The sequence below is a fragment of the Mycobacterium sp. ACS1612 genome (genome assembly GCF_001667505.1).
In the GTDB taxonomy this organism is placed as follows: Bacteria; Actinomycetota; Actinomycetes; order Mycobacteriales; family Mycobacteriaceae; genus Mycobacterium.
Genome location: NZ_LZHZ01000002.1, coordinates 1 through 57671, shown reverse-complemented (window position 1 = coordinate 57671; position 57671 = coordinate 1). Strand labels below are relative to the sequence as shown.

The following is a 57671-nucleotide window of genomic DNA, read 5'->3' as shown; positions in this document are numbered from 1 at the left end:
CACCGGCGGTACGACGTAGCGCATCACCAGGAACACGATGAGCGCGAACCCGACGAGTTGACCAATGAATGTCGACATTGCCCTTACCGTCCCGAGGCCGCTGAGGCCGCGTTGATTTCGACGCCGAGCACCCTGCTGGCCAGGGTGGTGGACAACGTGTCGACCGACGACCGCAGGTCCGCCTGGATGGAGAGGGCTTGATCCTTCAACTCCGAGTCGGCCTGTTGCAGCGTCGACGACACCTCATCGGAGGCGCGGCTTCGCATGTCCTCCAGGACCTTTCGTCCTTCGGCTCGCGCCTCGTCACGAAGTTTGGAGGCCTCGCCACGCGCCTTCGCCATTTCCGCCTGATAGTCCTTGTCGGCGGCGGTGAACTGGTCTGCTGCCTTGCGGCTGTCCTCGACGGTCTTCTTCACCATCGCGTCGCGTTCATTCAGCACCTTGGAGACAGGCGGGACAACCCACTTGCCGATCACTCCGAGCACGATCAAGAAGATGATCAGCACGAAGAAGAAAGTGCCGTTGGGGATGAGGAAGTTGCTGGTACCTCCCCCACCTTCCTCAGCCGCCAGAAGGACGACGTTCGGGTCAGCCATGTTCGGCATTAGCCAACCGGGGTGGCGAACACGAACAGCGCCATGAACGCCAGGTTGATGAAGTAGGCGGCCTCGACCAGACCGACCGTGATGAAGAACGGTGTGAACAGGCGGCCCTGTGCCTCCGGCTGACGGGCGATGCCCGCGATCAGCGCGTTACCCGCAATACCGTCACCGATACCGGCGCCGATTGCGCCGCCGGCCATGATCAGTCCACCACCGATGAGGGCGCCGGCAGCGATTGTGGGGTCCATTCCTTATCCTCCTTGGTAACTGGCAGTGGTCCTACCAGGTTGTGGGTCCTGCATATTCGGGTCGGCCTCAGTGATGGTCTTCTTCGAGCTCCATCGATTGGCTGAAGTACAAGATCGTCAGCAGCGCGAAGATGAACGCCTGGATCGCGCCGACGAACAAGTCGAAGCTCTTCCAGATCGCGTTGGGCAGCCACAGGATGTACGGCGGGAACAGTGCGATCAGCGCGACCAGGATGCCGCCGGCGAAGATGTTGCCAAAGAGTCGCAGCGACAACGAAATCGGCTTGGCCAGCTCTTCGACCAGGTTGATCGGCGCCAGCAGCGTGACGTGGCCTTTGAGCAGTTTCACCGGGTGGCCGATGATGCCGCGACGCCAGATACCTGCGGCGTGGTAGCAGATGAACACGAACAGGGCCAGCGCCAGGACGAAGTTGATGTCTGATGCCGGCGGCTTGATCAACTCGTGAATGGCGCCCGAGGAGTCGGTGTACTGCACCGGGAACACCGAGAGCCAGTTGGCGATCAGGATGAACACGAACAGCGTCACCGCGAGAGGCAGTACGAACGGTGCGATCTTCATGCCGATCGCGCCCTCGATCTGGTCGCGGGTCTGAACCGTGATGGCTTCCCAGAACAGCTGCACACCACTCGGCACGCCTGTCGATGTGACCTTGGCGCGCAAGAAGAATGCCAACCCGATCACGATCACCGCGGCGATCGCGGTCGCCAGCACGGTGTCGGTGTTGACCGTCAGGCCGAACCAGTGCGCCTCCGTGTGGTGGCCGACCTCGATCGCGCCTTCGGCGTGGAACGTCACCGGAGCCGCTTGGTCGGCGACATTCAAATCAGTCATTGCTGTGCCCCTTCGATGTCGTCACCGGCACCGGACTTGAGCTTCTTCATCACCGGCAACGCGGTCGCTAGGACCAGCACCACCTGGAAGAGAGCCATACCGAATACGACGCCAAGCCCCTGCGGCCGGAAGATGAATGCGATCGTCAGCCCGATCACCGTCATCACCAACAGGCGGGTGGCGGAGTTCAGCGCCATCTTGCGTTTGAGCGGGTGCGCTTCGGCGGTGATCGATTCCACCGACCGCTGCACCAGCACTGCGTTGAGCAAACCCAGTCCGAGGCCGATGCCGAAAAAGACACCGACCATCACGTGGCCGAGCAGTCCGGCGGCCAGCGTGGCGAGGCCGGTCAGCACGACACAGACTGCGAACAGGCGCAACGGCCTGAAAGCAACGGACGGAAACACCAACGGCGCGTCTTGCGCTGGCGTCGTCACTGCTTCACCTCAATCCCGCGGTCACGAGTTGCTGTCCCGATGATCCTGTGAGTCGCGCCACGAGCGTATCGGAGGGCGACGGGCTCGCTGGAATCACCCAAGGGGCAGCTCCCTTTGTCGGTCGTTGTTCCGGTCCGAACGGCGGTCAACCGTCGGTCCGGAGGCCGGCAACCCGCGAGGTTTTTTCGGGTTCTAACCGAACCCTAACACATGGTTAAGGGCAGATAAGAGGGCCTACTACTTTTCGTCGTACATTTCCCCGACAGGGGCGTCGCGGCGACGAAGAAGCGGGATAAGAGTCACCACGATCGCGACCAGAATCGCGGCCAGCATGACCGCTCCGGTGTAGCGCGGGTCGAAGAAAATCGTGCTCGCCGCGCCCAGCGCGATGATGCCGACCCAGAGGTAGACCAGCAGCACCACCCGCCGATGCGAATGACCGATCTGCAGCAACCGGTGGTGCAGGTGCATCTTGTCGGGCGTGGAGAAGTGAACCCCGGCCCGTGTCCGGCGGATCACGGCGAGCAGCATGTCCAGCGCAGGCACGAACATCACCGCAACCACCAACAAGAACGGCGACAGCAGAGCGAACACGTCGCGGGCGCCGTATGCGGTCTGCGAGATCGGGCCCGCGGCGGTCGTGGACGCGGCCGCGAGCATCAGACCGATCAGCATCGAGCCGGAGTCGCCCATGAAGATCTTCGCGGGGTGGAAGTTGTGCGGCAGGAAGCCCAGGCATGCGCCGGCCAAGACCACCGAGATCACCGCGGGCGGGTAGAACAGGACGTCGCCGCCGTGATCGCGCAGCAGTCCGACCGAGAAGATACAGATGGCCGATGCGGTGATCAGCCCGAGTCCGGCCGCCAGCCCGTCGAGCCCGTCGACGAAGTTCATCGCGTTCACGATCGCCACCGTCAGCGCCAGCGTGAGCAGGATCGACGACACCTGGTCGAGCACGATGGTGCCGATGCCGCCGATCGGGATGTACAGCACGCTCCACGCCACGCCCATCGTGACCAGCACGCTGGCAGCGGTGATCTGGCCGGCGAACTTCGTCAGCGCGTCAAGGCCCCAGCGGTCGTCGATCAGGCCGATCGCCATGATCAGGCCGCCTGCGACGACGACGGCGGGCATGCCCGACGAGTAGACGAAGCCGCGGGTCAGCGCGGGCAGCTGCGATGCCAGCAGCACCGCCGATCCGACTCCGATGTACATCGCGAGCCCGCCCATCCGCGGAATCGGCTGCAGGTGGACGTCGCGTTCGCGTGGGTACGCCACCGCGCCGAGTTTCCTGGCCAGCACCCGCACCCAACCGGTGGCCAAGTAGGTGATGATCGCTGCGGTCAATCCGACGAGGGCGAGCTCACGTAGCGGCACACCCGCGCCTCGATCGTTGAGGGCAAGCAAGTTGTCCGCCGCGTAGACCACCGTCGCACCGTACTGCCGCACGCTGAGATCAGTCCGTGAGCGACTCGGGTTGCACGCCGAGCACTTCGGCGATGGCGTCCAGCGTCACAGGCCCTTCCCTCAGTACGCGCGGATGGGCGCCGGTGAGGTCGACGATCGTCGACGCCGCCTGTTGCTCGGCAGGCCCGCCGTCGAGATACACCTCAACGAGATCGCCGAGTTGATTGCGCGCTTCGTCGACGGTGACGGCCGACGGACGACCGGAGACGTTGGCGCTGGATACGGCCATCGGCCCGACCTCGCGCAGCAGTTCGATGGCGACCGGGTGCAGCGGCATGCGCAGCATCACGGTGCCGTAGGCGTCACCGAGGTCCCACTGCAGCGACGGGGCTTGGCGCACAACCAGACTCAGCGCGCCGGGCCAAAACGCCTCGATCAACTCGCGCGCGCTGTGCGGTACCGAGTACACCAGCCCGTCGATCGTGTGCCATGACCCCACGAGCACACCGACGGGCATATCGCGGCCGCGGCCCTTCGCCGCGAGCAGTGCCCCAACGGCGCCATTGTCGAAGGCGTCCGCGCCAATGCCGTAGACGGTGTCGGTGGGCATCACGACGAGCCTGCCGCCCTTGACGGCGCTGACGGCCGATGCGATCCCCGTCTCGCGCTGCACCGGATCGCTGCAATCGAATTGTTCCGTCATGGTGTCAGCCTCTCACGCGTCGCGGAGACGAATCGGGGCCGCCCGGTCAGGTCGTATCGCGGTGTGACGTCCCCGAATCGGCCTGTGCGGGCGAATGCTTCGACGGTGAGCGCCGACGTGGTGTCGTCGTGCTCGATGGCGCACCGGCCACCGACACGCAACAGCCGGGCGGCTTGCTCGACAATGCGGTCGATGACCGCCATCCCGTCGGGCCCGCCGAACAGCGCGTGCGTCGGGTCGTGTTCGGCCACTTCGGGTTCCAGCGCAGCGCCGTCGGGGATGTAGGGCGGGTTGGCGACCAGCAGGTCCACCCGGCCGTCGAGTTCTGTCAGCAATCCGGGGGCAGTGACGTCGGCCCTGATCAGTTCGACGGCGGTGTCGGCGGTATTGCGTCGGGCGTAGCGCAGCGCGTCTTCGGAGTCGTCGACGGCGATGACGCGGGCGTCGGGCCAGCGCTGCGCAAGCGCCAACGCCAACGCACCGGAGCCCGTGCACAAATCGACGATGATCGGCTGGGCCGGAAGCGGTTGCGCCGCAGCCCATTCCAGCAGCGACTCAGTCTCCGGCCGCGGGATGAAGACGCCGGGCCCGACGTGCACGGTGACGGTACCGAACGCCGCGGTGCCGGTGAGGTGTTGCAGCGGGATCCGCTTGGCGCGCTGGACGACGAGGCTCTCGTAGCGCTGCTGAAAGTCGGGCCCGGCGTCGGTGAACGCCAGCCGACCGCGGTCGGTGCCTGCGACGTGTGCGGCCAGCAGTTCGGCGTCCGCGCGCGGCGACCCGATCCCCGCCTCTGTCAGCGTCGCCTCGGCGGCGTCAATAACCTGGCGCATGTCGGCCCATACCGACACCCGGCCGTGCCGGGTCATGCCTGCTGCAGCCTGGATTGCTTGTCGGCCGCGGCCAAGGCGTCGAACAACGCGTCGAGGTCGCCGTCGAGCACCTGATCGAGATTGTGTGCCTTGAAGTTGATCCGGTGATCGGCGATCCGGTTCTCCGGGAAGTTGTAGGTGCGGATGCGCTCGCTGCGGTCGACGGTGCGAATCTGGCTGGCCCGGTCGGCCGACGCGTCGGCCTGCGCCTGCTCTTCGGCGAGGGCCTGCAGACGCGCGGCGAGCACCTGCAGCGCGCGAGCCTTGTTCTGCAGCTGGGAACGTTCGTTCTGGCAGGTGACGACGATGCCGGTAGGCAGGTGGGTGATGCGCACCGCGGAGTCGGTGGTGTTCACGCCCTGACCACCCTTGCCCGACGAACGGTAGACGTCGATGCGCAGATCGGACTCGTCGATCTGGACTTCCTCGACCTCTTCGGGTTCGGGATAGACGAGCACGCCCGCCGCCGAGGTGTGCACGCGGCCCTGCGACTCGGTGACCGGGACACGCTGCACGCGGTGCACGCCACCTTCGAATTTCAGCCGGGACCAGACGCCGTCGGCGGAATCGCCCTTGCTTCGGATCGACAGCGTCGCGTCCTTATAGCCGCCGAGATCCGACGTGGTCTCGTCGAGCACGGTGACGGTCCAGCCGTGCCGTTCGGCGTAGCGGATGTACATGCGGGCAAGGTCGGCGGCGAACAGCGCCGACTCCTCGCCGCCCTCCCCCGACTTCACCTCGAGCACGATGTCGTCGGCGTCGTGCGGGTCACGCGGCGCCAGCAGATCGGTCAGATGCGTGTCGAGTTCCTCGACCGCGGCTTCCAGTTCGGGGATTTCTGCGGCGAACGAATCGTCGTCGGCCGCGAGTTCTCTCGCCGCTTCCAGGTCGCCGCGCGCGGCCTCCAGCTTGCGATACGTCGCGACGATCGGCGATACCTGCGCGAAGCGGCGACCCACTTTGCGGGCCGCGGCCGGGTCGGCGTGCAGATCAGGATCGGAGAGTTGCTTCTCCAGGGCGGCATGCTCGGCCAGCAGCGCCTCGATCCGCGGTGCCGTGTCCGTCATGACTGCCTCCTTCCCGACTTCCCGAATACCCTCCGCCAAACGCAAACCGACGCCCGGCCTGCGCATACGCGTCAGATCGGGCGTCGGTCAGGCAGCTATTTGTCGGCCGAAGCGGCCTTGTCGCCGGCTTTGTTCGCTGCGCTCGCCCCGGCTCGCTTGCCGTAGCGCTTCTCGAAGCGGGCCACGCGGCCGCCGCTGTCGAGGATCTTCTGCTTGCCGGTGTAGAAGGGATGGCACTGCGAGCAGACCTCGACGTTAATCTGGCCGCTCTTCTTGGTGCTGCGGGTGGTGAAGGTGTTGCCGCAGCCACAGTGCACCGTGGTCTCGACGTAGTCAGGGTGAATACCCGTTTTCATGGTTTCCTCTTCAATCGTGGGCCCGGGTCGCCCCTCCGGAAGTGGAGGTATTCGGCGTGAACCGGAACCGAGGGGTCGACGGTCCATTATGCCAGTTCGACCGTCAGCAGCCTAAACGCGTGCCGGGGACCCGATATTCCGACGTGGCACAATGCGGAGGTGACGAGCCCTACCGCCACCAAAAGCGTCCGCGATCGGCTGATCGACGCCGCGGAAGTGTGTCTGCGCGCCAAGGGCATTCGGTCCACGACCGTGTCTGAAGTGGCCGAAGTAGCCGGGGTGTCGCGGGGCTGGTTGTATCGCCATTTCCCCGACAAGGTGACGCTGCTGGGCGCGGCGCTGGTTCGCCTGAACGACGCCTACTGGTCCGAAGCGCACGCGGTGCTCGAGCAGGTCGAAGGCTTGGACCGGCAGATGGGACTCGGCATCGCCCGGGCCCGCGGCGCCTACGACGATCCTGGCGCCTTGTTGATGAAGCTGCGGATGGACGAGCCCGAGGAGTTCGCCGCGTGCGCCGGCGCCGGCGTGCAGGGTCTGGTCCCCGATCTGGCCGATTTCTGGTCGCGCTATCTGGTCGCAGCGCGCGAGCGCGGCGAAATCCATCCCGACACTGACATCGTCGACGCCTCGGAATGGGTTGCGCGCGTAGTTCTTTCGCTGTCGACCGTGCCCGGCAACACGCTGGACCCCGGTGACGCCGAGGCAGTGGCGGCGTATGTGCGCCGCTACGTCATGCCCGGCCTGCAAGCGTGATTTGCGTGCGTTTCGGCGCGCCCAGCGCTCCTTGACGCACCCAAATCGCTGGTTAGTCGGCGTCCATCGAGCCCGGTGCGGTCTTGGAGACCTGCACCAGGAACTCATAGTTGTTCTTGGTCTTGCGCAGCTGGCTCATCAGCAAATCGATGGCCTGATGCGGGTCGAGACCACTCAGCACGCGACGCAGCTTGTGCACGATCGCGAACTCATCCGGGGACAGCAGCAGCTCGTCCTTACGGGTGCCGGAGGGGTTGACGTCGACGGCCGGGAACACGCGGCGCTCGGAGATCTTGCGGTCCAGCTTGAGCTCGGCGTTACCGGTGCCCTTGAACTCCTCGAAGATCACCGTGTCGCCGGTGGAACCGGTCTCCACCATCGCGGTGGCGATGATGGTCAGCGAGCCACCCTCTTCGATGTTGCGGGCGGCGCCGAGGAACCGCTTCGGCGGGTACAGCGCGGTCGAGTCGACACCACCGGACAGGATCCGGCCCGACGCCGGCGACGCGTTGTTGTACGCGCGGCCGAGGCGGGTGATCGAGTCGAGCAGCACGACGACATCCTTGCCCTGCTCCACCAGCCGCTTGGCCCGCTCGATCGCGAGTTCGGCGGCCTGGGTGTGGTCTGACGGCGGGCGGTCGAAGGTCGAGGCGATGACCTCACCCTTGACCGAGCGTTGCATGTCGGTGACCTCTTCCGGACGCTCGTCGACGAGCACCACCATCAGGTGGCATTCCGGGTTGTTCTTCGTGATCGCGTTCGCGATGTCCTGAAGGATGGTCGTCTTACCAGCCTTCGGCGGTGACACGATCAGCGCACGCTGTCCCTTGCCGACCGGCATGATCAGGTCGATCACGCGGGTGGTCAGCTTCTCGGTGGTGGTCTCCAGCCGCAGCCGCTCGTTGGGGTACAGCGGTGTGAGCTTGGTGAAATCGGGCCGCTTCTTGGCTTCCTCGACGGGCTTGCCGTTGACGGTATCGAGCCGGACGAGCGGGTTGAACTTCTGCCGCGGGTTCTGACCGCCGCCTTCACCTTCTTTGGGCACGCGCACCGCGCCGGTCACCGCGTCGCCGCGGCGCAGGCCATTCTTGCGCACCATGTTCATGGACACGTAGACGTCGTTCGGGCCGGCCAGGTAGCCGGACGTCCGGACGAACGCGTAGTTGTCGAGCACGTCGAGGATGCCCGCGACGGGCTGAACGACGTCGTCCTCGCGCAGTTCGGTGTCGCGGTCGCCACCGCCACCACCTTCACCGCCACGCTCGCGGCGCCTGCGGTCGCGGAACCGACGGCCGCGACGGCCGCCTCGGCCCTCGCCGTCGTCCTCGGCGTTGCCGCCGCGGTTCTGGCCGCCCTGATCGCCTTGTTGTTCGCCGTCGGACTTGTCGGATTTGTCGGACTTGTCGGGCTTGGTGTCCTGCTTCTGGGCCCGCTCGCCTTCGGCGTCGGGCTTGTCCTGCTGCTGATCGGACTCCTGCTTGTTGTCGTCCTTCTCGTCCGCGGCGGGCGCACCGGCACCGCGGGAAGCCCCGCGCCGCTCACGCCGCCGCGGGGCCTGCTCCTCGGCAGCCTGTTCGGTGGCGGGCTGTTCGGGCGCGGCCTCAGCCGGGGCCTTGACCTCGGCTGGAGCCTTGGCTTCGGCCTCCGCCGACCGGCCATTCGAGTCGGCGCGGCGTGCCCGGATGGCGGCGACAAGCTCGCTCTTGCGCATGCCAGAGGCGCCCTCGACGCCGATCTGCCTGGCCAGTGCGCGCAGTTCGGGCAGCACCATGCTCGACAGCGAGGCACCACGGTTGCGCGATGCGGCCTCTGCCGTCGATGTGCCGTTCGTCTTGTCCGACCCCGAATCCTCCGGGGTGGATGAAATGTCTGAAGTCACGGTTTGGGTTTCCGGCAGCCCGGTGTTTTCGGCGCTGCCACCAGCCGTGATGAGGTCCGTTTCAGTCACGGATTTCCTTTCTGATCCCCCGCTCGTCAGCGGACGCGGGGGTCCGGGCACTCAGCTGAGGCGCTGAATGCGGAGGTCCCACCATTGCCTCTGCAACGGTGATCGCCGGGATTCGCCGGTATACGGCGAACCGTCAGTCCACAAGATTGAACACCTAAAGGGGAAGTGGTCGTCCTAGTGTCGGCGCGAGCAGAGACGCTGCGATTGCTGGACAGCAGCGAGAATAACCCGCATCGGAGCTGGAAGCAAGAAACACGCTGATTCCGGTGTGACTCGTGTGATCCGCGACGTTAGCTCCGGACGGCCACACCGGAAGTCCATCGAACCCCCTCGCCCACGGTCATCTTGCTGACGGTGAACCCGTTGGCGGCGCCGCATTCCAAGGCCTCTGCAGGCAACTCTGGGTGGGGACTCAGTGCAATAACCGCAGGACCAGCCCCGGATAGCACCGCCGGAACATCACAACGCCGGAGAATCCGCAGGTATTCCGCCGTGGCGGGCATCGCGGCCGCTCGTTGCGGCTGATGCAGCACGTCCTCGGTTGCCTCCATCAACAGATCTGGCCGCTCGGTCAGCGCGAGTACGAGCAGGGCAGCCCGACTGAGGTTGAAGCGCGCGTCGGTGTGGCTGACGTGATCGGGAAGCAGCACCCGGGTCTCCGCGGTCGACGAGCGCACCTGCGGAATCGCCGGAAACAGGTGGATGTCGGGGTGCAGGCGCAGCGGCGCCGCCGAATATCTGGGCAGCACGCCCTCATGCTCGGTCCACGACACCACCGCGCCGCCGAGGACCGCGGCCGACGCGTTGTCGGGGTGGCCCTCGAACTCCGACGACAGCTGGATAAGCTCAGTCTCGGAAAGCGGCGACGAACCCACCTGTGTCACAAGGCCGTTGACGACAGCCAGACCCCCGACGACGGCTGCGGCCGACGAGCCGAGTCCGCGAGAGTGGGGAATTTCATTGCGGCAGTACACCTTCAGCCCGCCAGCCGCCACGCCTGCCGCCTGGAGGCCGTGTTCGATGGCTCGGACCACCAAGTGCGTCGAATCCAACGGAACCTGCCCGGCGCCCTCGCCGTCCACCTCGATCGTCAGGCCAAATTCGGTTGTCTCGACGACGATTTCGTCATACAGGCTCAGCGCCAAGCCGAGGCTGTCGAAGCCCGGGCCGAGGTTGGCGCTCGACGCCGCGACGACGGCGGTGGCCGTCAACCCGGCCGGCAACCTGTTCACGCGTCAGACCAAACCCAGCTTCTCGACGACGGCGGTTGGGTCGACAGGCACCGGCGTGACGCTCGGCATGCCCTTGAGCGCGGTGTCCGGGTCCTTCAAACCGTTGCCGGTGACGGTGCACACCACCGTGGACCCCTTGGCGACGAAGCCGTCCTCGATCGACTTGAGCAGTCCGGCGATGCTGGCCGCTGACGCAGGCTCGACGAAGACACCCTCGGTGCGGGCCACCAGGTGGTAGGCCGCGAGGATCTCCTCGTCGGTGGCGGCGAGGAAACGGCCGTTGGACTGCTGCTGCGCCTCGACGGCGGTGGCCCACGACGCAGGCGATCCGATCCGGATCGCGGTGGCGATCGTCTCGGGGTTGCTCACCGGTTCCCCCAACACCAGCGGTGCGGCGCCCGCGGCCTGTGTGCCCAGCATGCGCGGCAGACGATCCGATACGCCGTCGCGGTGATACTCCTGGTAGCCCTTCCAGTACGCGGTGATGTTGCCCGCGTTGCCGACCGGCAGCGAATGCACGTCAGGTGCGGTGCCCAAAGCGTCGACGATCTCGAACGCCGCGGTCTTCTGCCCTTCGATGCGGAATGGGTTGACGGAGTTGACCAGTGACACCGTCGGGTAGTCGGCGGTCAGCTTGCGCGCGAGTTCGAGGCAGTCGTCGAAGTTGCCGTCGATCTGGATGATCTTCGCGCCGTGCATGACCGCTTGGGCGAGCTTGCCCATCGCGATCTTGCCCTGCGGGATCAGCACCGCGCAGGTGATGCCAGCCCGCGCCGCATACGCGGCGGCCGATGCTGAGGTGTTACCGGTCGACGCGCACAGCACCGCCTTCTGGCCACGGGCCACCGCCTCGGTGACGGCCATGGTCATGCCGCGGTCCTTGAACGAGCCCGTCGGGTTGAGCCCCTCGACCTTCAGATGCACTGCGCAGCCCGTGTATTCGGACAATCGCGGCGCAGGCACCAACGGGGTGCCGCCTTCGAGCAGCGTGATCGCGGTCCAGTGGTCCTCGACCGGCAATCGGTCGCGGTAGGCGGCGATCAGCCCCGGCCAGGGCTGGTGTACCGCAGTCCCGGGGGCGGTCATTCGGTGGTTCCTTCCATGCGCAGCACGCTGTTGACGCTCTGCACCACGTCGAGATCGGCGAGCGCCGCAACGGTTTCCGACAGTGCGGCGTCGGTGGCCTGATGGGTGACGACGACGATGCGGGCGCCACAGCGCTGACCGCCCTCGTCGACCATGCCTTCCTGACGAACTTCGGCGATGCTGACCTCCCGCTTGCCGAATTCGGCTGCGACAGCGGACAACACGCCGGGCCGGTCGGCGACGTTCATGTTCACGTAGTAGCGGGTCGGGATGAACCCGATGGGCGAGATCGGCAGCTTCGCGTACTTGGACTCACGCGGCCCGCGACCCCCCTGCACGCGGTTGCGGGCGGCCATCACGACGTCACCCATCACCGCGGAGGCGGTCGGTGCGCCGCCTGCGCCCTGGCCGTAGAACATCAGCCTGCCCGCAGCTTCGGCTTCCACCACGACCGCGTTGAATGCGCCATTGACCGCGGCCAACGGGTGGTCAAGCGGCACCAGCGCGGGGTAGACGCGGGCCGACACACGTTGCTGTCCTTCATCGTTCGTGAGCCGCTCGCAGATGGCCAGCAGCTTGATGGTGCAGCCCAGGGCTCGTGCCGACGCGAAATCGGCGGCAGTCACCTTGGTGATGCCCTCGCGATAGACGTCGTCGGCGGTCACCCGCGTGTGGAAGGCGATCGAGGCGAGGATCGCGGCCTTGGCGGCGGCGTCGTATCCCTCGACGTCGGCGGTCGGGTCGGCCTCGGCGTAGCCCAGTGCGCGGGCGGCGGCCAGCGCACTGTCGTAATCCGCTCCGGTGCTGTCCATTTCGGACAGGATGTAGTTGGTGGTGCCGTTGACGATGCCCGCGACGCGCAACACTGTATCGCCAGCCAGCGATTGTGTCAGCGGCCGGATGACGGGGATCGCCCCGGCGACCGCGGCCTCGAAGTAGAGGTCGACGTGCGCGTGCTCGGCGGCCTGCGCCAATTCGCCTGTGGAGACCGCCATCAGCGCTTTGTTGGCGGTGACGACGGACTTCTTCTGCTCCAGGGCGCTGAGGATGGCCTTGCGGGCGGGTTCGACGGGGCCCATCAGTTCCACGACGACGTCGACGTCGTCGCGGGACACCAGTTCCTCGATGTTGTCGGTGAGCAGGTCCACCGGCACGCCGCGGTCGTCGGCCACCCGGCGCACCCCGATACCGCGCAACTCCAGCGGTGCCCCGATGCGGGCCGCCAGGTCGCTGGCGCTTTCGTTGATGATGCGCACCACTTCGCTGCCGACGTTGCCGAGTCCTAATACGGCTACCCCGACGGGCTTTTCACTCATTTCGTTACCTCCAGACTGAGCAGATCGTCGACCGTCTCCCGGCGCAGAATCAGGCGGGCTTGCCCGTCGCGCACGGCCACCACGGCAGGGCGCCCGATCAGGTTGTAGCGGCTCGACATGGAATAGCAGTAGGCGCCGGTGGCGGCGACCCCCAGCAGGTCGCCGGGTGCGACGTCGTCGGGCAGCCACGTGTCCTTCACGACGATGTCGCCGCTCTCGCAGTGCTTGCCGACGACCCGTGACAGCATGGCGGGCATCTCGGTGGTGCGAGACAGCAAGCGGACGTCGTACTCGGCACCGTACAGCGACGTGCGGATGTTGTCGCTCATGCCGCCGTCGACGCTGACGTAGCGGCGGTGTGCAGTCGGGCTGACGGCGACGTCCTTGACCGTGCCGACCTGGTACAGCGTGATGGTGCCGGGGCCCGCGATGGCGCGGCCCGGTTCGACGACGAGTCGGGGCGCGGGCAGGCCGACGGCGGCGGATTCGTTGCGAACGATTGCGCCGAGTTTGGCCGCGAGGTCCTGCACCGGTGGCGGATCGTCTTGCGGCAGATAGGAAATGCCGAGGCCCCCACCCAGGTCGACGGTTTCGAGTTGGCGGGTCTTTTCGACACCGAATTCGGCGACGATGTCGCGTAGCAGGCCGATCACCCGATGGGCGGCCAGCTCGAAGCCGTCGACGTCGAAGATCTGCGAGCCGATGTGGCTGTGCAGGCCGACCAGGCGCAGGTTGTCGGTCGCGAACACGCGCCGCACGGCTTCCATCGCCGCACCGCTGGCCAGCGACAGTCCGAACTTCTGATCCTCGTGGGCGGTGGAGATGAACTCGTGGGTATGGGCTTCGACGCCGACGGTGACCCGCACGAGCACGTCCTGCACGACGCGCGCCGCACCGGCGATCTCGTCGAGGCGGTCGATCTCGATCATCGAGTCGACGACGACGTGACCGATGCCTGCCTTCACGGCGGTGGTCAGCTCGTCGATGGATTTGTTGTTGCCGTGCAGCGCGATTCGCTCGGGCGGGAAGTCGGCGTGCAGGGCGACCGCCAATTCGCCGCCGCTGGCCACGTCGAGGGACAGCCCCTCCTCTTCGACCCAGTGGGCCACCTCCGTGCACAAGAACGCCTTGGCGGCGTAACGCACGTTGTCGCCGCCACCGAACGCAGCGGCGATGTCCCGGCACCGTGAGCGGAAGTCGTCCTCGTCGATCACGAAGACGGGGGTGCCGAATTCAGCGGCGATATCGCTGACCGGAACGCCCGCGATCGACACCACGCCGTCGTCGCCGCGAACGGCATTGTGCGGCCATACATTCGGGGCCAGCTCGAGCACGTCGGCAGCCCACTGCGGCCGGGGCGGAGCGCCGGCGTGATGGATTTCCTCGGCGTGCCGGGGACCAGCGGGATGAGCGATCACATGCGCTCCGGTGCAGAGACGCCCAGGATGCCAAGGCCGTTCGCGATGACCTGGCGGGTGGCCTGACACAGCGCGAGCCGGGCGGCGTGCAGGTCGTTGGGTTCCTCGTCGCCCTGCGGCAGCACCCGGCAGGAATCGTAGAACCGGTGGTAATCCCCCGCGAGATCCTCGAGGTAGCGCGAGACGCGGTGCGGTTCCCGAAGGGCCGCAGCGGTTTTCAGCACGCGTGGGAACTCGCCGAGGTTGCGGATCAGGGTGCCCTCCTTGTCGTGCGTGAGGAGGTCGAGGTGCGCGACGTTGGGGCTCAGGCCCAGTTCGGCGGCGTTGCGGGCCAGCGCGGACAGCCGCGCATGCGCGTATTGCACGTAGTAGACCGGGTTTTCGTTGGATGCCGACGACCACAGCGCGAGATCGATGTCGATGGGGCTGTCCACCGAGGACCGGATCAGTGAGTACCGCGCGGCGTCGACACCGATGGCGTCGACGAGATCGTCGAGGGTGATCACGGTGCCTGCGCGTTTGCTCATCCGGACCGGTTGGCCGTCGCGAACCAGGTTGACCATCTGCCCGATCAGCACCTCGACGGTCGCCGGGTCCTCACCGAGGGAGGCGGCGACGGCCTTGAGGCGGGCGATATAGCCGTGGTGGTCGGCGCCGAGCATGTAGATGCACAGGTCGAAGCCACGCTCACGCTTGTCGAGGTAGTAGGCGATGTCGGCGGCCACGTAAGCGGGGTTGCCGTCGCTCTTGATCACCACGCGGTCTTTGTCGTCGCCGAAGCCGGTGGTGCGCAGCCAGACTGCGCCGTCCTTCTCGTAGATGCTGCCGGCTTCCCGCAGCTTGGCGATAGCCTGCTCGACGCGACCGGAGGTGTGCATCGAATCTTCGTGGGTGTAGACGTCGAAGTCGGTGCCGAAGTCGTGCAGCGACTGCTTGATGTGGTCGAACATCAGGTCGACGCCGATGGCGCGGAACGTCTCGCGCATCTCGTCGTCGGGCAGGCTCAGCGCGTCCGGTTCCTTGGCGAGCACCTGCGCGGCGATCTCCTTGATGTAGTCGCCCGCGTAGCCGTCGTCGGGGGTGGGCTCCCCCTTGGCGGCGGCGACCAGCGAGTTGGAGAACCGGTCGATCTGCGCGCCGTGGTCGTTGAAGTAGTACTCCCGTACCACCCGGGCGCCCTGCGTCGACAGCAGGCGTCCGAGCGCGTCGCCGACCGCGGCCCAGCGGGTGCCGCCGATGTGAATGGGCCCGGTCGGGTTGGCGGAAACGAACTCGAGGTTGATGTGCTCGCCGGCGAGGGCGTCGGAGTGGCCGTAGGTGGCGCCGGCGTCGATCACGTTCGCCACGATCACGTTCTGGGCGGAGGCGTCCAGGCGCAGGTTGACGAAGCCGGGACCGGCCACGTCGGCGGCGGCGATGCCGTCTTGCGCGGCCAACGCCATCGCCAGCCATCCGGCCAGCTCACGAGGGTTCGCGCCGACCTTTTTGCCCAGCTGAAGGGCAAGATTGGTGGCGTAGTCGCCGTGCTCGGGATTGCGCGGGCGCTCGACCGTGACGGTTGCCGGCAGTGCTGAGGTGTCAAGGCCGTGCTCGGCCAGCACCGCGGCGGCGGTGGCCTTGAGCAGTTCGGCAAGGTCGGCAGGGGTCACGAGGGTCCATCCTATGGTCTGAGGTGGTCAGTGCCCGAATCCGTTTCCGTGGTCCGGATGCGTTACGCTGTCGGGGCCCAATTGGCGCAGTTCCATCTCAATGCGCCCCCGTAGCTCAGGGGATAGAGCGTCTGCCTCCGGAGCAGAAGGCCGCAGGTTCGAATCCTGCCGGGGGCACCATCTGACCTGTACCCGCGCAAGATACGCACAACAAGGGCGTTTTCGGGTGGCTCCAAACGATTAAGGAGCCCGCATGACCACCACAACCGCGGCACCCGTCCCGTGGCCCCTCGGCGCCACCGAAGTCACGGAATGGGCTGACGTCGGCAAGCCCGAACAGTTGCGGTGCTTCGCTCGCCCGGTTCGGAAGATGCCCGAGATCCGCTATGCCGGGATGACGACCCGGTGACCGTGTCCGTCGACGGGACGCAACTGATCGATGGCACCGTCGAGGAACGCTGCAGCCGACTGCAGGGCGTGTCGTGGGAGGACATGCTCACCACTAGCGTGGCGCGGAAGTTGGCTGCCGTTCGTCTCACACTACGGCCCGTCGGAGGTGCGCAAGAAAAGCCGGCGGCGGATCAAGGCGCGTGACAATACGAAGCAGCGCCACAAGTCATAGGCTGCCCGTCGCCTGATCTGTGGTCGGTCCCGCTCGCTCTCCTACGGCGAGGCCGAATCTCTTTCGCGCGCGAGGACCGACCGAGTGAGTCCTATCGAGCGCGTTCATGAGCTGTCATAAAAAGTTGGTCATAACGCGCGCGAGATAAGTCGCCGCTGTGGTTCGCCTGGCGAAAATCGGCGACCAATTGCTCCGCCAGGCGGACCAGCTTGATGTTTGCCTCTTGCGATCGCCACCTCAGCAGGTTGAAAGCCGCGCCCTCGTCAATGTTGTAAACCATCATCAGCATGCCCTTCGCCTGCTCGATGGCTGAGCGCCGCTCCGCTATCCGTAGGAGTTCCGTTGTCATCTGACTTTGGTGCACTCGTTCTTCCGCGGTGAGGTCGACGTAGAACCCGTAAGTGCCGACTACCTCCCCGGACTCGTTACGAAGCTCATCGCCCAGAACGGCCACGAAGTGAACATTTCCGTGCGCGTCGCGGATGCGGTGTCTGCTGCGGAACGCCTGTCGCCGCCGGCGGATCATGTCGATAGTGTCAGCAACCTGGCGGAAGTCGTCGGGATGTTTGTGGGACAACACTAGCTCGGTGGTTGGGTTGACCGTACCGGGCTCGTACCCGTGTAGCCGCTCCACTTCGGGCGACCATTCCCAGCGATCCTCGTCGAAGAAGTAGCGAAACCACCCGATCCGCTGGGGACCCCCATCGCCCACGCTGCGGCCGTCATCGCCATCACTTCCACTTGCAGGTTGCATAGGTGGTCCTGGAGAACCGCCATCATCACTTGCCATCGGATACCCCTCGGGCTGGAATATTCCTTTGAGCTGCGGCTTCCTAAAATCCGGAAGCAAATCTCAGTTTTACACCCTCGATGCACCGGCCTCGAAGGATTAGGTCACCGTTGCAATTAACGCCGAGGTCAGGGGGCGGGTCGCGTTTAAACGTGTTGGCCGAGGGAAATTCCCAGCGCAGTGGGAGGCGTCGGTGAGGGATGACCCCGACGCTATCCTGCAAGGCGGCCCTCCGGGGTTCATCCCCTTTGTTAAGACGCTAGCGTTGCCCCGAGGCCGTCGCCCCTTTTCCGGGTCAACCCGGAAAAGGGTGTCCGTCCCTCTCTTGTCGGTGGCCGCCGATAATGTCGGCGTCTATAAGCGACGCTGCGCAATGGGCCACGACCGCAGGCAACAAGTTCCGCGAAGTCTCCAGATCAACTGAGAACCCCACGAGCCGGGGGCACTCAGATAGCTGCGTGCCTAGGCTATTTGGGGTGCTCCACCGTCTAGCACGTGCCTTCGTTATGCATCGGGAGTCGTGCTTGCAGTAACCAATGACGCCAGGGTCCGGCGAGAGCCGGCTCCCCTGACGCTTCTCGATCGGCCGTCGCGCGGATTACTCGACGACGAAGAGGGGAATCTGGCGCGCGGTTTTGGCCTGGTACTCGGCATACGGCGGGTAAGCGGCCACCGCCAGCTTCCACCAGTGTTCGCGCTCGGCGCCTTCGATCTCGCGCGCGGTTCCCTTCGTGATCTTGTCGCCGTCCTGCACGGTCACCGCGGGATTCGCCCGGACGTTGAAGTACCAGCTCGGATGTTTGGGGTCGCCGCCCTTGGACGCCACCATCGCGTATTTGCCGTCTTCTTCCACCCGCATGAGCGGTACGTATCGCGCCTTGCCGGACTGCGCGCCGGTGGTCGTGAAGAGGACGACCGGGCGATCGAGGACCTCGACGCCGTCCGTGGTGCCTTGCGCCAAGATGCGCTCTGTCTGTTCGCGGATCCAGTCCGTCGGGCTCATTTCCGGTTGCGTAGTCACGCGAACCCCCAACGCACAGGCAGCCCGAGCTATTCCGTTTGGGGCGCCTTCATCGCCGAGGTGGTCGTACGCGACCGTGCGGCATCTCTCCGAACATTCCGGAGATCCGCCATTCTTTCGGGTCTCGGACCAGTTAGGCGACATCGCCACGTGCGCCGTGCAAAGCGCTTGCAGTCGGCCACTTTCAACAACTCAGGAGGCAGTTATGACCGCGCCTACGAATGCCAGTCCCGTCATCTTCATCCATGGACTATGAATCGAGCTTTTGGCCAGCATGGCTACCACGCGACGTCGCCGGGCTGGCCCGGCAACGACCCTACCGTCGCGGAGACCCGGGCGAACCTCGACGCGCTGGCAATATGTGCTCGGCCGACGGTTGGACGCGGCGCGAAACATGTTGCAGCAGTTGCTATTTGCGACGATGACTATCGCCGGCATTTCGGTCCAGCGCGTACTTTTCCAGCGCGTTCACCGCACGCTTCAAACAACGGCCATCTGATATCCGTCGTGCGGCGACTCCGCTACCGCGTCTTTAGCCAGTTGAATCGAAGCGCGTAACACCGTTACGAGTCGTCAGCAGCGGAACGGTGAGCTTTCTTCGCGATGCCTCTATGGGCCCGCTTGTCGGTCGACGTCATCGGCGCCGGGTCAGTTGACGCTTCTGTCGTGGTGGCGGCACCGCCAGGACGCTCGACGCCAGCATGCCGCCGCAGGCGATAGCGCCGATACTCCTCAAGCACGCCATCGACGTTCCTTCCGCGAGGACCTGGCGCAACGACGGTCACCGCTCGGTGCCGTGCTGCGCCATCAAATACCCGCGCACCGACGCCGCGGCGACCTCAGTAGAGGACCACTGCACCACTGCTCGAATATGACCCCGACTACCTAGGGGCTTATAAGGGTGGAACATCACTGACTGAATCGCATTTGACGCAGCGAATCCTCTTCGCCGCCGGTCGCGCCCTTAACCTCGCACCGCATTCTGGACATGTGATCTCGCGTGTCTCGTCGGCATCTCTCAGCGCGGCCTTTGACACCAGCGTCGGGTTCGGTGTGGGCCTAGGCGACACTGGCACACCAGTGCGCACCGTGATATGGCACTGCCAACACTCGAACGTCTCAGCGTTCAGATAAACGTTCTGAACCGCGTTGCAGCGAGGGCACATAGTCGATCGCATACCTGGGGGCGCGGGCGGCACAGCCCACCAAGTAGGAATCCCTCGAGAGTGCTTCGGTTCTTGGACTGTGCAATTAGCGCCCCGACGCCGCCCATCAATGCCCAGAGGACAAGGGTTCCAATGATTTCCAACGCTTGACCCCCTCACAGGGTGATGACGGGCGTGCGCAAGCGAGGCGACACGCTGATCCCTCGGCGCTTAAAGCACGTTGTTGTTCGCGGCCGCCTCGATTGCGTTGTTCTCCGCGATCACCTGCTTCACGATGGTGAGCACCGGCTTTGGCGACCAGTCCTGATGGAACAACCCCATCGAGCCCTGGATCGGATCACTCGACGGATAGTCCGCCAGCGTATGGATGAACGCAGGCCCGGCGAAGTCGAGGTTGCGCCACGTACGCAGGAAGTCCCCGACGAACGCCGCCTGATTGGCCTCCGACACCTCCGACGACGGCTGACCGTACTCGGTCACCCAGATCTTCTTGTTCCCATCGCCATTGGCGACCATCACCGCATACATCTGCTGCGCCTGTGTGATCGGCACACCCGCATGACCCTCCCCCGCCGAGAACGGCAGCGAGTACAGGTATGGATGGAACGACACCGCATCGAAGTAGCCGGCGGCCCCCGCCGCATACATCTGCGACAGGTAGGTCACCGGGTTGACCGTCGGCCCCCCGGGCGTTTCCGCTGCCGCGGCCACCGACGCCGCGATCACCGTGGCGTTCGGGTCAGCCCTCTTGATGGCCGTATAGGCGACTTTCAAGAGTTCTGTGTACTGCTTGGCGTCCGGTGTCGGCGACCAGAACAGGTTGTAGTTCGGTTCGTTCCAAACCTCGTAGTCGGCAACCTTGCCCTTGTACCGAGTCGCCACCGCGGTGACGAAGTCCTCGAACGCCGTCAGGTCGGCCGGGTGCCCGCTCAGCGGCGGTTGGTCCGGCACCGCAGCCCAGTCGGGAGTCGAGTTCAGCACGGCAAGCACTTTGATGCCCTTGGCGTTGGCGCTGTTGACCATGCGGTCCACCGCGGCCCAGTTGTACGTGTCGTCGGCCGGTTCGACTCCCGCCCACGGCATCAGGACCCTGATCGTGTCGATGCCAGCATCTTTCAGCAGCCCCATCGCCTTGTCGGTGTCGGTCTGCGAGTAGAAGTACATCTGCTGAGCATTCACGGCGATTGTCGTCGGACGCTGGTCGACCGCCGCTGACGACGGCGGCGCAATCTCGACATTCACTGTGGCCGTGGTGGTTCCGCCGAAGCCGTCGCTGATGTTGACCACGAAGCTGTCGGTGTCGACACCATCCGTCACCAGCGCCCGGTACCTGGCATCCACGTCGGGCGTGTAGGTGAACTTCCCGTCGGCCGTCACCTTCACCGTGCCGAACGCGGGACCGGAACCCAGGCTGTAGGTCAGCTTGTCACCGTCCGGGTCGTCCGCGGTCACCGTGCCGGTCACCGTGCCGATCGCGGTCGATGTCGTGGTTCCCGGCGCCTCATGTCCATTCGTCGGCGCACCGTTGGTCGTCGGGTTCGGCGCGATAGTCACTTTGAGCGTCGTCGTTGTGGTGCCGCCGAATCCATCGCGCACCGTGACGGTGATGGTCTCCGTCTTCGTCGTCGACGTCGCCCCCGGTGCCGAGGCCGCCAGGCGTGCGGCCGCCGTCGGTGTGTAGGTGAACGAGCCGTTGGGGCCGAACACGATCGAACCTTTGGTGGTCGTACTCGCGGTGTAAGTCAGCGGATCGCCGTTGGCATCGGATGCGGTGACGACACCGGTGACGACGCCGCTGCGCGGGTTGGTGTTGGTCACCGTCGCCGCCGCTCCGGTGGGCTTGGCGTTGGGTGCGCCGATCCTGACGTTCACCGTGACCGGCACCACGCCGCCATGGCTGTCGTCGACCGTGACGACGAACGTGTCCTTTGTAGCCTCGTACGGCGCGCCCGGTGCTGTCGCGGCCGCGCGTGCCTCCGCCGTCGGTGTGTAGGTGAACGACCCGGCGGACGTGATCGTCACCGTGCCCTTCGTCGGCCCTGCGGTCACCGTGTAGGTCCGCTTGTCACTGTTGCCGTCGGTGGCCGTGACGCTGCCCTTGACCACCCCCGTCGTGGTACTGGGCGTGCCGATTGTCGTCGTCACGACCGGAACCTTGTTGGCGGGATCGATCGCGACGATGATCTTGGTGGTCACCGTCCCGTTGCGGCCGTCGGAAACCGTGATGGTGAACGAATCCGTCGTCACGGAATCCGGTGCGCCCGGCACGGCCGCAGCGTGGCGGGCGGTGGAAGTCGGTGTGTACGTGTAGGTTCCGTCGGCTTTGAGCACCAACGTGCCCTTGGTGGGCTTGGTGTTGACCACGTAAGTGAGCGGGTCGCCATCGAAGTCGACGACTCCCACTTTTCCGGTCAGCGCACCCGTCGACGGGTTGGACACGCTGTAGGACGGGTCGCTGGAGAACGGCGACGTGTTCGGCGGCACGAGCGAGACGACGTGGACGCTGTCGGTGTCGTAGTCGGTGACGAACATCTTGGTGCCGTCGGGGCTGAGCACGACGCCGGGTTGCACCGACATCGGGGTGGGCGTACCGCGAACCGTCGTCACGCCCAACGTCGAACCGTCAGTGCTGCTCACTGCCGCCAGCAGGCCGGTGTTGCTGACGACCATGACCGCGCTGCTGTCGTTGGTGATGACAATGCCGGACAACGGAACGCCGAGGTTTCGCGTCACTGCGGTGCGCGCCGTCGTGTCGATGACGGTGATCCCGCCCGCCGTGTCGGTGGCGAACAGCCTCGGATAACTGGCGCTCAGTGCGAAACCCGTTGGAGTACCGGCGGTATCAGTGATCGACGTGACCGTGGTCGCGCTGGACGAGAACACCGAGATGTTGCCGCCGCTGGTCGGCTTGGCGCTCGCAACATAGATCTTGGTGCCGTCGGCACTCACCGCCAACTCGGTGGGCTTGTAACCGGTCGGGAGCTTCACGACACTGCTGGAGACCGTGTTGTAGGTCGTGCTGATCTTGCTGATCGCCGCGCCGGTGCCGCTGGCGACGTACACCGTGCTGCCGCTCGGATTGATCGCGATGGCAGTGGGATTGGCGATCGTGATCGTCTTTTTGGTGGCTCCGGTTGCGGTGTCGATGACCGTGACGGTGTTGTTGGTCGAACTCGACACGTACAGCCGGGTGCCGTCCTTCTTGACCGCGATTCCGTCGGGCGCCGCGCCCACCTGATACGTGCCCACCACCGTGTTCTTGATCGTGTCGTACACGGTGACGGTGCCGGAGCTGCGGTTGGTGATGTACGCCCGGGTGTTCGTGACGGCCACCGCGCTGGCGTCGGTGACGTTGATGAAGTCATTGGCTTTGTAGAACGGCGACGGGCTCACCGGGATGTTGATCGGCACGTCGACCCGGTTGACCCCGTCGTACACGCTGACCGTCATCCCGATTGTGTCGTCGGGAGTGGCCGTCGTTGCGGCGACGAAGCGCTGCGCTGTGGTGGGCGTGTAGGTGATCACCTTGGTCGTCGAGTTGTAGGCGAAGGTGCCCGCGCTCGGACCGGACTTCAAGGTGACCGTGACTGCGTTGCCTTCGGGATCGCTGGTGCTCAGTTGGCCCAGCACCTTGCCGGTCGTCGCGTCGGGCCTGCCCCACGTCACCGTCGCGGTCGGCGGTTGGTTGGCCGTCGCTGCGGCGGCGGTCTGGGTGGCCGCCAGTTGCGTAGCGGCGACCTCGGCGGTGACATCCTCGGTCTGCCCCACCTGGCGCCGGGCCGCCCCCAACAACACCCATGACAACGGCGATTCCGTGGCCCCGCCGGGGAGCACGCCGAGGAACGCCGACAGCACCGGACGCACCACCACATCGATTAGCGTGCCGATCGCCGCCTGGACCGGGTTGACGACGACCGGTTTGACGGGCGCCGTGAGGGTTGTCGACATCTCGGCGGCCGGTTGGCGCAGCGCGGCGACCGTCACGGCGGGTGGCGCATCGGTCTCTGGTTCTTCTTTCGGTGCGCTGTTACTCGTGACTGTGCTCCGGGTGCGGGTCCGGCGCGCCGGCTCGGTTGTGGCCGTAGTTGATTCGGCAACACGGGTGGACGGTTTGACGGTCGCTTTTTTCTTCTTCGGCTGTTGCGCGCCACGGTCGTCGACGGCATGTGCGCCGCCGGAGTGGGAGACCGTGACACCGGGCGCCACCTCTTCGGAGGTGGCCGATCCGGGTTTCGGGTCGACGGGTTCGGTGGTCTTCGGGTCGTGCGGCGTGACCGGAGTTCCGGTGGTGCCGCCAGCGGTCTCGGGCGCGGTGGGTGCGCCGGCGGGTTCGCTGCCGGTCTCGGTGCCTGTGGGCGAGGAGGTGGTCGACTCGTCTTCGGTCGCCCACGCGATCCCTGCCGGCGCGGCGATTGCCGATCCGATGCCCAGCGCGACGGCAAGCGCGCCCACCCGTCCGACATACCTGCCGTATCGCGAATGCATATCTCCCCTAATTGCCCAGTAAACGTCTGATGCTGAGCGGCAGCGGGTAGCTTAGCTCGGCGAATCGACAGCAAACCGCTGGTTAGTCTAGCGGTTTGAGGTGCTATACCGAGATCGTCTCTGGGAATTTGCTGAATTTGGCTATCCGCGCGTATTTGCCAGGTCGACGGCGCTCGCGGGTTATTCCCCGAGCACGGCGCGGCGGTAGCGGCGGCGGCCTTCTGAGTACTCGGGCCGGTCTCGGTAGACGATGCTCAACGGGCCCGCGGACTCTCCGTACGGCTGCGTATAGACCCCGAACATGTCCTCGGGCAGCAGTCCGACGATGCCGATGTAGGTCTTCACAAACGCGTTGAGGTCTCTCTTGTAGAGCTTGGCGGGCACGACCTCGATATAGGGCACGACCGCGGCCGCGGCGAACTGCTCGTCGAACTTGGTGGCTTCTGCCTCGTGCTTTTCTGCCTCGAGCATGTGCTGCAGGTCGCGTACGGCTAGGTCAGGATTCGCTTCTTTGAGCTCTCGAAGCCGTCGTGCGTCGTCGAGGAATCCCACGCGCGAACGGTAACACCGCTGCATGAAGGGAATGCGTCCATATGATCGTGCGGGTGGGCGTCGATGCAGCCGCCGTGACCCCCGCCGAGGCGGCACACTACCGGGCCGCCGGGTGGTGGACGGACACCACCCTCTCAAAGCGGGTTACGCACAATGCCGGGTCGACGCCTGACAAGCCGGCTTATATCGACTGCATCCCCGACGGGCAGGACCGCGTGCTGACGTGGCTCGACTTCGACCACGCTGCCACCAATCTCGCTCATCGGTTGTGCGCGCTGGGAGTCGCACCGGGTACCGGGGTGGTGTTCTGGCACAAGGACACCGCCGAAATCCACGCCCTGTTGGTCGCGATCGAGCGCTGCGGTGCCGTCGCGATCGGCATCGGAGCCAGGGCCGGTATCCGCGAGGTGACCGCGATCCTGCGCACCACCCGGCCGAGCGTCGTCGTGGCCGACACCGACCGCCTTGCGCCGGCGCAGCGGGCCGCCGACGACGCGGACCCGCGATTGCGCGTCGTCTCCCTCGACATCAACATCACTGCCCCGCCGGACGGCACGGGACCCCTGGTTTGCCGAAATGCGTTGTGCACAACCAGAATCGATGGCCCTACGTCCACCAGAAGGCCGTAGCCAACGGCGAACTCACATCAGATGACGTGTTTCTGTCCGCGCTGCCGATGCCCTTTGGGTTTGGAATCTGGACTTCGCACACCACCCCCATTTATCTGGGCGCCACGACGGTCAGACTCGAGAAGTTCGACCCGGCGGCGGCCTGCGTCGCCATCACCCGTTACCAGGCCACCGTATTGTGTTGTATCAGTATACAATTGGCGATAATAGTGGCCAGCTTGGCCTCACGGGCCGCCGACCTGAGCAGCCTGCGCGTGGTCTTCACCGGCGGCGAGCCGCTGCCCTACAGCCAGGCGACCCGATTCGAGGAACTGACGGGCGCGACCATCCTGCAGTTCTACGGCTCCCGGCCCTCCGACCGCCAGTGGTCGGGCGGCGACGGCGACGAAGCTTGCGATCCAGGCGGCATTGTCGGCCGCACCGGGCTCAGCTACTGGGTGCACTCAACGCTGACGGTGCGCTCGTCGCCGAGGTGGACAGCGTCGGGATACTCAACGTGGCGGCGGGGTTGTAGACCGAGGTGTCGACGGGCCCACCGAAATGCTCGGGAACCACGGCGGCCGATTGCATCTTGGTGCCGTCGGAAAACGCGGAAACTATCACCATCCCAGCGAGGGCCGTTGCTCCGACGGCGGCCGCTGCGACTCGAAACATGGACATACTCACGTCGTTCCAACATGCCACTCGAATCTGCCGTTGAGCTGTTCTGGCAGTGGACTCCCATCGACATCAGAGAGTCACATACAGTCCGGAACCGACGTCACAGCACACCTCAAGCGTGCACCGGAGAAACTCTCAAGCATCCGGCATAGCGTCGAATTTCGTTGCAATGCTTGTAATGAGAGGAGTCTGACCATGCTGCGAAGACCATCTTTGCGGACGTTCGCGGTAGCTGCGGCCGGAGCTTCAATCGCTGTCGCACTTGCCGTTCCCCCACTCGCGTCGGCCGCGGTACCGGCCGTGCCCACCGGATTCGCCACCGATTGGGGCCCCTACGGACACGAGCGGCCCCACCCTGGCGACTGGCATCATCCGGAATGGGGCCCGGGCTGGAACGACGGCTACCCGGCGCCGGGTTGGGTGCCGCCCGTCGGCTGGGCCCCGCCGCCGGACTGGACACCGCCCGTCGGCTGGTATCCCCCGCCTGGGTGGGCGCCGCCGCCGGGATGGGTCGGCCCTTGCGCCGGACCGTTGTTCGATCTGCTTCACCCGCTGCGCTGCGCGTAGTCCGCGCTCTGAGCCTGTCCGTGCGGGCAGGCTCAGAGCCGGTCGAAGATCGAGTTGACGAGGTCGTCGCCGATACCGATGCCTGCGCCGGTCACGATCGCCTGACCGAACCGCCCGCCGAGGAAGCGCTGCAGCGCGCCACCGCACTGCGTCGGCTGGGCATACACGGGCGGCGCAGGCGGAACGGCGGCTACGTGGTTGTCGACCAGCGCGTGAATCGCTTGCAGAAGTTCAGTTGTCGAGCTCTGCTCGTCGCGAATCGCCAGCGCGATCTCCTTGAGATCCAGCGCCCACTCCCTGGCGTTGGGGTCGCCCGCTGCGGCGGCCGTCGAAAGCTTTCCGGCAAGCGCCGCGATCAGTGCGGCGGTCTGCTGCGCTTGTTGTTGCAGCGCGCTGAATTGGCGGTCCACGGTATCGGTGTCCACTGTTGTGGTCCTTTCGCTAGGTCGTCTCGATCGACGTCTGCCGCCCCTGGCTCACAGATTCGTGTGAGTCGGCTGTACGAATCCCTACCAAACGCACTCCTACCGGCTAGCAGGTAACCCGTTCTCCGGCTAGTGGCAATGACACCGCGGTCGCGCCAAGCGCAGATTTGAAGAGGGACTCCACCGCCCATAGAGAAGCTTCCCTTCCGTGACGAAACTCACCGTTCACTCTGGGTGTGACGCCAAAAATAGCGTCCGCCAGGCCTTTTCGGATCCGGTCAGTGATTCCGACGCGTGTTTCGTCGGGGCACACAGCAAGTTGACAGGAATACGTCACGACCTCACGGCGGCTGTACCCAGTAAGGGACCGATCGTTCCAAAAGTTGGTTTTTGTCTTTGAAGGAGCCTGCTATGTCAGATTCAGTAAATGAGCGTGAAGCACGCTTGCGGAGTCGTTTCGCGAAGTTGACGTCGACCGATCCGCAGTTGGTCGCGGCGCGACCCGATCCGGCCGTCGCCGCCGCCCTCGACGCATCCGGCATGCTGCTGGCCGATGTCATCCGCACCGTGCTCGACGGCTACGCAGACCGGCCTGCACTCGGTCAGCGCGCCGTCGAATTCGTCACCGACGGGACCGGACGGACAATCGCCGAACTGCAGCCTCGGTTCGACACCCTGACCTATCGCGAGACCTGGTCGCGGGTGCGCGCTCTGGCGACGGCGTTGGCGAACAATCCCGTCCGGCCCGGCGACCGGGTGGCGACACTCGGCTTCTCCAGCGCCGACTACGCCGTGGTGGACATGGCGTTGTCGCTGACGGGCGCCGTCGCAGTACCTCTGCAGACGAATGCCCCTGTGGCGCAACTGCACCCGATCCTCATCGAGACCGAACCCGTCGCGATCTTGTCCAGTGTCGACCAACTCGGCGACGCAGTGGAACTGGCACTCACGGCGTATGCACCGAAGCGCATGGTGGTCTTCGACTATCACCCGCAAGTCGACGACCACCGCGAGGCGGTCACCGACGCCGCCACTCGGCTTGCCTCGCACCAGGTCACCGTCGAGGCGCTCGACGACGTGATCGCTAGTGCCCCTGCGCACGCCGAGGCACCCAACGTCCGCGGTGACAGCGAGGCGCTGCGCCTGCTGATCTACACCTCAGGCTCGACGGGCACCCCGAAGGGCGCGATGTACACCGACCGCCTGATGGCCGACTGCTTCCGCGGGTGGTACCGCCCCGACTGGGATCCGGACGGCAAGTTGCCCGCGATCAGCCTGACGTTCATGCCGATCAGCCATGTCATGGGGCGGGTCATCCTGTATTCCACGCTCGGTGCGGGCGGAACGGCATACTTCGCTGCCCGCAGCGACCTGTCCACGCTGCTGGAGGACATTTCCCTCGTCCGCCCGACGCGCCTCGACTTCGTCCCCCGCATCTGGGAGATGCTGTTCCAGGAGTTGCAGAGCGAGGTCGACCACCGCTGGACCGACGGCGACCGCGAATCCGTCGAGCGTCAGGTGATGTCCGAGCAGCGCGAGAAGCTCATCGGCGGGCGGCAATTCACGGCGATGACCGGATCGGCGCCCATTTCGGCGGAACTGTATGCGTGGGTGGAAGACTTCCTGGATATTCCGCTGACCGAGGTGTACGGCTCGACCGAAGATGGCATCATCCTGAAGGACGGCAAGATCAAGCGTCCGCCCGTGACCGACTACAAGCTTGTCGACGTCCCCGATCTCGGGTACTTCGGCACCGACCAACCACACCCCCGTGGTGAACTGTGGGTCAAGACACCGAATCTGATCCCCGGCTACTACAAGCGGCCTGAGGTCACCGCCGAACTCTTCGATGCCGACGGTTGGTACCACACCGGCGACGTGATGGCCGAGATCGGACCCGATGAGCTGGTCTACGTGGACCGCCGCAACAACGTTCTGAAGCTCTCGCAGGGTGAGTTCGTCACCGTCTCCAAACTGGAGGCTGCCTACGGCGGCCACCCGTCGGTGCGCCAGATCTTCGTGTACGGCAACAGCGCCCGCTCATATCTGCTCGCCGTGATCGTCCCGACCGACGACGCGCTGGAGAGTGTCGGCGGAGACGTCACCGCCGTCAAGCCGCTGTTGGCCGAGGCACTCCAGAGCATCGCGAGGGAGGTCGGTCTGCAGTCGTATGAGATACCGCGCGATTTCATCGTCGAGACAACACCTTTCACGCTGGAGAACGGTCTGTTGACCGGGATCCGCAAGCTGGCCCGTCCCCAGCTCAAGGAGCACTACGGCCCCGCGCTGGAGCAGCTCTACAGCGATCTGGCCGACGGCCAGGCGGAGGTGCTGCGGGCACTGCGCAAGGACGGGGCGAATCACCCGACGGTGGAGACGGTCAGCCGCGCCGCCGGCGCCCTGCTCGGTGCGGCTTCGGCCGACGTGTCGCCCGATGCGGCGTTCACCGAGCTGGGTGGGGATTCGCTGTCGGCGTTGACGTTCGGGAATCTGCTGCGCGAGATCTTCGTGGTGGATGTGCCGGTGGGCGTGATCGTCAGCCCGGCCAGCGACCTCGCGTCGATCGCCGCGTACATCGACTCGCAGCGGGCCGGCGCGGCCAAGCGGCCCAGCTACGACGCCGTGCACGGGCGCGACGCGACCGAGGTGCATGCTCGCGATCTGACGTTGGACAAGTTCCTCGATGACGCGACGCTGGCGGCGGCACCGTCACTGGCTCCTGCCAGCGGTGAGATTCGCACCGTACTGCTCACCGGCGCAACGGGTTTCCTCGGCCGCTATCTTGCGCTGCAGTGGCTGGAGCGGATGGATCTGGTGGATGGCAAGGTCATCTGCCTGGTCCGCGCGAAGGACGACGAGGCGGCGCGCCAGCGTCTGGACGCGACGTTCGACAGCGGCGACGCGCTGCTGCTGGAGCACTATCGCAACCTTGCGGCCGATCATCTCGAGGTGATCGCCGGCGACAAGGGTGAGGCGAATCTCGGGCTCGACGACGCCACCTGGCAGCGGTTGGCGGACACCGTCGACCTCATCGTCGACCCGGCCGCACTGGTCAACCATGTGTTGCCGTACAGCGAGTTGTTCGGACCCAACGTGGTCGGCACCGCCGAATTGATCCGCATCGCGTTGACGACACGGATCAAGCCCTACGTGTACGTTTCGACGATCGGCGTCGGCGACGGCATCGAACCGGGCAAGTTCGTCGAGCAGGCCGACGTCCGGGAGATGAGTGCCACCCGCGAGATCAGCGACCGGTACGCCAACGGCTATGGCAACAGCAAGTGGGGCGGTGAGGTACTGCTGCGTGAGGCACACGACCTGGCCGGCCTGCCCGTCTCGGTGTTCCGCTGCGACATGATCATGGCCGATACGACGTATGCGGGTCAGCTCAACCTGCCGGACATGTTCACCCGGATGATGTTGTCTCTCGTCGCCACCGGCATCGCGCCGTATTCGTTCTACGAACTGGACGCCGACGGCGGCCGGCAGCGCGCGCATTTCGACGGTCTGCCAGTGGAGTTCATCGCTGAGGCCATCTCGACCCTCGGTGTCAACGTGGTCTCCGGTTTCGAGACCTACCACGTGATGAACCCCTACGACGACGACATCAGCAGGGACACGTTCGTCGACTGGCTGGTCGATGCGGGCTACCAGATCACCAGTGTTCCGGACTACGCCGAGTGGCTGGCGCGGTTCGAGACGGCATTGCGGGCGCTGCCCGACAAGCAACGCCAAGCGTCGCTCCTACCGTTGTTGCACGCCTACCAGAAGCCGGAACCGCCGATCAACGGCTCCCTGGCGCCTGCCGACCACTTCCGGAAGGCGGTGCAGGACAACAAGATCGGGCCCGACAAGGACATCCCCCATCTGTCCGCTCCGGTGATTGTCAAGTACATCACCGATCTGAAGCTGCTCGGTCTGCTCTGATCGGGCCAATTGGAGGCCTCCGTGCGGTAGCCCATCCCGCCGCACGGAGGCCTCCCTGTCAGTAGCGCATGTCGCTGGCGAGCAGCGGCGGATATACGGTCGAGGTCTCGCCGTCGACGGTGGTCCCTGCGAATTGCAGCATCCTGCGCATCTGCCCGTTCAGTGGCGCCGGATAGCCGAGCGCCGGTGCCGACACCTCGTCGAGGACCCGGAGGTGGTCCGCGCTCAGTTGCACGTCGAGTCCGGCCAGGTTCGAGTCCAGGTGGTCCACCCGACGCGCCCCGACGATGGGTACGACCGTCTGCGGCCGATTCAGCAGCCACGCCAAAGAGACTGCGGCGGGCGTTGTTTCGAGTTCAGCCGCGATACGGGCGACCGTTTCGATGACGTCGAACTCGGCGTCGCTGGGACCGCCGACGTACGCGGCCCGCTCCGAGTCGACGACGTCACCGCCGCGCCGGTACTTCCCGGAAAGGAACCCGCCTTTCAGCGGGCTGTACGGGGTGAGCGCCATGCCCTGTTGCTGCGCCAGCGGCGCGATTTCGCCTTCGACGGTCCTGGCCAGCAGCGAGTATTCTACCTGCAGTGCGATCAGCGGGGTCCATCCGCGAAACAGCGCGGCGTCCTGGGCTTGCGCGGTCACCCACGCTGGGACGTTGGAGAACCCGATGTAGCGGATCTTGCCCGCTCGCACCAGGTCGTCGAGCGTGCGCATGGTTTCCTCGATCGGGGTGTTGCGATCCCAGTTGTGCAGCCAGTACAGGTCGAGGTAATCGGTCTGCAACCGGCGCAGGGTGTCGTGCAGTTGCGCGGTGATCGCCCCTCGTCCCGCACCCCCGCCGTTCGGATCGCCTGGGAACATGTTGCAGAAGAACTTCGACGCGACGACGACGCGCTCGCGCCTGCCGGGGTGTGCGGCGAACCAGTCGCCGAGAATCCTCTCCGAGTGCCCGTTGGTGTAGAGGTTGGCGGTGTCGACGAAGTTGCCGCCGAGGTCGAAATAGGTCTCGAGGATTTTTTCGGACTCCTCGACGCTGCTGCCCGCAGCGCCCGGGTCCTTGCCGAAGGTCATCGCGCCGAGCGCGAACGGGCTGACCCGCAGCCCGGACCGGCCGAGGGTGAGATAGTGATCGAGTGGCATGAACCTGCTCCTGTCAGTTGGATTGCTACGCCCATCAAAACCCGAACTGCCAGTACAGCGGTAGATTGATCAAGTCTTTCTCTTGCACAATCCTATCGATACCACCCGGATCAGGCTGGCCTCGTGGTTGTCTTGCGATGTGCGCCCCGCTTCCGACCTTCTCGACGAGATCCGCGCCCGCATCGCGGCCCACGCGCGGCCGGACCTGTCGACGTCCGTCGACGGACTGCTGCTGTCGAACGTGTCCGCCACGCCCGCCATCCCGGAGTACTCGGTGACCCATCCGCTGCTGGTGATCATGGCCGAGGGCGGCAAGCGACTTCTGCTCGGCGACCAGGTGATCGAATACCGGCGAGGAGACTGCCTGGTCATCACCGCCAATCTCCCGGTCACCGGCCATTGGCTCGACACCGACGGGACCGGACGCGTGCTCGGCATGGGATTGGTGCTCAAGCCGGCGGCGATCGCCGAACTACTGTTGAAGGCCCCGGCGGGACGGTGGCCGCGGGGTGCGCCGGGCAAACCGGCGATCGCGACCCACGTCGCCTCGCCCGAACTGCTCGATGCCGCCGTCCGGATGCTGCGCCTGCTCGACCACCCCGATGACGCGCCGGTACTCGGACCGCTGACCACACAGGAGATCCTGTGGCGGCTACTCGCGGGCCCGCTGGGCGACACCATGCGTCAGATCGGACTTGCCGACAGTGAGCTGACACACGTCAGCCGCGCGATCGCCTGGATCCGCGACAATTACGCCGAGCCGATGCGCGTCGACGACCTGGCGCGGCTGTGCGGGTTGAGTGCATCGTCGTTCCATCGGCACTTTCGCGCGGTTACGGCGATGAGCCCGTTGCAGTTTCAGAAGCGGATCCGGTTGCAGCAGGCCCGATCGATTCTTCTCACGCGCCCTCACGACATCGCGGGCGCCGGGCATCTGGTCGGCTACGACAGCCCTTCGCAATTCACCCGCGAATACCGGCGGCTATTCGGCGCACCCCCCGGTCGGGACGCCGAACGCCTGCGTGCCGACACCCCGGTGGTTGCTTCGCTGTGAGGTGCACGGTGATTGTGAAACCAGGCCCGCCTCCCCCGAGCGGGGCCCGGTCCCACGCCTCTAGCTTGGCTCATAGCGGATCCGGAGGAATCGGGTATTTCCCTACGTTCGGACGACAAAGGGTGGGGCCGCGACTGCCTCAGTAGGCGTCGGCCAGCCGCATCCATTCGTACGGCGGCTGCTGCGGCCAGCCGTCCGGCGAGTCCTCCCACGTCTCCTGCCGCCCGTACGGGTGAGATCCAGCAGGTCGAACACCACCATGAAGGGCTCCTCGCCCCGGTTGAACGTCTGCCAGGTGTGAAACACCCGTTCGCCGTCGCGCAGGAACACGCTGATCGAGTGGATCTCCTCGCCGTCGACGGTGACACCGAAGTCGTCGTTGAAGCTCGAGGCGGCCGACGACGCCCATGGCAGTTTCCAGCCCATGCGCTCGCGGAAAGCCAGCAGCTTGGCCAGCTCGGCTCGCGAAACCAGGTAGAACGAGGTGTCTTTCGCATACAGGTGGGACAGCGGACCGATGTGATCCGCCATCATCGAACAGCCGTCGCAGCCCTGCTCCCAATCCGGGCCGAACATGTAATGCTGGACGATCAACTGCCTGCGCCCGTCGAACAGATCCAACAGCGTCGCCGATCCCTGCTCGGTGTCAAATATGTAGAGCTCGGTGATCTCGACCATCGGCAGACGTCTGCGCGCGGCGCTGACCGCATCCTTCATCTTGGTCAGTTCCTTCTCGCGGACGAGCAACTCCGCGCGCGCCCGCTGCCATTCGGAACGCGTCACGATCGGCGGCATCGGTGTGGGCATGACCGCAGCTTGCCACGCCGTGACGACGCCGCTGATACGTTCGGTACCCTTCGACCGCACCGTACCGCTGCCGCAGAGCCCCGCCTAGAGTTCGACACCTCCGCCGCCGGCGAGGAAGGCTTCGTTCTCGTCGATCACGGCTTCGATCACGGTCACCGCGAGCTTCGGGGTCCAATCCTGTTTGTAGACGCCCATCGTTCCCTGGGCGAGATCGAACGTGGCGAAGTCGCGCAGGGTGTGGATGTACGCCGGTCCGGCGTAGTCGAGGTCACGCCAGGTGGTCAGGAAGTCGTCGATGTAGTTGGCCTGTCCGGCCTCGGTGACCAAGTAGGACGGCATGCCGTACTCGGTGGCCCAGATCTTCTTGTTGCCGTCACCGTAGGCGGCCATCACGTCGTGGATCTGGTTGGCCATCATCAGGGGTGAGCCGGCCACCGACCCGCCTTCTGAGAACAGCACCATGGAATACGGATGGAACGACAGCGCGTCGAAATAGCCTGCGGCGCCCGCCTCGTACATCTCGGTCACGAACCGTACGGAATCGATCGCCTGCGTGCCGGAGTCGGGCGCGGCGGCGATGACACCGCCCACCACAACGGCATTCGGGTCCGCAGCCTTGATCGCGGTGTATCCGGCCTTCAGAAGCGCGGTGTATGCGGCCGGGTCAGGTGTCGGTTCCCAGAACCGGTAGTAGTTCGGCTCGTTCCAGACTTCGTAAGCCGACACCTTGCCGGCGTAACGTGCGGCGGCCATGCCGGCGTACTCCGCGAACTCCGCCATATCGGCAGGCGGTCCGCCGAGCGACGGCGACCCGGGCACCATCGCCCAGTCGGGCGGCGAGTTCAAAATGCCGATCACCGTCATGTCGCGGGCGTTGGCGGAGTTGACCATTCGGTCGACGGCTGACCAATTCCAGGTATCGTTCGACGGCTCTACGCCAACCCAGGGAATCATGATCCGGATCGTGTCGACTCCGTCGGCCTTGAGTAGATCGAGCGCCCGATCGATCTGGGGTTGCGTAAACCCGTACATCTCTTGAACGTTCATCCCGACTGTGGTGGCTCGCTGATCGATGGCGGAAGCCGAGGTCGAGGGCGGCGCGATCGTGACGCTGACATCGAACGTCGTCGTCCCCCCGTAGCCATCGCTGGCGACGACTGTGAACCGATCCATGTCGACTTCGGCAGTGGTCTTCGTGCCCCACCTGGCTTCGACGTTCGGTATGTACGTGAACGTGCCGCTCGGATCGATGTTCACCACACCCTTGCTGGGGCCGGTTGCCAGCGAATAGGTCAAGACGTCGCGTTCCTCGTCGTCGGCGAGAAGGGTCCCCGTCACCTTTCCGATGGCGACATTGGGGTCTCCGACCGACGCCCGGCCGTTGGTGGGCGCCGAATTGACATGGCCGTACGGAGCAACGGGAAGGTTGACCTTGACGGTTGCGGTGCCGCCGTATCCGTCCGCCACCGTGATGGTGACCACGTCGGTCTTGGTGGCGGTGGTGGCATTGAGCGCCGACGCGGCTTGACGGGCAGCGTCGGTCGGCGTGTAGGTGAACGCTCCATTCGGCCCGAACACCAACGCTCCCTTGGCCGGAGTGGTCGAACTGAACGACAACGGATCGTTGTTCACGTCGACGGCGGTGACGGTGCCCGTGACCCGGCCACTGTTGAGATCGGTGAACAGGCCACCGACGGTGGCGCCCGTCGGCGCGTAATTCGTCGGACTCACGGTGACGGTCACCGACACCGGTACGACGCCGCCGTGGCCGTCGTTGATCGTCACGGTGAACGTGTCGACCTTGTCGGCAGCCGTTGCGCCCACCTTCGCGGCGGCGTGCCGCGCCTCCGCGGTGGGGGTGTAGGTGAACGTGGTGGCCGAAGTGGTCGACTTGAGCACGACGGTGCCCTTGGCGGGATCGCTCACCGTGAAGGTTCGTACGTCGAAGTCCCCGTCGGATGCGGTGACCTTGCCGGTGACGACTGCGGATATGGCGCTTGGCGTTCCGACCGTCAACGTGTACGTCGGCACCTTGTTGGCAGGCAGAATGTTTACGGTGGTGGTCGGCGTGACGACGCCGCCTCGGCCGTCGGACACCGACACCGTGAACGAATCGGTGAGCGCACCGGACGGGGGGTTGTCGAGTGCGGCGGTGTGCCGGGCGGTTGCGGTCGGGGTATAGGTGAACGTGCCGTCCGCCTTGAGCGTGAGCGTGCCCTTGGTCGGCTTCGTGACCACGGTGTAGGTGAGCGGGTCACCGTCCGGATCGTTCACCACCACTTTCCCGGTGAGCGTGCCGGTCGTGACGCTGGGGGCGTTGAGGATCGGGGCACCGACCGTCGGCGCGGTGTTAGGGGTGACCATGCCGACGACGTAGACCTTGTCGGCGTCGTAGTCGGTGACGAACAGCTTTGTGCCGTCCGGACTCACCGCCGACCGAGGCGCGACGGACATGGCCGTCGTCGAGATTCTGGTGGCGACCGTGGTCAACGGCGCTCCGGTGGCGGCGTCGAGAGCAACCACGCGGCCAACCGTGTCGGTGACGAATAGCGTGGTGCCGTCGTTGCTGATGCTCACCGACGATGGCACCCCAGCGACGGTACGGGTGGCGACGACGGCACGCGTCGCGGTGTCGTAGACGGTGACCTTGCCGTCCGCAGAGCTGACGTACAGCCGCTTGTTGTCCGGACTCACCGCCAAACCCGTTGGGATGCTTGGCAGATTGGCGATGGTGGTGACGGTGCTGGAGGTGTAGCCGAACACCGCAACGGTGCCGCCGCCGGTGGTCTTGTTGCTGATCACGTAGAGCTTGGTCTTGTCGGGGCTGACGGTGATGCCGGTGGGCAGTGAGCCCGCGGGCAGTGTGACGGTTCCGCTGACGGCGTTGGTGGCGGTGGTTATCTTGGTCACCGTGCCGGCGTCGCGGCTGGTGACATACAGCACGCTGCCGCTCGAATTGATCGCCATCGCACTGGGTTTGGCGATCGCGATGGTCATGACCACCGCAGCGGTCTTGGTGTCGACGACCGTGACGGTGTTGTTGTCGAGGCTGGAGACATAAAGTCTCGTGCCGTCGGGTTTGATCGCCAACCCGTCGGGCGTCGGCCCGACGGCGATGGTGCCGATCACGGTGTTCTTGGTGGTGTCGATCACCGTCACCGTGCCGGCGGTCCGGTTGGTGACATAGGCGCGGGTGGCGGTTGCGACCACCGCGGTGGCGTCGTTGACCGCGCCGATCTCGGTCTGCTTCGCGATCGGCAGGGGGGCCACTGGAATGTTCACCACGGCCGGCACGCTGTTCGTGCCGTCCGACACCGTGACGGTGATGGGGACGGTCACCGTGGCGGAGGCGACGCCCGCGTTGATCCGCTGTGACGTTGTCGGCGTGTACGTGAATTTGGCGGTGGTGCTGTCGAATACCAGCGTGCCCGCGGTCGGCGGAGCGGTCAGCGCGTAGGTGACCGGCTGCCCCTCGGGATCGGTCCCGATGACTTGGCCGGAGATCGCGCCCGAGGTCGAGACCGGTGTGCCGAAGACGACATCGACTGTCGGGGACTGGTTCTCGACAAGTGCGGTGGTTGTCGCGAGTGCCGCCAACTGCATGGTCTCCGGTTGTGTCGCCCCGATCTGTCGACGCGCCGCGGCGGCGAACACCCACGCCAGGGGCGATTCGGAGGGGATGCGCGGAAGCGCACCGAGTATCGACGACAGGATCGGTGACACCACCCTGCTCAGCACCGCGGCGACAGGGGAGGACGCGACCTTGGCGGATACCGGTTGTGGTGTTGAGAGTGTCGTCGGCACTGCGGACTCGGCGGCAGCCGAAATCGTGACCGTTTCGGCTGGCTCGTCGGTCGGCTGCGCCTGGGCCTGCGCCGTCTGTGATGCGTTCGTCTGCGCCATCACCCGCGCGGCAGCGGCGGCGGTCTTCTTCGTGTCGGGCGTTTTCGTGGCACTCTTCGGTTTGGTCGTCCGCTTACCCACGCCCGCACCGGAGGTGTGCGCGCCGCCGGAGCTGGACACCGTCACACCCGACGCCACCTCCACGGTGGACGACGACGGCGACTTGTGCTCACCGCCCGACGTCGCCGGCTCCTTCGGCTCCGTAGGTTCGACACCGTTGGCATCCGGTGTCTCGGTCTTGGGTTCGCCGTCTGTCGCGGGCTCGCCGGCTTGTTTGTTCTCCGTGTCGTTGTCCACCGCCGGGCCGGCGGTGGTGGATTCGTCAGGCGCCGCGGAGGCGATTGCGCCAGGTGCCCCGATCGCGATTCCAACTCCGAGCGCTACGGCCAGGGCGCCGATGCGCCCGACATACCTGCTGTAGCCCATTTCCCCCACCTTCTTCGCTGAGCTATCACGAAGAAATCCGGGCGGTCGAGCGAACACCCGGACTAGCCGCGCCCCCAGTCGCTCGGAGCCAGCTTCAGACTAGGCCTTTGCAGATGGGAGTAATTGACTTTGGCGAAATTTCCTATTGGCATTTGCGTCTGCAAGCAAATTCCGCTAAGCGATGTCGTTTGCTTGTTCTGCTCGATCACGGTCTCGAGCACACGGACCGCGGGCTTGGCCGTCCGGTCCTGCCGGCAGTCTCGGCCTGATTCGCCTCCGAGACGATCTCCGCCGGCTGGCCATACTCGGTGGCCCAGATCTTCTTGTTCCCATCGCCGTTGGCGACCATAAGGGCGATGGCTGGCCGCGAGCCGGATCAGGCGATTTCACCATGCGACCGATCACCCGCAACAACCCGTCCAGACGGGGTTCTCAATACTGGTTATAAATAGTTGCTGCGCTAAGTAACTTTGCAGATTGTTTCGCTTTGCGGATAGCCGTGTCTTTTTCTGCAAGTCGCGGCGTTAGACGCGCCGGTAAAGTGTTGCTGATGCGCCGGTCCTCACAGCTCTCCAACGGGGGATGTTGCCACTCCGGACAGAATAGTTTCGGCTGCCTGCAAGCGAGGCAAGTGCCACGACCTCCAGGCCGCTGCCAACACCGAGCGTGTCTCGCAGCGCAGGCCGTCACAAGACGCAACCGACACTTGGCAAACAAACCAGCCGGCACGGGCCATCGCGGCGCCACCAGGTGAAACCAGATGATCCAGCTGGTAGTGGGCTATCGCAAACGTGCCGGATACCGCAGAAAGGGCAAAGGAACACACCGACACTGGCATATGTCTTTGCTGTGTCTTACGAATCGTCAGACGACATCAGCAAATTGCTGAAAACAGCTATGGAATGACGATCGCAATTCATGAGCAAAGTCGGTTCGGCCGAGGAATTCGGGCGCCCTGAAAGTATTTGCACAAGATCGGTCGATATCAGCTAATAAGCCACCAATGACCGGTCGAATACATGGCCGGTGAATTGCTGAAATTTGTATGCATTTCGCGTTCCTCCGGCGTAAATTGTTTGCTATCCAACCACCCAGGCAAAGGGGGCTCAAATGGAACTGACAGTTCGCCAACACCTCGCCGCCGGGATAGCCGTAGTCGGAGCTAGTGCACTTGTGGCAAGCCCGATCGCGCCGCCCGTGCCCGACCTCCACGTGCCGTCGCCACCGTCGATCACCGCCGATACGCAACTTCTGGGGCTCGCCTCCGACGCGGCCGAGGCGCTGGCGTTCCTGGTCACGCAGACCTCGCAGCTGGTCAACTTCGGCCTGATCCAGGTGGCCGATGGCGCAACCTTCGGGGCGGACCAGTTCGCCGATCTGATCGCGTTCGGCGCCGACGGAGTCAGCTCCTTGACTGCCGCCGCCGCACAAGCCGGGGTCTTCTTCAGCGACTCGCTCGCCGAGCTCATTGTGTTCGGGGTGAGCCAGACCGAGACCGCAGTCAACTTCCTGCTCGCGCAGACAGCGGCCGCTGTTGCCTTCGGGGCAGAGGGCGTCGCCGGCCTGGCAGCCTTTGGCGCGCAAGCTTTCTCAGGACTGGTGACGGCCGCGGCAGACGCCGGGGTCTTCGTGAACACCTCGATAGGTGAGCTGGTCACCTTCGCGATCGATTCCGTGCTGCCTGCACCGATCGCGGGTGCGCTGACACCACTCGTGGCGGGGCTGACCGGGTTGGTCAACTTCGGCATCACCCAGACGGCGGGCGCACTCAACTTCGGTGCGGACGCGTTCGCCGATCTGGTCGCCGCCGGTGCCGCCACCACCGCCGACCTGGCGGCGGGAATTGCCACCGTTGGCACCTTCGCCACCAGTCAACTGGCCGATCTGGCGTCGTTCGCAGTGACCCAAACCCGCGACCTGGTCGACTTCGGAATCAACCAGACGGCAGGCGCCATTTCCTTTGTGGCACAAGGGCTCGCCGGCCTCACCGCATCGGGAGCGCAGACGTTCTCGGACCTGATCACCGCGGCGGCCGACGCCGGGGCGTTCGTCAGCACCGCGGTAGCCGATTTCCTCGTGAACGTCATCACGGGTGTCGGTAGTGCGGTGCCATTCGCCGCGGCGACCGCCACCGCGAAGGTCGCAGGTCCGGAGACGGTGCCGGCGGCCGAATCTCGGCTGCTCTCTGTGAAGGTCGACAACACGGCGGTCGATGCCAAGCAACTGAAGACGCCGGTCCAGGTTTCGACGGCGAAGAGCGACAACGACTCGCAGTCGTCGGGCAGCGGCACAACGGTTGCTGCCACACAGAGTTCAGGCTCCACGGTCGACAAGACCGGTGCCCAACCAGTGAAGTCGCAGCCGGAGACCGACAAGAGCGGCGCCAACACCGACACGTCCGGTACCGAGAAGTCGGGCACCGACACCGACAACGCCTCGGTTGGGGGCGAGACCGCGTCGAACGGCGACAAGAAGGTCACCGACAGCACCAAGAGTGTCACCCACACCAAGGTGTCGAAGAAGAAGGCCACCAAGAAGGCTTCGGCAGACACCGCGAAGTCGGATGACGCCACCAAGGACAAGGCAGGCGCCGAGTCCGGAGGTGGTTCGGAGAAGAGCTGACCGCAGTGAGGTTCGGGCCCCTCGTCGGCGGACCGGGGAGGGGCCCGAATCTTTCACCGGCTCAGCGGAAGTCGGTGACCACGTCGGCGACCCGGCGCAACTGGTCGATGTCGGAACTCGTCGGGATGAGGTGCACCTCGTCGGTGCCGATGTCGGCGAACTTACGCAGCACCGCGGCCAGATCGTCGTCATCGCCCGCCCATCCGGTGCCGGGCGCCATCGCGTCGACGACACTGCCCGGGATCCAATTCATGTACCGCAGCAGATGCCGGTGCACCTGCGCCCTGGCTTCGGCGGCGTCGTCGCCGATCGCGAACCAGAAAGACGTCGCAAGCTGCGGTTTGGGCTTTCCCGCGTTGGCCCACGCCTGCCGGGCCACCTCGAAGAGCTCGTCCTGTTTCTCGGTGTCCAGGTCCAGAGTGGTTCCGGCCAGTCCGTCGGCCCAGGATGCCGCACTGCGAACGGTTTTCGGGCCCATGGTGCCGACCAGCAGGTCGGGCCCGCCTGCCTGGACCGGCGCGGGGCCGACCGGAACCACGGACTCGGTGACTTTTTCACCGGCCCAGACGCGCTTCATCACGGCCACCCTGTCGGCAAGTCCGCGCATCGTCTGTGTCGCCGGGTCGGCGCCCACCGCGCGGTAGTCCTCCTGCCTGCCACCGATGCCGATACCCACGGTCAGTCGGCCGCCGCTGAGCATGTCGCCGGTCGCCAACTGTTTGGCCAGCATCACCGGGTCGTGCAGTTGTGGCACGACGACCGTCATCACCAACCGAACCCTGTCGGTCCAAGCCGCGAGTGCGCCGAGCAGCGTCAACGCCTCGGGGTTGTCGAACGCGATGCGCTCACCCCAGCACAGCGACGTGAACGGGCCGCCGTCGGTGACCGTGGCCCACGCCTTCAGCGTCGCCGCGTCCAGATTGGTTTCCATCACCGGCATGGTCATCCCGATTCGCACGCCGCGATTCTGGCACGGGCCGGCCGCAACCCGGATCGTCAGGCCTGCGCGAAGCGGACCACACCGCTGTAGGTGCTGTTGCCGGGCTTGCCTGGATCGGGTTGCGGCAGCCACGCCAGCGGGCGCATCCACCGCGGCAATCGGTTGATGCGGCGCGCCACCGTGAACACCGATTCGATTTCGATGGCCCGCCAGCCGAGGTCCTCAAAGAACGCCACACCGTTCTCGGGGGCGAATTTGAACGGCGCGCTGTCCAGCATGCCTCGGCTGCGCTTGTTCAACCGCTTCTGCAGGCCGGGGCCGGAGAAGTCGAGCATCCACCAGGCCACCTCGGGCCGCTTCAGCGCCGCCGACAACGACACCACGTCGCGTTGTTCGAGATACATCAGCAGCCCTTCGGTCAAGACCAGGGCTCGCCTGACGCCTGCCAACTCCTCGTCCAAAAAGGCATCCCTGGCGACGGGATCAGCCAGATCGACTGCGTGCCTGGCCAACCGGCAGCGCGGGGGCTGGTCGGCCAACGCCTGCTGCTTTTCGGCGAGCAGGTCGGGCAGGTCCGCCTCGACCCACGCGAAATCGGGTGGCAGCTCCAACCTGTACGGCCGGGTGTCGAGTCCCGCGGCCAGGTTGAGCACCTTGTCACAACCGCCGTCGATGGCTTCGAGGATGACGTCGTCGATGACCTTGGTGCGGGCCACCAACCACCAGCCGTTACGAAGTGCGCGCGGCCCTTTAGCCACGATGGCACGACCGCGCTCACCGGCGAGCCGGTCGGCCAGCGGGTCGTCGAAAAGCGCGTCAGGACGGGCCGATTCGATCGCCCGGTAGGTGGCAACCCAGCGCGCCGTATCCGAGACGTGAGAGATCAGGGGCTCGGTCGCCATGCGGCGAGTCTGCCACGCTAGGCAGGCGGATCCTTTTTTGCCCTGATCGGATTCGGCGAAGGCGGCGCGAAGATGTTGCCCTGCAAGCCGCCTCGCAATGTCCGCGCCGCAACCAGACACCACGTGCTCAGCAGCCCCACATATCCGATGGCGGCGGCGACGCGAAACGACGGCAGCCCGGTGTGCACCGCCAACTGTGTCGTGCCGGTGACGAAGGTACCCACCGGGAAAGTCAGGCTCCACCAAGTCAGTGCGAACGGCATACCGCGGCGCAACGTGCGGATCGTCAGTGCCGTCGCCAACGCGATCCACAGCACCGCGAAACCCCACACCGGAACCCCGTAGACGATCGCGAATACGGCCATCCCGTCGGCCAGGTCCGGATCCACCGCGAGTGCGGCGTTCGCGCCGAGAAGCCCTGCCGCCGTTATGGATTGGCCGAGCGGGCCCAGCACAATCCACAACGTCGGCACCCGCGCCGTGCCGGAGGTGCCGTAGTGCGCGAGCCGACTCCACACCATCGTGATGATGATCAGCGACGCTACGAGCGACAGCCCGAACATCGCGTAACACCCGTAGAGCATGGTTTGCCTGCCGGTGCCGGGTGCCATGTGCGGGATCAGCAGAGCGCCCGTCGCGGCCGACACCATGGGCGGCACCACCGGCATCAGCCAACCACCGAAGGCGGCATCGGGTTCTACCCGGTACTGAGTGAACATCAGGTACGGGATGCTGATCGCGGTGAACAGCCCGCCGGCGGTTCCCGCCGTCCACAGCACCCAGTCCAGGTCGGCGGCCGCCTGTTCGCCGATCAGATCCCTGCCGACGAGCGTCGCGCCTGCGCCGACGGTCAGCAACGCCATCGGCGCCGCGCCGTAGAAGTGGCCCATCTGCGGGTTGTGGGCGTGGCTGCGCGCCACGGTCGGATGCCGTACCCAGTGCGCGACCACCGCGACTATCAGCATCACCAGCCATACCGTCGTCGCGACCCACACCGCCTCGGCGAACGCCCGCAGGCCAGGGATGTGAACCGGCAGGGTGGCACCAGCGGTGGCCACGATGCCGGTGCCCATCACCGAGGCGAACCAGTTGGGGCCCAGGAAGCTGAGGCGTTGCTGCCGGTCCGTCGTCGTCATTGCGTCATCATCGCGCCTACGGGGGTTTTCCCCCGGCAGGGTCTCGGGAAAACGCTGTGTCGCTGCGCGCCTGCGGTCCATAGGTTGAAGGCATGGTCGCACTCACCGACACGAGTCCCGAGACCTCGCAGGCACCCGCTACCGGCGACGGCGCCGCGGTGCGCCACCGCAACATCGGCGTGGTGTCGACCGCCTCGCTGCTCACCGGGGCAGCGGTCGCGACAGGCTGGTTCTGGATCCCGCTGGCGATCCTGATCATCGGCATCTCGTCGATACCCAGCGGCATCGGCTTCGCCCTGTCGGCAGTGGTGTTCATCTACCTGATGCGCGGCGTCGAACACGTCGAACGGCTGCGCAGCGAGGCGGTGTTCGGCCTCGGCATCGCCGTTCCCCCGCGGCGGCTGTCACCGTATGCCGGATTCCAGCGGTGGTTGCACCAACTGTGGCTGGACATCAGCAGCGCCCGGTTCTGGAAAGCCACCGCCCACCACTATCTGCGGATGGCCTACGACATGCTGGCAGCGGGTGTGGCACTTGCATTGCTGGCGTTCGCTTTCCTCGGCCCGGCCGCGGCCATCGCAATCAGACACAGCGACGCCGACGCCGGATTGTCGTTCCTGTCGCCGCCGCTGGCGTTTCTGCTGGCGGTCCTCGCCGTCGTCGGCGCGGTGGCCATCCTGGTCTTCGCGCCGGCCGTCGACGCTGTCATCGATCGCTGGCTGTTGTCCCCTTCGCCGACCGCCGCGCTGCAGCACCAGGTCAGCGCGCTGTCATATGCGCGTCAGGGCGCGGTGTCGTCTGCGCAGACGGAGCGCCACCGGATCGAACGCGATCTGCACGACAGCGTGCAGCCCCGATTGGTGTCACTGGCCATGACCATCGGTCTGGCCCAGACCAAGCTGGACACCGACCTGCCCGCGGCCAAACAGTTGATCGCGGAGGCCCACGACGATGCCAAGAGTGCACTCGTCGAGTTGCGCAACGTGGTCCGCGGCATCGCGCCGACAATCCTGTCCGACCGCGGCCTGGACGCCGCGCTGTCGGCGGTGGTGCAACGCGCGGAGAGCACGGGCGTGCCGATCGCTTTGAATCTGTATCTGCCCCGCAGGTTGCCGGACGAAGTGGAGTCGGTCGCGTATTTCGTCGTCGCAGAGGCGGTGACCAACGTCGCCAAACACGCCAGCGCCTCGCGGGCGGTGGTGACGGTGCGACTCGACGAGGCCGCCAATCAGCTCTACGTCTCGGTGTTCGACGACGGCCGCGGCGGCGCCGCGATCACCACCGACGAGAACGCCACCGGCCTGCGCGGCCTCGAGGAACGGGTGCGTGCCGCGCACGGCACCTTCCACGTGTCCAGCCCCAGCACCGGGCCGACCATCGTCACAGCGGTACTGCCATGCGCGTCGTGATCGCCGAGGATTCGGCGCTGCTGCGGGCCGGCATCGAGCGAATCCTCATCGACGCCGGCCACGAGGTGATCGCGGGTGTGCCCGATGCGACCAACCTGCTCCGTCTGGTCAATGAGAAGCGACCCGACCTCGCCATCGTCGACGTGCGAATGCCTCCCACCTTCACTGACGAAGGCATCCGCGCCGCGGCGCTGCTGCGCAGCCAGAACCCGGAGTCCCCGGTGCTGGTGTTGTCGCACTACGTCGAGGAGCGCTACGCCGCTGACCTGATCGCCTCGGACACAAGAGGATTCGGCTATCTGCTCAAGGACCGCGTCGCCGATGTGCCCGCGTTCCTCGACGCCGTGGACGTGGTGGGTGGTGGCGGCACCGTCCTGGACCCGGAAGTGGTGTCGCAGATCCTGGTGCGTTCGCACCGCCGCAGCGCGCTCGACGAGTTGACGCCGCGCGAACGCGACGTGCTGCAACTGATGGCAGAAGGCAAGACGAACTCCGCGATCGCCTCGGCACTGCACATCTCGGTCGGGTCCGCCGAGAAACACATCGCGTCGATCTTCACGAAGCTGGATCTGGCACCCGACGAGAGCGAGAACCGCCGCGTGCTGGCGGTGCTGCGCTACCTCGAATCGTGAACCGCTGAAAGGGTTTTGGCTGATGACAACCTTTGCTCCCCCACCACCGGCACCGACCAGTGCGCCGCCTCCGCTGTCCCCCGGCTGGCGGACCGCGTTCCGGTTTGTGCTCATCGCCGGCGCGGTGGTGCTGGTGGTGGGGGCCCTTGCCTCGCTCGGCACGGTGGCGTGGGGTATCTCCAGCTTCCGGGTCATCACTGACAGCAAGCCGCTGCCCGCCGGGATGCGGTCAGTGGTGGTCGACACCGGCGACACACCGGTCGCGATCCGCATCACCACCGACCGTGACGCCCGTGAGCCGCGGGCCGATCTGCGGATGGTCAATTCGACCCGGGCAGGGGCACATCCCTTGGCGGTCAAGGCCGAAGGCGGCGACACACGAATCATGATCAGCGGCGAATCAACGCCGTTTCTGGATTGGGGCCGGGCGGGCGAGATGACGCTGCTGCTGCCGCCGGAGCTGGCCAGACGATTGTCGGTCACCACCCGGCAGGACAACGGGATAGTGTTCGCGCAGGCCGGCATCGATCAACTGATTGCGCACACCGACAATGGGCGGGTCATCCTCGGCGGCTCCGCTCGGCGCATCGAGGTCGACACCGACAACGGCGATGTGGTCAGCCGTGATCCGATCTCGGTGTCCGAGTCATTCACTGCCACAGCCGATAACGGCGATGTCAAGGTGGACTTCGCCGAAGCTCCACCGCGCACCATCGACATCACCAGCGATAACGGCGACGTGGTCATCGCGCTGCCTGCGCGTGGCCCCTATGCGGTGAATGCGAGCACCGACAACGGCGACACGGTGGTACGGGTTCCGCAGGCGACCGATCGAGAGAAGGCCGCGGCGGTCATCACCGCGCGCTCGGAGAACGGCGACGTGATCATCGAGGATTCGCGCTAGCGCCGCTTGGCGTCGGGGTCGGCGTCGGGGCGAAGCTGAACTTGTGCTCGAAATCTTGCCGATTCCTCGCACACAAGTTCACGTTCGACGTAGGAATTGGGTGGGGGTGAGTGCAATGGCCATTGACGAAGCAAAGCTGAACGAATTCCTAGGCAAGGCGGTCGCTGATCTCGGTGCCGCAGTCAGCGCCACGCTCGTGCTGGTGGGCGATCGCCTCGGGCTGTACCGGGCGCTGGCCGCCGGGTCGCTGACGTCGGACGAGTTGGCGGAAAAGACGGGCACCCACGAGCGATACCTCCGGGAGTGGCTCGGCAATCAGGGCGCCGCCGGCTACGTCGAGTACGACCCCGACACGGGCAAGTGGTCGATGTCTGCAGAACAAGCGGCATGCCTGGCCGATCCCAACGGGCCGGTCGACGTGCCCGGTGCCTACCACATCGTCCAGGCGCTGTTCCACGCGCTCGGGCGCACAGTCGAGAACTTCCAGACCGGTGAGGGCATGGAGTGGGGCGAACACCACCCGTGCCTGTTCGTCGGCACCGAACGCTTTTTCCGAGCCGGCTACAACGTGAACCTGCTCGAGTCGTGGCTGCCCGCACTCGACGGCGCGGTAGATCGCCTGCAGGCCGGCGCCAAAGTCGCCGATGTCGGCTGCGGTCACGGGGCAAGCACCGTGCTGATGGCCAAGGCCTATCCGAATTCGACGTTCATCGGGTACGACTACCACCCGGACTCCATACAGGTGGCGACCACCCGCGCCGCGGCCGCCGGTGTCGAGAACGCGTCGTTTGAGGTGGCAGACGCCGTCAGCTACAAAGGCGAGGATTTCGACCTGATCGCGTTCTTCGACTGCCTGCACGATATGGGCGATCCCGTCAGCGCGGCGCGGCACGCGCGCGACGCACTCGCCGGCGACGGCATCGCAATGATCGTGGAGCCGTTCGCAAATGACCGCATCCAGGACAACCTCAACCCGGTCGGCCGGGTGATGTACGGGGCGTCATCGCAGGTCTGCGTGCCGGTGTCATTGGCGCGCAACGGTCCCGCACTCGGTGCGCAGGCCGGCGAACAACGCCTGCGCGAGGTCGTCGTCGACGGCGGCGGCTTCACGCAGTTCCGGCGGGCCACTGAGACACCGTTCAACATCGTCTACGAGGCCCGTCCGTAACCCCACGCTACGTCAACGACGCGATTATCTCCGCGACGGTCCCCGTCCTGGCCTGCCGAAATCCGGTGCCCGCCCACACGTTGACGGCCTCCGGGTCACCGGCGCGCACGGACGCGGCACGCAACGGACTGGTCAGCCAATGGATCTCGGGGTAACCGTACGTCGCCTCCGCCTCGTGCTCGTCGACGAACCGGTTGCGCAGTCCGCGTGCATAGCGGCCCGAGAATGCGCGCGTGACAACGGTTTCGGTGAATCGCGGATTCTGCAGCGCGGCGCGGTGCACCGGGCTGCTGCCCGCTTCGTCGGACAGCAGGAACGCGGTGCCCAACTGGGCCGCGGCGGCGCCTGCAGCCAAAACTCTCGCGACGTCCTCGGCCGTCATCAATCCGCCCGCGGCGACAACGGGCACGTCGACCGCGGCTTTGACCTCCGCGAGCAACTCGTCGAGCGGTTGAGTGGCCGGCGGCACGCCCGGGTCGAAGGTGCCGCGATGCCCGCCTGCCGCCGGCCCCTGCGCCGCGACCGCGTCGACACCGTTGGCGACCGCCGTGTAAGCCTCCGCCAACGTAGTTACGGTGCCGACCACAGCGATGCCCGCCTCCCGCAACCGACGGCACTCGTCGGCGGTCGGCGCGCCGAAGGTGAACGACGCGACCTCCGGCCGCACGTCGAGCAGCACCTCGATCTTGGCCGCCCAGTGGTCGTCGTCGAACCGGGGCTCACCGAGTTGCGCGCCGTACCGCTGCGCCTCCCCCGCGAGCGCCTTCGCGTACCGGGCGATGTCCTCGCGGGTGCCCGCACTCGGTTGTGGGGCAAACAGATTCGCGCCGACGGGGCCGGAGGTGAGGGTGCGGGCCGCGGCCAGCCGCTCGGCGAACACCTCCGGTGTCAGATAGCCCGCCGCGACGAAACCGAGGCCGCCCGCGTTGGTGCCTGCCGCGGCGAGTTGCGGCGTCGTCGGCCCACCGGCCATCGGGGCGACGAGGACGGGCACTGAAAGATCGCGAAAGTCGAACGCCATCGATCCTTCGTACCACCCGGGCTCCGTCGTTACCGCAAGGCCTTGCCGAACAACAGGCAGTCCTGCGGCTCGCCGCTGATGTTCGGCAGCACGGCATAGCGGGCCAGCCGGCCTTCCAGCGTCAGCCCGCTGCGTTGCAGCAGCGCCGCGGACGCGGCGTTGTCGACATGGCAGTGCGCGGTGACCCGATACACGGTGGGGTCGCGCTGGGCCTTGTCGAGAAGCAGTTGCACGACTTCCGACATCAGGCCCCTGCCCCACCAGGGCCTGCCCAGGAAATAACCGAAGTCGATGATGTGCGGTTGCGGCCTGCGCCAGCCGCACACCCCGATCGGACCGTCGCCGTCGAGCAATTCGATGATCCACGTGGTCTCGCCACCGACGTTGAAGATCTCGGTGATCACCCGGCGCGTCTCGGATACATCGGTATGCGTGCGCCACGACATGTACCGCGATACCTGCGGGTCAGACACGACGTGGTCGAACAGCGGCTGCGCGTCGTCGATCGTGGGTGCACGCAACCTGATCCGCGTACCGGCGAGCGTCTCGACTTCTGACATAGGCCTATCGTGGATTGATATGGCGATCACGTTCAACCACACCATCGTCGCGGCTAAGGACCGCGAGGAGTCAGCCCGGTTCTTCACCGAGTTGTTCGGTCTGCCACCTGCCAAGGAATTCGGCCCGTTTCTGGCCGTCGAACTGAACCACGGCGTCAGCCTCGACTACGCGCAGGTGGGACCGGACGAGGGCATCCGCCCGCAGCATTACGCGTTCCTGGTTTCCGAGGACGAGTTCGACGCGATCTACGGCCGCATCCGTGAGCGCGGCATGCAGCATTGGGCGGATCCGCACGGCAGCAGACCGGGCGAGATCAACCGCAACGACGGCGGCCGCGGCGTGTACTTCCAGGACCCGGGCGGGCACTACCTGGAAATCCTCACCCGTCCTTATGGCTCAGGTGGCGGCTGACCCGCGACGTCAGCACATCCACACCGTCACCGTCGAGGCGGCTCAGCATCGCGGGCCGGTTGCCGAGCACGCTCACCAGTTCGGCGGCGCGGCCACGGACTACCGGTCCTCGATCACCGTACGTCCAGCCGACGTCGGTCGCGGCCAGGCGCAACCCGCGGCCGTTCGCATACGCGGGGACAAACGGGTTCGGCACGCGCACTTGGGTTTCCAGCACAGCGACGAGCGCATCGGCGGGGATCACAGGCTCGCGGCCGAGCGCAAACAATATGTCGAGTTCGTGCGTGACGTGATCGCCGAGCAGCAGCGGCGACGGGAAGTAACGGCCGAGCCCGTGCGGGCGTTGGGTCAGTCGCTGGAAGTCGTCGAGCAGTTCGGCCGGGGTGCGTGCGGCAGCGAGCGAACGCGCCATCGCGGCGTTGGCCCGGTCGAACGACCCTCTGTGGCGCAGCATTTCGGAGATCACCGTTGCGGATGAGGCGCTGTGCCCGACGACGAGATGGGCGAGCACATCGTGGTTGGACCAGTGCTCGCACAGGCTGGGCCGTGCCCACTCCGCGGCGCTGAACCCGGCGGCAAGCTCATGAAATCGCGCGTCGTTGGCGCGCAGGCGGTCACGCGCGGACACCGAGGTGCTCCTGAAGAAACGCGGTTTGGTCGGCCATCACTTGTGTAGCAAGCGGCAGGTGGTAGATCGCGAAATGATCGGAGTCGTAATGCTTGGCGACACCACGAGGTGCGCGCCGCGCCAGCAACGCCGCGTACGCGGGGTCCATCAGGTTCTCCCGGTCGCAGACGCAGACGAGCAACGGCGCCTCGATGCGGCGAGCGTGGCGCAGCGAGGACGTCAACACCATGGCCACCGCGTCGGCGGCCGCGATGCGGTTGTCGAACCGCCCGCCGGGCGGGACAGTCGATCGCCAACCCGATTCGGCGCCGTCGACGGTCACCATGGCGAAGCCCGCTGGCGGCCCGACGATCGGCATGTACCGGCGCCCCCTGCGAAATGCCGTGCGGAGCATGTCCTCCGCAATGGCGGGCGTCAGTCGCAACGCGGCGCGCACTCCCAATTTTCGCGCCGCACCGGGCCCGTGCACGATCGGGCACTGCACCACCGCGGCCGCCACGTCGGAGCGCTCGGCGGCGACCCGGACCACGTTCATTCCGCCCAGGCTGGTGCCCCACAGCCCGACCCGCTCCGCGTCGACGTCCGGTCTCGCCATGACGTGTTCCAGCGCCGCCACCACATCTTGGCGTTGGTCGCGAGCCGAAATGTGTTGGCGCGGCAGACCACCCGAGCTACCGGTGTTGCGGTAGTCGAACGCCAGTGTGGCTATGCCGGCTCCGGCGAACTGCTGCTCGTACTGCGCCAGCATCATGTCGTGTGTCGCCCCGAGCCCGTGCACGAGCACGACGGCCGGATGGGGCCCAGGTCCGGCGGGCAGCGTCAGCCATGCCGCGCAGCCCTCGCCTCGGCATGAGAAGTCGACCCGTTGGGTCGGGATGGTCGCCGGCATCTACACCTCCGATATAAGTACACCGTACGTGTTGGCTACACTGCGTTACGTACGGTGTACTTGTCAAGGGGTGTCGAGGGGTGACAGATGCGGGCACGGTTCACAACCGACGAGATCGCTGCGACGGCGCTCGAAATCGTCGACGAGGAAGGGCTTTCCGCCCTGAGCATGCGATCGGTGGCTGCCGCGTTGGGCACGGGACCGATGACGCTCTACAACTATGTGCCCGATAAGGAAGGGCTCGAGGAGTTGGTCGTCGCCGCGGTGGTCGCGGATGTACGACTGCCCGCACCGACAGACGATTGGCAGCACGATGCGTACGCGATCGCCGACGCGATGTGGCGTGGCATCCGCGCGCACCCCGCCGCGATTCCGCTGGTGCTGACCCGTCGTACGTTGTCGGCCACGGGTTATGCCGCCGCCGACGCGCTGATCTCCGCACTCGAGCGGGGCGGGCTGCCCGACCACGACCGATTGGCCGCGTTCCACGCCGTGCTCGGCTTCGTCATCGGCGCCGTGCAGACCGAATTGGCAGGCCCGCTGACTCGCGGCCGTGACGCGGCCGATGTCGCTGCGCGGATCGGCACGGTGGCGGGCGACGCGTATCCGCACATCGGGTCACTGTCGAAGGTTGCGATGCGAATGTCGCCCGAGGAGGACTTCGACCGCGGGCTGTGCATGCTGCTCGACGGCATCGCGACGCGCAGATTGCGCAAGCGTCGCTAGCCCACGGGATCTTGCGACGGCTCGGCCGTCGTGTGGCCGCGCTGCTGCTCCTGGCCGAGGTAGTCGCCCGCCATCTTCGCAACGTGGTTGGGCAGCGTACCCGAAGCGACGTCGGCGAGGCTGGTCTCTTCGAGCACCGATCGCATGCTGGCGCGCAGCGCGCGCCACACGTCGGTCAGTGCGGCGGTCGGACCCGAATACGGCAGATCGCCCAGCCCGATATCCCGCACGCTGGCCAGCGGCCCGTCGATGCAGCGCAGGACATCGGCGATGCTGATGTCGGCGGCCGCCCTGGCCAGTTCGTAGCCGCCGTCGCGGCCGCGGTGGCTGCGGACCAGCCGGTCGGTGCGCAGTTCGGACAGGATGTCGACGAGAAACTGCGGCGGGATGCCCTGCGCCTTCGCCAGGTCGTCGGTCTTGACCAGCACACCGGCCTCGACGGTGGCGAGCTGGATCATGGCCCGGACGGCATACTCCGCCTTGGCCGACATCCGCATGTTGGCCAGGTTAGTCGGGATTGTCGAAGTTACCGCTCAACGCGCGTACAGACGCAGGCATCGGCGTGCCGGGCAGGTTGTCGGGGGCGGGCTGCGGCGGGCCATAGGTGACCGTCATCGGCACCACGCCCGCCCACGCTCCCGACGCGACGTCCTCCGGCGGATCCTCCGGCCAGCCGTCGCTGACTTTCAACGACCAGTTCGTCTCGCCGATGGCCAGCCGCAAGGCCTGCGTAGCCGCGATTTCCTTGCGGTTGCTTGCCCGCAATTCGGCGACTCGCCCCGGGATGAAGGCCTCCACCAACGCGTCGAGATAGCGCTCTTTGTCGTCTCCGTCGATCACCTCGAACCGCCCGAAGATCGCGGCGCTGCGGTAGCGGAACGAGGACTCAAACCCGCTGCGCGCCACCATCACACCGTCCAGCGCGGTGACCGAAACCGCCGCCGACGCGCCGGCCGCCAGCGCGCGCAGCCACGGTGAACCGGTCGACCCGTGGATGACGAGTTCGTCGTCGAGGCGCGCGAAGCCCGTCGGGAACACGACGGGATGCCCATCGCGCACCAGAGCGACCGTCGCAAGGGGTGTGCTGTCGAGGAGTTCGTCGAGCCGCCGCCGCGACGTGTCCTGCTTTTCGCGGAGCCGGGTGACCTGGGTGGAGGGCGTGGCCGACATGCCGAAAGACTAATCGGGGATGTCGTAGGCGCCGGGCACGACGACCGCGAACAGGTCAGCCATCGCGGCCAGGCTGGCGGCCTGCAGCGCCTCGGCGGACACCGTCGAGTCACCCACTCCTGGCAGCGCCCTCGTCGCGGTGGCACTAGCGACCACAGTCGGCGCATAGCCCAGGTTGAACGCGCCACGGGCGGTGGAGTTGACGCACATGTGCGTCATGAACCCGGCCAGCACCAGATTCGTCGCGTTGGAGGTCTTCAGGACTTGGTCGAGGTCGGTCTGCACGAACGAATTCGGGTAGTTCTTCACCACCACCGGTTCACCGTTGCGCGGGGCCACGCGGGACACGATCGCGCCGCTCTCCCCTTCGATGTCGTAGAGGGAACCGGGACCGTCGTCGTGCTGGATGTGAATGATCGGGATGCCTGCCGAGCGCGCCCGGTCGAGCAGCGCGGCGGCCTCGTCGAGCGCCTCTTGCACGCCCTCGAGTTCCATCACGCCGCGCGTGTAGGTGTTCTGGCAGTCGATCAGGATCAGTGTCGATTCCGAGAGGCTGACCGGCTGTTGCGGTAGATCGGCCAGGACGCGCAGGGTCGGGTTGCTCACGCGCCGAGCGTACTGGCATCAGGCTGCAGCGTTCGCGATGAGTACGGGCGCCGCGAACCGCACCGACCCGTCACCGGTGACGAAACGTGCGAACCGCGTCTCGGCGGTCCCGCCGCACCGGCCGATCAGCCCGAGGTGACCGTCAGCACCGCGTCGGCGAACTCGGGACGGCACACCACGAGGTCCGGCAGCAACGGGTCGGCCTGGTTGTAGACCAGCGGCGTGCCGTCGATGCGTGACGTGTGCAGGCCCGCCGCGCGGGCGACCGCGACCGGCGCCGCGGAGTCCCACTCGTATTGGCCGCCGGCATGGACGTAGACATCGGAGATGCCCTGCACGACCGACGCGACCTTGGCGCCGGCCGAGCCCATTTCGACCAGCGTGCCGTCCAACGCGTCCCGCACCGCGAGTGCAACGGCGGGCGGCCTGGTGCGCGACACCACGATGCGCGGCTTGTCCGCGGCTGCCAGCGGCGCGGTGACCGTCGGCGTGGCAAGCGTGATGCCTTGTGCGGGAAGGGCAACCGCGCCCGCGACCAACTCCCCCGCCTGCCACAGCGCGACGTGTACCGCCCAGTCGTCGCGGCCGGGCTCGGAGAACTCCCTGGTGCCGTCGAGCGGGTCGACGATCCACACCCGCTCGGCGGACAGCCGCACCGAGTTGTCGGCACCCTCCTCAGACAGCACCGCGTCACCGGGCCGCTGCGACGCCAGCGCGTCCGTCAAGAAGTCGTGAGACCGCTTGTCGCCCGCGGCTTTTCGCTCCGCCTCGGTGGCGTCGGCCAGCTCAGCACGGATGTCGAGCAGCAGTTTGCCCGCCGCCGTGGCCAGTTGTGCCGCCACCTCGTGGTCGGTCACCGCTTGCTTTCCAACAGCTCGATCACCAGGTCGGCGAGTTCCTCGGTGCTGCGGTCCGGCGTCAGTCGCAGATCCGGGTTCTTGGGCCGCTGATACGGGCTGTCGATCCCGGTGAAGTGGGTGATCTCGCCGGCCCTGGCCTTGGCGTACAACCCCTTCGGGTCACGACGTTCGCAATCCTCCAGGGGCGTGTCGCAGAACACCTCGAAGAATTCCAGGCCGGCTTCGGTGGTGAGCTTGCGTGCCAGCGCGCGGTGCTCCTCGAGCGGGCTGATCGCCGGGACGAGCACGACCTGACCCGAGTCGGCCAGAATCGCGGCGATGTGAGCGAGCCTGCGCTGGTTCTCGGCGCGGTCGGCCATCGAGAAGCCCAGGTCCGCATTCAGGCCGTGGCGCAGGTTGTCGCCGTCGAGAACATAGGCGGGACAACCTCTTTCCAACAGCTTCTGTTCGACGAGCATGGCCACCGACGACTTCCCGGAACCGGACAGACCGGTGAACCACACGGTGCGGCCCTTCGACAGCCGGTCTTCGGAGGTGCACAGCGATTCATGGCGCACAGTGTTCGGGCTTGCGGTGCGGGCCGTCACATAGGGCAGGATCATGCCTGCCGCGACGGTGCCGTTGGTGTTGGGGTCGATCAGGATGAACGAACCGGTCGCAGAGTTGCGGCTGTACTCGTCGAGCAGCAGCGGCACCTGGGTGCGCAGCGAGACGCGGCCCAGCTCATTGAGTTTCAGTGCAGTCGCGGACTTGTCGCGGTGCAGGGTGTTGACGTCGAGCCGGTAGTCGAGCGCGGTCACCCTGACCCGCGTCGTGTGTGTCGTGTGCTTGATGATGTAGTCGCGGCCGGGCTCAAGCGCCGATCCGTCGGCCATCCAGCACACCGTGGCGTCGAACTCTTGCGTCACCCGCGGCTGGTTGTTCGGCCGCGCGATCAGGTCACCCCGGGAGATGTCAATGTCGTCGGCGAGGCTGACGGACACGGCCATCGGCGGAAAAGCTTCCTGCACAGGGCCGCTCGGGCCTTCGATCGTGGTGATGCGGCTGGTCTTACCGCTGGGCAGCACGACGATCTCGTCGCCGGGACGCATGACGCCGCTGGCAACGGTGCCCGCGTAGCTGCGGTGGTCGAGGTGATGGTGCGTCTGCGGCCGGATCACGTACTGCACCGGGAACCGCACGTCGACGAGGTTGCGGTCGCCCGCGATGTAGACCTCTTCGAGGTGTGACAGCAGCGAGGGCCCGTCGTACCACGGGGTGTTGCTCGACTTGGTCACCACGTTGTCGCCCTGCAGCGCCGACAACGGGATGGTGGTCACGTCGTGGATGTCGAGACGGGCCGCGAACTCATGGAACTCATCACGAGTCGTCTCGAATGTCTTTTGGTCCCAGTCGATCAGGTCCATCTTGTTGACCGCAAGCACGATGTGCCGGATGCCCAGCAGCGACGCCAAAAACGCGTGCCGACGCGACTGCTCCAACAGCCCGTGCCGCGCGTCGACCAACACGATCGCCAGCTGCGCGGTCGACGTGCCGGTGACCATGTTGCGGGTGTACTGGATGTGCCCCGGGGTGTCGGCGATGATGAATTTCCGCTTGGCCGTGGCGAAGTAGCGGTAGGCAACGTCGATCGTGATGCCCTGTTCGCGCTCGGCGCGCAGGCCGTCGGTGACAAGCGCCAGGTCGGTGTAGTCGTGCCCGCGTTCCTTGGAGGTGCGCTCGACGGCCGCCAGTTGGTCCTCCATCACAGCTTTGGAGTCGAACAGCAGCCGACCGATCAGCGTGGACTTGCCATCGTCGACCGAGCCCGCGGTCGCGATGCGCAGAAGTGTCGTCATCAGAAGTAACCCTCGCGCTTGCGGTCTTCCATGCCGGCTTCGGAGATCCGGTCGTCGGCGCGGGTGGCGCCGCGCTCGGTCAACCGTGACACCGCAGTCTCGGCGATCACCTCGGAAACGGTGCCCGCCAACGACTCGACGCAGCCGGTGCAGGTTACGTCGCCGACGGTGCGGAAGCGGACGGTCTTCGTGACGACTTCCTCGTCCTTGCGGGGCTGCATGTACTTGTGCACCGCGAGCAGCATGCCGTCGCGCTCGAACACTTTGCGCTCATGGGCGTAATAGATCGACGGCAGCTTGATCTTCTCAGCGCCGATGTAGGACCAGATGTCGAATTCGGTCCAGTTCGACAGCGGGAACACCCGAATGTGCTCGCCCTTGCGGTGCCGCCCGTTGTAGATGTTCCACAGTTCAGGCCGCTGGTTTTTCGGATCCCACTGGCCAAACTCGTCGCGGAAGGAGAACACCCGCTCCTTGGCGCGGGCCTTCTCCTCATCACGTCGGGCGCCGCCGAAGGCCGCGTCGAACTTGTTCTCCCGGATGGCGCGCAGCAGCGTGAAGGTCTGCATCGGGTTGCGCGACGGGATGGTCTCGACCACACGCCCGGCGTCGATGTCGTCCTGCACCTTGGCGACGACGAGGCGGACCCCGGACTCGGCGACGAGTTCGTCGCGCGCGGTCAGCACCTCGTCGAAGTTGTGTCCGGTGTCGACGTGCATGACCGGGAAAGGCAGTCGGCCGGGCCGGAACGCCTTGATCGCCAGGTGCAGCATCACGATGGAGTCCTTGCCGCCGGAGAACAGCAGCACCGGCCGCTCGAACTCCGCGGCGACCTCGCGAATGATGTGGATGGCCTCGGCCTCGAGCGAGCGCAGATGGCTCAGCTCGTAGCGGCCGGGATTGAGTTCCTGCGTGGCGGTCACCACAACCTCATTAAGTTGGTAGAAATGACCAGAATAATCTGCATAACCGGATATGAAACCAGCCCTAGCCTGCGCTGTCAATGCAACTTCCGCGGCGAGCAGACGCAAAAGTGCCCATTTTTGGGCGGCGGTTTCCGGGGGTGATTGCAACAGCCATTTAGTTGGAGGTTGTTGTGTATGTGAAGGCGCATCCGTGGGTTGTC

General features: G+C 66.0%; 51 protein-coding genes, 1 tRNA gene and 2 pseudogenes (1 of these 54 running past the window's edge). 15 read left to right on the top strand and 39 right to left on the bottom strand.

The window, feature by feature from the left end:
* From A5724_RS01060 to rpmE, 10 genes are all read right to left on the bottom strand, one after another.
* Positions 1-78: the beginning of a F0F1 ATP synthase subunit B/delta gene (locus A5724_RS01060; RefSeq protein WP_067794797.1), read on the bottom strand. Its footprint begins 1260 nt before the window's first position; the window shows 78 of its 1338 coding nt (coding positions 1-78); the start codon lies at positions 76-78; the stop codon falls past the left edge of the window.
* 5 nt (positions 79-83) lie between these two features.
* Complete coding sequence (locus A5724_RS01055; RefSeq protein WP_067794836.1) at positions 84-596, bottom strand: F0F1 ATP synthase subunit B; 513 nt, start codon at positions 594-596, stop codon at positions 84-86.
* An 8-nt stretch (positions 597-604) separates the two neighbouring features.
* On the bottom strand, positions 605-850 hold the full coding sequence (locus A5724_RS01050; protein ID WP_024449289.1) for a F0F1 ATP synthase subunit C: 246 nt from the start codon (positions 848-850) through the stop codon (positions 605-607).
* Positions 851-917: 67 nt separating this feature from the next.
* On the bottom strand, positions 918-1703 hold the full coding sequence (atpB, locus tag A5724_RS01045) for a F0F1 ATP synthase subunit A (RefSeq protein WP_067794794.1): 786 nt from the start codon (positions 1701-1703) through the stop codon (positions 918-920).
* On the bottom strand, positions 1700-2140 hold the full coding sequence (locus A5724_RS01040; protein ID WP_067794791.1) for an ATP synthase subunit I: 441 nt from the start codon (positions 2138-2140) through the stop codon (positions 1700-1702). The genes atpB and A5724_RS01040 overlap by 4 nt, the downstream gene beginning before the upstream one ends.
* Before the next feature lie 237 nt (positions 2141-2377).
* Positions 2378-3589: a glycosyltransferase family 4 protein gene (locus A5724_RS01035; RefSeq protein ID WP_067794788.1), complete on the bottom strand. Its 1212-nt coding sequence runs from the start codon at positions 3587-3589 to the stop codon at positions 2378-2380.
* Positions 3590-3596: 7 nt separating this feature from the next.
* On the bottom strand, positions 3597-4250 hold the full coding sequence (locus A5724_RS01030) for an L-threonylcarbamoyladenylate synthase (protein ID WP_067794786.1): 654 nt from the start codon (positions 4248-4250) through the stop codon (positions 3597-3599).
* On the bottom strand, positions 4247-5083 hold the full coding sequence (gene prmC, locus A5724_RS01025; protein ID WP_067794833.1) for a peptide chain release factor N(5)-glutamine methyltransferase: 837 nt from the start codon (positions 5081-5083) through the stop codon (positions 4247-4249). The genes A5724_RS01030 and prmC overlap by 4 nt, the downstream gene beginning before the upstream one ends.
* Before the next feature lie 32 nt (positions 5084-5115).
* The gene (prfA, locus tag A5724_RS01020; RefSeq protein WP_067794783.1) at positions 5116-6189 is read right to left on the bottom strand and encodes a peptide chain release factor 1; all 1074 of its coding nucleotides are present in this window, start codon (positions 6187-6189) and stop codon (positions 5116-5118) included.
* 95 nt (positions 6190-6284) lie between these two features.
* The gene (gene rpmE, locus A5724_RS01015) at positions 6285-6545 is read right to left on the bottom strand and encodes a 50S ribosomal protein L31 (protein ID WP_067794780.1); all 261 of its coding nucleotides are present in this window, start codon (positions 6543-6545) and stop codon (positions 6285-6287) included.
* A 159-nt stretch (positions 6546-6704) separates the two neighbouring features.
* On the opposite strand from rpmE, the gene A5724_RS01010 reads away from it, so the two are divergent.
* Positions 6705-7298 carry a TetR/AcrR family transcriptional regulator gene (locus tag A5724_RS01010; RefSeq protein ID WP_067794776.1) on the top strand — a complete coding sequence of 198 codons (594 nt, stop codon included), beginning with the start codon at positions 6705-6707 and terminating at the stop codon, positions 7296-7298.
* A gap of 52 nt (positions 7299-7350) precedes the next feature.
* Here A5724_RS01010 and rho read toward each other — a convergent pair whose 3' ends face one another.
* The 6 genes from rho to argS all read right to left on the bottom strand — a co-directional run bounded on the left by rho (position 7351) and on the right by argS (position 15947).
* The gene (rho, locus tag A5724_RS01005) at positions 7351-9246 is read right to left on the bottom strand and encodes a transcription termination factor Rho (protein ID WP_067794774.1); all 1896 of its coding nucleotides are present in this window, start codon (positions 9244-9246) and stop codon (positions 7351-7353) included.
* Between the two features lie 290 nt (positions 9247-9536).
* Entirely contained in the window at positions 9537-10478 is a 942-nt protein-coding gene (gene thrB, locus A5724_RS01000) for a homoserine kinase (RefSeq protein ID WP_067794770.1), read from the bottom strand.
* 3 nt (positions 10479-10481) lie between these two features.
* On the bottom strand, positions 10482-11564 hold the full coding sequence (gene thrC, locus A5724_RS00995) for a threonine synthase (protein ID WP_067794767.1): 1083 nt from the start codon (positions 11562-11564) through the stop codon (positions 10482-10484).
* Positions 11561-12880 (bottom strand): homoserine dehydrogenase, encoded by a 1320-nt coding sequence (locus A5724_RS00990; protein WP_067794764.1) that lies wholly within the window; start codon positions 12878-12880, stop codon positions 11561-11563. The genes thrC and A5724_RS00990 overlap by 4 nt, the downstream gene beginning before the upstream one ends.
* A complete protein-coding gene (lysA, locus tag A5724_RS00985; protein WP_232004652.1) occupies positions 12877-14259 on the bottom strand; it encodes a diaminopimelate decarboxylase in 1383 nt (460 codons plus the stop codon). Before lysA ends, A5724_RS00990 begins: the two co-directional genes overlap by 4 nt.
* Positions 14260-14294: 35 nt before the next feature.
* Positions 14295-15947: an arginine--tRNA ligase gene (gene argS / locus A5724_RS00980; protein WP_067794758.1), complete on the bottom strand. Its 1653-nt coding sequence runs from the start codon at positions 15945-15947 to the stop codon at positions 14295-14297.
* Positions 15948-16051: 104 nt separating this feature from the next.
* On the opposite strand from argS, the gene A5724_RS00975 reads away from it, so the two are divergent.
* A tRNA-Arg gene (locus A5724_RS00975) sits at positions 16052-16127 on the top strand.
* Positions 16128-16200: 73 nt separating this feature from the next.
* Positions 16201-16356: a hypothetical protein gene (locus A5724_RS33515; protein ID WP_156752072.1), complete on the top strand. Its 156-nt coding sequence runs from the start codon at positions 16201-16203 to the stop codon at positions 16354-16356.
* A 304-nt stretch (positions 16357-16660) separates the two neighbouring features.
* On the opposite strand, the gene A5724_RS00965 is transcribed toward A5724_RS33515, so the two are convergent.
* The 4 genes from A5724_RS00965 to A5724_RS00950 form a co-directional block, all read right to left on the bottom strand.
* Entirely contained in the window at positions 16661-17359 is a 699-nt protein-coding gene (locus A5724_RS00965; protein WP_082964788.1) for a PAS and ANTAR domain-containing protein, read from the bottom strand.
* Between the two features lie 598 nt (positions 17360-17957).
* The gene (locus tag A5724_RS00960; RefSeq protein ID WP_067794749.1) at positions 17958-18362 is read right to left on the bottom strand and encodes a nitroreductase family deazaflavin-dependent oxidoreductase; all 405 of its coding nucleotides are present in this window, start codon (positions 18360-18362) and stop codon (positions 17958-17960) included.
* Positions 18363-19756: 1394 nt separating this feature from the next.
* Positions 19757-24031, bottom strand: coding sequence for an Ig-like domain-containing protein (locus tag A5724_RS00955; protein ID WP_156752071.1), 4275 nt, complete (start codon positions 24029-24031; stop codon positions 19757-19759).
* 180 nt (positions 24032-24211) lie between these two features.
* A complete protein-coding gene (locus A5724_RS00950) occupies positions 24212-24583 on the bottom strand; it encodes a hypothetical protein (RefSeq protein WP_067794743.1) in 372 nt (123 codons plus the stop codon).
* A gap of 53 nt (positions 24584-24636) precedes the next feature.
* Between A5724_RS00950 and A5724_RS34880 the strand changes: the two genes are divergently transcribed.
* Complete coding sequence (locus tag A5724_RS34880; protein WP_255397155.1) at positions 24637-25212, top strand: AMP-binding protein; 576 nt, start codon at positions 24637-24639, stop codon at positions 25210-25212.
* Positions 25167-25499 (top strand): annotated as a pseudogene (locus A5724_RS34875) (AMP-binding protein); the annotation flags it as partial. The gene A5724_RS34880 and the pseudogene A5724_RS34875, both read left to right, overlap by 46 nt.
* Here A5724_RS34875 and A5724_RS34340 read toward each other — a convergent pair.
* Together A5724_RS34340 and A5724_RS34335 are read right to left on the bottom strand one after the other, a co-directional pair.
* Positions 25437-25655 carry a hypothetical protein gene (locus A5724_RS34340; RefSeq protein WP_232004654.1) on the bottom strand — a complete coding sequence of 73 codons (219 nt, stop codon included), beginning with the start codon at positions 25653-25655 and terminating at the stop codon, positions 25437-25439. The pseudogene A5724_RS34875 and the gene A5724_RS34340 sit on opposite strands and share 63 nt — an antisense overlap.
* A complete protein-coding gene (locus A5724_RS34335) occupies positions 25639-25872 on the bottom strand; it encodes a hypothetical protein (RefSeq protein WP_232004653.1) in 234 nt (77 codons plus the stop codon). Before A5724_RS34335 ends, A5724_RS34340 begins: the two co-directional genes overlap by 17 nt.
* Positions 25873-26172: 300 nt before the next feature.
* Here A5724_RS34335 and A5724_RS32735 point away from each other — a divergent pair, with 300 nt between their 5' ends.
* Positions 26173-26439, top strand: a complete 267-nt coding sequence (locus A5724_RS32735) for a hypothetical protein (protein ID WP_082964787.1) — start codon at positions 26173-26175, stop codon at positions 26437-26439.
* A 32-nt stretch (positions 26440-26471) separates the two neighbouring features.
* Here A5724_RS32735 and A5724_RS00935 read toward each other — a convergent pair whose 3' ends face one another.
* Positions 26472-26864: a hypothetical protein gene (locus A5724_RS00935; RefSeq protein WP_067794734.1), complete on the bottom strand. Its 393-nt coding sequence runs from the start codon at positions 26862-26864 to the stop codon at positions 26472-26474.
* Between the two features lie 411 nt (positions 26865-27275).
* Between A5724_RS00935 and car the strand changes: the two genes are divergently transcribed.
* Complete coding sequence (gene car, locus A5724_RS00930; RefSeq protein WP_067794731.1) at positions 27276-30791, top strand: carboxylic acid reductase; 3516 nt, start codon at positions 27276-27278, stop codon at positions 30789-30791.
* Positions 30792-30849: 58 nt separating this feature from the next.
* Here car and A5724_RS00925 read toward each other — a convergent pair whose 3' ends face one another.
* On the bottom strand, positions 30850-31932 hold the full coding sequence (locus tag A5724_RS00925; RefSeq protein ID WP_067794728.1) for an aldo/keto reductase: 1083 nt from the start codon (positions 31930-31932) through the stop codon (positions 30850-30852).
* Between the two features lie 139 nt (positions 31933-32071).
* Here A5724_RS00925 and A5724_RS00920 point away from each other — a divergent pair, with 139 nt between their 5' ends.
* On the top strand, positions 32072-32986 hold the full coding sequence (locus A5724_RS00920; protein ID WP_067794830.1) for an AraC family transcriptional regulator: 915 nt from the start codon (positions 32072-32074) through the stop codon (positions 32984-32986).
* 139 nt (positions 32987-33125) lie between these two features.
* Here the strand turns inward: A5724_RS00920 and A5724_RS00915 are convergent.
* A pseudogene (locus tag A5724_RS00915) lies at positions 33126-33793 on the bottom strand (DUF899 domain-containing protein).
* An 84-nt stretch (positions 33794-33877) separates the two neighbouring features.
* Positions 33878-38122, bottom strand: a complete 4245-nt coding sequence (locus A5724_RS00910) for a VCBS domain-containing protein (RefSeq protein WP_067794725.1) — start codon at positions 38120-38122, stop codon at positions 33878-33880.
* A gap of 1110 nt (positions 38123-39232) precedes the next feature.
* Between A5724_RS00910 and A5724_RS00905 the strand changes: the two genes are divergently transcribed.
* Complete coding sequence (locus A5724_RS00905; protein WP_156752070.1) at positions 39233-40744, top strand: hypothetical protein; 1512 nt, start codon at positions 39233-39235, stop codon at positions 40742-40744.
* A 61-nt stretch (positions 40745-40805) separates the two neighbouring features.
* Here A5724_RS00905 and A5724_RS00900 read toward each other — a convergent pair whose 3' ends face one another.
* From A5724_RS00900 to A5724_RS00890, 3 genes are read right to left on the bottom strand one after another with little or no spacing between them, the layout of a single operon-like run.
* Entirely contained in the window at positions 40806-41690 is an 885-nt protein-coding gene (locus A5724_RS00900) for an LLM class flavin-dependent oxidoreductase (RefSeq protein WP_067794719.1), read from the bottom strand.
* Between the two features lie 50 nt (positions 41691-41740).
* On the bottom strand, positions 41741-42586 hold the full coding sequence (locus tag A5724_RS00895) for an SAM-dependent methyltransferase (RefSeq protein ID WP_067794716.1): 846 nt from the start codon (positions 42584-42586) through the stop codon (positions 41741-41743).
* A 17-nt stretch (positions 42587-42603) separates the two neighbouring features.
* Positions 42604-43722 (bottom strand): TDT family transporter, encoded by a 1119-nt coding sequence (locus A5724_RS00890; RefSeq protein ID WP_156752069.1) that lies wholly within the window; start codon positions 43720-43722, stop codon positions 42604-42606.
* 92 nt (positions 43723-43814) lie between these two features.
* On the opposite strand from A5724_RS00890, the gene A5724_RS00885 reads away from it, so the two are divergent.
* From A5724_RS00885 to A5724_RS00870, 4 genes are all read left to right on the top strand, one after another.
* Positions 43815-45131 (top strand): sensor histidine kinase, encoded by a 1317-nt coding sequence (locus A5724_RS00885; RefSeq protein WP_067794713.1) that lies wholly within the window; start codon positions 43815-43817, stop codon positions 45129-45131.
* Positions 45119-45763, top strand: a complete 645-nt coding sequence (locus A5724_RS00880) for a response regulator transcription factor (protein ID WP_067794710.1) — start codon at positions 45119-45121, stop codon at positions 45761-45763. The genes A5724_RS00885 and A5724_RS00880 overlap by 13 nt, the downstream gene beginning before the upstream one ends.
* Positions 45764-45785: 22 nt before the next feature.
* Positions 45786-46667 carry a DUF4097 family beta strand repeat-containing protein gene (locus A5724_RS00875; protein ID WP_067794707.1) on the top strand — a complete coding sequence of 294 codons (882 nt, stop codon included), beginning with the start codon at positions 45786-45788 and terminating at the stop codon, positions 46665-46667.
* A 115-nt stretch (positions 46668-46782) separates the two neighbouring features.
* Positions 46783-47835 (top strand): methyltransferase domain-containing protein, encoded by a 1053-nt coding sequence (locus tag A5724_RS00870; protein ID WP_067794704.1) that lies wholly within the window; start codon positions 46783-46785, stop codon positions 47833-47835.
* A gap of 7 nt (positions 47836-47842) precedes the next feature.
* On the opposite strand, the gene A5724_RS00865 is transcribed toward A5724_RS00870, so the two are convergent.
* On the bottom strand, positions 47843-48856 hold the full coding sequence (locus A5724_RS00865; RefSeq protein ID WP_067794701.1) for a nitronate monooxygenase: 1014 nt from the start codon (positions 48854-48856) through the stop codon (positions 47843-47845).
* A gap of 29 nt (positions 48857-48885) precedes the next feature.
* Complete coding sequence (locus A5724_RS00860; RefSeq protein ID WP_067794697.1) at positions 48886-49416, bottom strand: GNAT family N-acetyltransferase; 531 nt, start codon at positions 49414-49416, stop codon at positions 48886-48888.
* A 19-nt stretch (positions 49417-49435) separates the two neighbouring features.
* Between A5724_RS00860 and A5724_RS00855 the strand changes: the two genes are divergently transcribed.
* On the top strand, positions 49436-49828 hold the full coding sequence (locus A5724_RS00855; protein WP_067794694.1) for a VOC family protein: 393 nt from the start codon (positions 49436-49438) through the stop codon (positions 49826-49828).
* On the opposite strand, the gene A5724_RS00850 is transcribed toward A5724_RS00855, so the two are convergent.
* The gene (locus A5724_RS00850) at positions 49797-50456 is read right to left on the bottom strand and encodes a maleylpyruvate isomerase family mycothiol-dependent enzyme (RefSeq protein WP_067794691.1); all 660 of its coding nucleotides are present in this window, start codon (positions 50454-50456) and stop codon (positions 49797-49799) included. The two genes, A5724_RS00855 and A5724_RS00850, sit on opposite strands and share 32 nt — an antisense overlap.
* Complete coding sequence (locus tag A5724_RS00845) at positions 50443-51345, bottom strand: alpha/beta hydrolase (protein WP_067794688.1); 903 nt, start codon at positions 51343-51345, stop codon at positions 50443-50445. The genes A5724_RS00850 and A5724_RS00845 overlap by 14 nt, the downstream gene beginning before the upstream one ends.
* 87 nt (positions 51346-51432) lie before the next feature.
* On the opposite strand from A5724_RS00845, the gene A5724_RS00840 reads away from it, so the two are divergent.
* A complete protein-coding gene (locus A5724_RS00840) occupies positions 51433-52071 on the top strand; it encodes a TetR/AcrR family transcriptional regulator (protein WP_067794685.1) in 639 nt (212 codons plus the stop codon).
* Here the strand turns inward: A5724_RS00840 and A5724_RS00835 are convergent.
* The 6 genes from A5724_RS00835 to cysD form a co-directional block, all read right to left on the bottom strand.
* Positions 52068-52568, bottom strand: coding sequence for an RrF2 family transcriptional regulator (locus tag A5724_RS00835; RefSeq protein ID WP_067794682.1), 501 nt, complete (start codon positions 52566-52568; stop codon positions 52068-52070). The genes A5724_RS00840 and A5724_RS00835 overlap by 4 nt on opposite strands.
* Before the next feature lie 10 nt (positions 52569-52578).
* A complete protein-coding gene (locus tag A5724_RS00830) occupies positions 52579-53241 on the bottom strand; it encodes a pyridoxamine 5'-phosphate oxidase family protein (protein WP_067794679.1) in 663 nt (220 codons plus the stop codon).
* 9 nt (positions 53242-53250) lie between these two features.
* Positions 53251-53847, bottom strand: a complete 597-nt coding sequence (locus A5724_RS00825; protein ID WP_067794676.1) for a cysteine hydrolase family protein — start codon at positions 53845-53847, stop codon at positions 53251-53253.
* A 125-nt stretch (positions 53848-53972) separates the two neighbouring features.
* Positions 53973-54704, bottom strand: coding sequence for a 3'(2'),5'-bisphosphate nucleotidase CysQ (locus A5724_RS00820; protein WP_067794672.1), 732 nt, complete (start codon positions 54702-54704; stop codon positions 53973-53975).
* Entirely contained in the window at positions 54701-56545 is a 1845-nt protein-coding gene (gene cysN, locus A5724_RS00815; RefSeq protein WP_067794667.1) for a sulfate adenylyltransferase subunit CysN, read from the bottom strand. Before cysN ends, A5724_RS00820 begins: the two co-directional genes overlap by 4 nt.
* The gene (gene cysD / locus A5724_RS00810; protein ID WP_067794824.1) at positions 56545-57468 is read right to left on the bottom strand and encodes a sulfate adenylyltransferase subunit CysD; all 924 of its coding nucleotides are present in this window, start codon (positions 57466-57468) and stop codon (positions 56545-56547) included. Before cysD ends, cysN begins: the two co-directional genes overlap by 1 nt.
* Between the last annotated feature and the right edge of the window lie 203 nt (positions 57469-57671).

What these genes read in the sequence shown, in the direction of transcription:
- A5724_RS01055 (WP_067794836.1), bottom strand. Translation starts at nt 596, where the DNA reads ATGGCTGACCCGAACGTCGTCCTTCTGGCGGCTGAGGAAGGTGGGGGA.
- A5724_RS01050 (WP_024449289.1), bottom strand. Translation starts at nt 850, where the DNA reads ATGGACCCCACAATCGCTGCCGGCGCCCTCATCGGTGGTGGACTGATC.
- atpB (WP_067794794.1), bottom strand. Translation starts at nt 1,703, where the DNA reads ATGACTGATTTGAATGTCGCCGACCAAGCGGCTCCGGTGACGTTCCAC.
- A5724_RS01030 (WP_067794786.1), bottom strand. Translation starts at nt 4,250, where the DNA reads ATGACGGAACAATTCGATTGCAGCGATCCGGTGCAGCGCGAGACGGGG.
- prmC (WP_067794833.1), bottom strand. Translation starts at nt 5,083, where the DNA reads ATGCGCCAGGTTATTGACGCCGCCGAGGCGACGCTGACAGAGGCGGGG.
- prfA (WP_067794783.1), bottom strand. Translation starts at nt 6,189, where the DNA reads ATGACGGACACGGCACCGCGGATCGAGGCGCTGCTGGCCGAGCATGCC.
- rpmE (WP_067794780.1), bottom strand. Translation starts at nt 6,545, where the DNA reads ATGAAAACGGGTATTCACCCTGACTACGTCGAGACCACGGTGCACTGT.
- thrC (WP_067794767.1), bottom strand. Translation starts at nt 11,564, where the DNA reads ATGACCGCCCCCGGGACTGCGGTACACCAGCCCTGGCCGGGGCTGATC.
- A5724_RS00990 (WP_067794764.1), bottom strand. Translation starts at nt 12,880, where the DNA reads ATGAGTGAAAAGCCCGTCGGGGTAGCCGTATTAGGACTCGGCAACGTC.
- A5724_RS33515 (WP_156752072.1), top strand. Translation starts at nt 16,201, where the DNA reads ATGACCACCACAACCGCGGCACCCGTCCCGTGGCCCCTCGGCGCCACC.
- A5724_RS00965 (WP_082964788.1), bottom strand. Translation starts at nt 17,359, where the DNA reads ATGGCAAGTGATGATGGCGGTTCTCCAGGACCACCTATGCAACCTGCA.
- A5724_RS00960 (WP_067794749.1), bottom strand. Translation starts at nt 18,362, where the DNA reads ATGAGCCCGACGGACTGGATCCGCGAACAGACAGAGCGCATCTTGGCG.
- A5724_RS00955 (WP_156752071.1), bottom strand. Translation starts at nt 24,031, where the DNA reads ATGCATTCGCGATACGGCAGGTATGTCGGACGGGTGGGCGCGCTTGCC.
- A5724_RS34335 (WP_232004653.1), bottom strand. Translation starts at nt 25,872, where the DNA reads ATGTCCATGTTTCGAGTCGCAGCGGCCGCCGTCGGAGCAACGGCCCTC.
- car (WP_067794731.1), top strand. Translation starts at nt 27,276, where the DNA reads ATGTCAGATTCAGTAAATGAGCGTGAAGCACGCTTGCGGAGTCGTTTC.
- A5724_RS00925 (WP_067794728.1), bottom strand. Translation starts at nt 31,932, where the DNA reads ATGCCACTCGATCACTATCTCACCCTCGGCCGGTCCGGGCTGCGGGTC.
- A5724_RS00910 (WP_067794725.1), bottom strand. Translation starts at nt 38,122, where the DNA reads ATGGGCTACAGCAGGTATGTCGGGCGCATCGGCGCCCTGGCCGTAGCG.
- A5724_RS00905 (WP_156752070.1), top strand. Translation starts at nt 39,233, where the DNA reads ATGGAACTGACAGTTCGCCAACACCTCGCCGCCGGGATAGCCGTAGTC.
- A5724_RS00900 (WP_067794719.1), bottom strand. Translation starts at nt 41,690, where the DNA reads ATGACCATGCCGGTGATGGAAACCAATCTGGACGCGGCGACGCTGAAG.
- A5724_RS00895 (WP_067794716.1), bottom strand. Translation starts at nt 42,586, where the DNA reads ATGGCGACCGAGCCCCTGATCTCTCACGTCTCGGATACGGCGCGCTGG.
- A5724_RS00890 (WP_156752069.1), bottom strand. Translation starts at nt 43,722, where the DNA reads ATGACGACGACGGACCGGCAGCAACGCCTCAGCTTCCTGGGCCCCAAC.
- A5724_RS00885 (WP_067794713.1), top strand. Translation starts at nt 43,815, where the DNA reads ATGGTCGCACTCACCGACACGAGTCCCGAGACCTCGCAGGCACCCGCT.
- A5724_RS00880 (WP_067794710.1), top strand. Translation starts at nt 45,119, where the DNA reads ATGCGCGTCGTGATCGCCGAGGATTCGGCGCTGCTGCGGGCCGGCATC.
- A5724_RS00875 (WP_067794707.1), top strand. Translation starts at nt 45,786, where the DNA reads ATGACAACCTTTGCTCCCCCACCACCGGCACCGACCAGTGCGCCGCCT.
- A5724_RS00870 (WP_067794704.1), top strand. Translation starts at nt 46,783, where the DNA reads ATGGCCATTGACGAAGCAAAGCTGAACGAATTCCTAGGCAAGGCGGTC.
- A5724_RS00865 (WP_067794701.1), bottom strand. Translation starts at nt 48,856, where the DNA reads ATGGCGTTCGACTTTCGCGATCTTTCAGTGCCCGTCCTCGTCGCCCCG.
- A5724_RS00860 (WP_067794697.1), bottom strand. Translation starts at nt 49,416, where the DNA reads ATGTCAGAAGTCGAGACGCTCGCCGGTACGCGGATCAGGTTGCGTGCA.
- A5724_RS00855 (WP_067794694.1), top strand. Translation starts at nt 49,436, where the DNA reads ATGGCGATCACGTTCAACCACACCATCGTCGCGGCTAAGGACCGCGAG.
- A5724_RS00845 (WP_067794688.1), bottom strand. Translation starts at nt 51,345, where the DNA reads ATGCCGGCGACCATCCCGACCCAACGGGTCGACTTCTCATGCCGAGGC.
- A5724_RS00840 (WP_067794685.1), top strand. Translation starts at nt 51,433, where the DNA reads ATGCGGGCACGGTTCACAACCGACGAGATCGCTGCGACGGCGCTCGAA.
- A5724_RS00835 (WP_067794682.1), bottom strand. Translation starts at nt 52,568, where the DNA reads ATGCGGATGTCGGCCAAGGCGGAGTATGCCGTCCGGGCCATGATCCAG.
- A5724_RS00830 (WP_067794679.1), bottom strand. Translation starts at nt 53,241, where the DNA reads ATGTCGGCCACGCCCTCCACCCAGGTCACCCGGCTCCGCGAAAAGCAG.
- cysN (WP_067794667.1), bottom strand. Translation starts at nt 56,545, where the DNA reads ATGACGACACTTCTGCGCATCGCGACCGCGGGCTCGGTCGACGATGGC.